The sequence below is a fragment of the Campylobacter sp. US42a genome, assembly GCF_004379055.1.
GTDB classification, from domain to species: domain Bacteria; phylum Campylobacterota; class Campylobacteria; order Campylobacterales; family Campylobacteraceae; genus Campylobacter_D; species Campylobacter_D jejuni.
Genome location: NZ_RYYK01000007.1, coordinates 1 through 56,333, shown reverse-complemented (window position 1 = coordinate 56,333; position 56,333 = coordinate 1). Strand labels below are relative to the sequence as shown.

Genomic DNA, 56,333 nt, shown 5'->3' with positions numbered 1-56,333 from the left:
TATTAAAGACGGCTTAAAATGGATAGAATATCCTGTAGAAATTTTACTTAATCGTTATTTAGCAAATCCTATTATTGATAAAGAAAGTGGAGAGGTTTTATTTGATTCTTTAACTTTGTTAGATGAGAGTAAGCTTGCTAAGATTAAAGAGCAAAAAAGTTTTGATATAGCAAATGACTTAGCTAATGGCGTTGATGCAGCGATTATTAATTCCTTTGCTCAAGATGGAGAAACTCTAAAACTTCTTAAGCAAAGTGAAAATATCGATGATGAAAATGATTTAGCTGCGATTAGAATTTACAAAGTTATGCGCCCAGGTGAACCTGTGGTAAAAGATGCAGCGAAGGCTTTTGTAAATGATTTATTCTTCAATCCTGAAAGATACGATCTTACTAAGGTAGGTCGTATGAAAATGAACCATAAGTTAGGTCTTGAAGTGCCTGAGTATGTTACTGTTTTGACTAATGAAGATATTATTAAAACTGCAAAATATTTAATTAAAGTAAAAAATGGTAAAGGACATATTGATGATAGAGATCATTTAGGAAATCGTCGTATCCGTTCTATAGGTGAACTTTTAGCCAATGAACTTCATTTAGGTCTTGCAAAAATGCAAAAGGCGATCAGAGATAAATTTACTTCTTTAAATGCGGATCTTGATAAAGTAATGCCTTATGATTTAATCAATCCTAAAATGATTACTACAACTATCATTGAATTTTTTACAGGAGGTCAGCTTTCGCAATTTATGGATCAAACCAATCCTTTAAGCGAGGTTACTCATAAGCGTCGTTTGTCAGCGCTTGGTGAAGGTGGACTTGTAAAAGAAAGAGCAGGTTTTGAAGTGCGTGATGTTCACGCGACACATTATGGTAGAATTTGTCCAGTTGAAACACCTGAAGGTCAAAATATTGGTTTGATTAACACTCTTTCTACTTATGCAAAAGTAAATGAACTTGGCTTTGTTGAAGCACCATATAGAAAAGTTGTAAATGGTAAAGTGACTAATGAAGTTGTTTATCTTACAGCAACACAAGAAGAAGGCTTATTTATCGCACCAGCTTCAACTAAGGTTGATGCTAAAGGCAATATAGTAGAAGAATTTGTTGAGGCTAGACAAGATGGTGAAACTATACTTGCAAGACGCGAAGAAGTGCAATTAATCGATCTTTGCTCAGGTATGGTTGTTGGGGTTGCGGCTTCCTTGATTCCGTTTTTAGAGCACGATGATGCAAACAGAGCGCTGATGGGTTCAAACATGCAACGTCAAGCTGTGCCACTTCTTACTGCTTCAGCTCCGATAGTAGGAACAGGTATGGAACAAATTATTGCACGTGATGCTTGGGAAGCTGTTAAAGCAAAGCGTGGTGGTGTGGTTGAGAAAGTAGATAATAAAAGCATTTTCATTTTAGGCGAAGATGATAAAGGTCCATTTATTGACCATTATACTATGGAGAAAAATTTAAGAACCAATCAAAATACAAATTATATTCAACACCCTATTGTAAAAAAAGGTGATATAGTAAAAGCAGGACAAATTATCGCAGATGGTCCTTCTATGGATCAAGGCGAACTTGCTATAGGTAAAAATGCTTTAATCGCTTTTATGCCTTGGAATGGCTACAACTATGAGGATGCTATAGTTGTAAGTGAGAGAATTATTCGTGAAGATACCTTTACAAGCGTGCACATTTATGAAAAAGAAATTGAAGCAAGAGAACTAAAAGACGGTATAGAAGAAATTACCAAAGATATCCCAAATGTAAAAGAAGAAGATGTTGCACATCTTGATGAGAGCGGTATTGCAAAAATTGGTACCCATATCAAACCAGGTATGATTTTGGTGGGTAAGGTTTCTCCAAAAGGTGAGGTTAAACCAACTCCTGAAGAAAGACTTTTAAGAGCGATTTTTGGAGAAAAAGCAGGACATGTTGTGAATAAATCACTTTATGCAACCGCTTCTTTAGAGGGTGTTGTTGTGGATGTTAAAATTTTCACTAAAAAAGGCTATGAAAAAGATGATCGTGCAATAAAATCTTATGATAAGGAAAAAATGGCTTTAGAAAAAGAACATCATGATAGACTTTTGATGATGGATAGAGAAGAAATGCTTCGTGTTTGTGCTCTTCTTTCCAAAGCCCCTTTAAATAGCGATCAAAAAATTGGAGATAAAAATTATAAAAAAGGACAAACCGCAGATATTAGCGAACTTGAAAAAATCAATCGTTTTACTTTAACAACTTTGATTAAAGCTTATTCTAAAGAGATTCAAAAAGAATACGATGATTTAAAAAATCATTTCCAAAATGAGAAGAAAAAATTAAAAGCAGAACACGATGAAAAGCTTGAAATTTTAGAAAAAGATGATATTTTACCAAGTGGGGTAATTAAGCTTGTTAAAGTTTATATTGCTACAAAGAGAAAGCTTAAAGTCGGTGATAAAATGGCAGGACGTCACGGAAACAAAGGTATAGTTTCAACTATAGTTCCTGAAGTGGATATGCCTTATTTACCAAATGGTAAAAGCGTGGATATTGCGCTTAATCCACTTGGCGTTCCAAGTCGTATGAATATAGGCCAAATTTTAGAAAGCCATTTGGGTTTAATTGGACTTAGACTCGGAGATCAGATTCAAGAAATTTTTGACAGAAAGCAAAAAGATTTTCTTAAAGAATTAAGAGCAAAAATGCTTGAAATTTGTTCTATTCCAAGACTTGCAAGCGAAAAAGAATTTATTAAAAGCTTAAGCGATGAAGAGCTTTTAAACTATGCTAGAGACTGGAGTAAAGGAGTTAAATTTGCTACTCCTGTTTTTGAAGGTGTAAATATAGAAGAATTTAGCAAGCTTTTTGAAATGGCCAAGATAGATATGGACGGCAAAACAGAACTTTATGATGGACGCACGGGTGAGAAAATCGCAGAGCGTGTTCATGTGGGATGTATGTATATGCTAAAACTCCACCACTTAGTTGATGAGAAAGTTCACGCAAGAAGTACAGGACCTTACAGCTTAGTTACCCAACAACCTGTGGGTGGTAAAGCACTCTTTGGGGGACAAAGATTTGGGGAGATGGAAGTTTGGGCACTTGAAGCTTATGGAGCGGCTCATACTTTAAGAGAAATGTTAACTATCAAATCAGACGATGTAGAAGGTAGATTTAGTGCTTATAAAGCATTAACAAAAGGTGAAAATGTTCCAGCAACAGGAATTCCTGAAACATTTTTTGTATTAACCAATGAGCTTAAATCTCTTGCTTTAGATGTTGAGATTTTTGATAAGGATGAAGATAATGAGTAAATTTAAAGTAATAGAAATCAAAGAAGATGCAAGACCTAGGGATTTCGAAGCGTTTCAACTAAGACTTGCAAGTCCTGAAAAAATCAAATCATGGTCTTATGGAGAAGTAAAAAAACCAGAAACTATCAATTATAGAACCTTAAAGCCTGAAAGAGATGGGCTTTTTTGCGCAAAGATTTTTGGACCTATAAGAGATTATGAATGTCTTTGTGGTAAGTATAAAAAAATGCGTTTTAAAGGCGTTAAGTGCGAAAAATGTGGTGTTGAAGTAGCAAATTCAAAAGTGCGTCGTTCTAGAATGGGACATATCGAGCTTGTAACTCCTGTGGCTCATATTTGGTATGTTAATTCTCTTCCAAGTCGTATAGGAACGCTTTTGGGTGTTAAGATGAAAGATCTTGAGCGTGTGCTTTATTATGAAGCTTATATCGTTGAAAACCCAGGCGATGCTTTCTATGATAATGAAAGCACCAAAAAAGTAGAATATTGTGATGTTTTAAACGAAGAGCAATATCAAAATTTAATGCAACGCTATGAAAATAGTGGCTTTAAAGCAAGAATGGGTGGAGAAGTTGTTCGTGATTTACTTGCAAATTTAGATCTTGTAGCACTTTTAAATCAGCTTAAAGAAGAAATGGCGGCTACAAATTCAGAGGCTAAGAAAAAAACTATCATTAAACGCTTAAAAGTTGTAGAAAATTTCTTAAATTCAAATTTAAACGCCAATACCGATAGCGATGAAGCCGTACCAAATCGTCCTGAATGGATGATGATTACAAATCTTCCAGTTTTACCGCCAGATTTGCGTCCTTTAGTGGCTTTAGATGGTGGAAAATTTGCAGTTTCTGATGTGAATGACTTATATCGTCGCGTTATCAATAGAAATACACGTCTTAAAAAACTTATGGAACTTGATGCACCGGAAATCATTATAAGAAATGAAAAAAGAATGCTTCAAGAGGCTGTTGATGCACTTTTTGACAACGGTCGTCGTGCTAATGCTGTAAAAGGAGCAAATAAACGCCCATTAAAATCTTTAAGTGAAATTATCAAAGGGAAGCAAGGGCGTTTTAGACAAAACTTACTTGGTAAAAGGGTGGATTTTTCAGGTCGTAGTGTTATTGTTGTGGGTCCAAAACTTAGAATGGATCAATGTGGTTTACCTAAAAAAATGGCTTTAGAGCTCTTTAAGCCACATCTTTTAGCTAAGCTTGAAGAAAAAGGTTATGCAACCACAGTAAAACAAGCTAAAAAAATGATAGAAAACAAAACCAATGAAGTTTGGGAATGTTTAGAAGAGGTAGTAAAAGGGCATCCTGTTATGCTAAACCGTGCGCCTACTTTACATAAACTTTCTATTCAAGCTTTTCATCCTGTTTTAGTGGAAGGTAAGGCTATACAACTTCATCCTTTAGTTTGTGCAGCATTTAACGCAGACTTTGATGGGGATCAAATGGCGGTGCATGTGCCACTTTCTCAAGAGGCTATTGCAGAATGCAAAGTGCTTATGCTTTCATCAATGAATATTCTTTTGCCAGCAAGTGGTAAGTCTGTAACCGTTCCATCGCAAGATATGGTTTTAGGAATTTATTATCTTTCATTGGAAAAAGCCGGTGCTAAAGGTTCGCATAAAATTTGTACAGGCATTGATGAAGTGATGATGGCGCTTGAAAGCAAGTGTTTGGATATTCATGCGAGTATACAAACCATGGTAGATGGTAGAAAGATTACCACTACAGCAGGAAGATTGATTATTAAATCTATTTTACCTGATTTTGTGCCTGAAAATAGTTGGAATAAAGTCTTAAAGAAAAAAGACATTGCCGCGCTTGTGGATTATGTTTATAAACAAGGTGGTTTAGAGATTACAGCAAGTTTCTTGGATAGACTTAAAAATTTAGGTTTTGAGTATGCAACTAAAGCAGGTATTTCAATTTCGATTGCAGATATTATTGTTCCTAATGATAAGCAAAAAGCTATCGATGAAGCAAAAAAACAAGTAAGAGAAATTCAAAATTCTTATAATCTTGGTTTGATTACTTCAGGGGAAAGATACAATAAAATCATTGATATTTGGAAAAGTACAAATAATGTCCTTTCAAAAGAGATGATGAAGCTTGTAGAAAAAGATAAAGAAGGGTTTAACTCTATTTATATGATGGCAGATTCTGGTGCTAGGGGTAGTGCGGCTCAAATTTCTCAGCTTGCTGCGATGCGAGGACTTATGACCAAACCTGATGGTTCTATTATCGAAACTCCTATTATTTCGAATTTCCGTGAAGGGCTAAATGTTCTTGAATACTTTATTTCAACTCACGGTGCTAGAAAAGGTCTTGCAGATACCGCTCTTAAAACAGCAAATGCGGGTTATTTGACAAGAAAACTTATCGATGTTGCACAAAATGTAAAAATTACCATTGAAGATTGTGGAACGCATGAGGGTGTTGAAATCAATGAAATTACCGCAGATAGCTCTATTATAGAAACTTTAGAAGAAAGAATTTTAGGCAGGGTTTTAGCTGAAGATGTGATCGATCCTATTACAAATTCTGTGCTTTTTGCAGAAGGTACTTTAATGGATGAGGAAAAAGCAAAAATTCTTGGAGAAAGCGGTATAAAAAGTGTCAATATCCGCACTCCTATTACCTGCAAAGCTAAAAAAGGAATTTGTGCAAAATGTTATGGTATCAATCTTGGTGAAGGTAAATTGGTAAAACCAGGCGAAGCAGTAGGAATTATTTCCGCTCAATCTATCGGTGAACCAGGAACGCAGCTAACTTTAAGAACTTTCCACAGTGGGGGAACTGCAAGTACGGATTTACAAGATAGACAAGTAAGTGCACAAAAAGAAGGTTTTATCAGATTTTATAATCTTAAAACTTATAAAAACAAAGAAGGTAAAAATATCGTAGCAAATCGTAGAAATGCGGCGATTTTACTTGTGGAGCCAAAAATCAAAACTCCATTTAAAGGTGTGATTAATATAGAAAATATTCATGAAGATGTGATTGTTTCTATTAAAGATAAAAAACAAGAAGTAAAATACATACTAAGAAAATACGATCTTGCTAAACCAAATGAATTAGCAGGTGTAAGTGGCAGTATAGATGGAAAACTTTATTTGCCATATCAAAGCGGTATGCAAGTAGAAGAAAATGAAAGTATCGTAGAAGTGATTAAAGAGGGTTGGAATGTACCAAATCGCATCCCTTTTGCGAGTGAAATTTTAGTAGAAGATGGTGAGCCTGTAGTTCAAAATATCAAAGCAGGCGAAAAAGGAACGCTTAAATTTTATATCCTTAAAGGCGATGGTTTAGATAGAGTAAAAAATGTTAAAAAAGGCGATATTGTTAAAGAAAAAGGATTCTTTGTAGTGATTGCTGATGAAAATGATAGAGAAGCAAAAAGACACTATATTCCAAGAGAATCTAAGATAGAATTTAACGATAGTGAAAAAATCGATGATGCAAATACTATCATTGCAAGTGCTCCTAAAAAAGAAAGAAAAGTGATTGCAGAATGGGATGCTTATAATAATACTATCATTGCAGAAATTGATGGTGTTGTAAGCTTTGAGGATATTGAAGCAGGTTATAGTGCTGATGAGCAAATTGATGAAGCTACAGGTAAGCGTTCTTTAGTGATTAATGAGTATTTGCCAAGCGGAGTTAGACCAACTTTGGTAATCGCAGGAAAAGGTGATAAGGCTGTGCGTTATCAGCTTGAACCAAAAACCGTTATTTTTGTTCATGATGGTGATAAAATCGCTCAAGCAGATATTTTAGCAAAAACTCCAAAAGCTGCAGCTAAATCAAAAGATATTACAGGAGGTCTTCCAAGAGTTTCTGAACTTTTTGAAGCAAGAAAACCAAAAAATGCGGCTGTGATTGCAGAAATTGATGGTGTTGTTCGTTTTGATAAACCTTTGCGTTCTAAAGAAAGAATTATTATCCAAGCAGAAGATGGTACAAGTGCTGAGTATTTAATCGATAAATCAAAACACATTCAAGTAAGAGATGGCGAGTTTATCCATGCAGGTGAAAAACTTACAGATGGAGTTGTTTCAAGTCATGATGTGCTTAAAATTTTAGGTGAAAAAGCCTTGCATTATTATTTGATTTCTGAAATTCAACAAGTTTATCGCGGACAAGGTGTTGTGATTTCTGATAAACATATAGAAGTTATCGTTTCTCAAATGCTAAGACAAGTAAAAGTTGTAGATAGTGGACATACGAAATTTATCGAGGGTGATTTGGTTTCAAGACGTAAATTCCGTGAAGAAAACGAAAGAATCATTAGAATGGGTGGAGAACCTGCTATTGCTGAGCCTGTGCTTTTAGGTGTAACAAGAGCAGCGATTGGAAGCGATAGTGTGATTTCTGCAGCTTCATTCCAAGAAACTACTAAAGTTCTAACCGAAGCAAGTATAGCGGGTAAATTTGACTACTTAGAAGATTTAAAAGAAAATGTTATTCTAGGTAGAATGATACCTGTTGGAACAGGGCTTTATGGTGAACAAAATTTAAAACTTAAAGAACAAGAATAAAACTCTATTTTATAGCCCTTCTGGGCTATATTTCTTCATTTTCAATCTTTTTAACTAAAATATAAGCAAAATTTAGATATCATCCAAAGTTTATTACATTTTTAAAGAAAGGAATTATTGTGCCTACCATAAATCAATTGGTTAGAAAAGAGCGCAAAAAAGTTTTAGAAAAATCTAAATCTCCAGCGCTTAAAAATTGTCCACAAAGAAGGGGAGTTTGCACTAGGGTTTATACTACAACACCTAAAAAACCAAACTCAGCGTTAAGAAAAGTTGCCAAAGTAAGACTTACTAGTGGCTTTGAAGTGATCAGCTATATCGGCGGTGAAGGTCATAACTTGCAAGAACACAGCATTGTTTTAGTGCGTGGTGGTAGGGTAAAAGACTTACCAGGGGTTAAATATCACATCGTTCGTGGTGCTCTTGATACAGCAGGTGTTGCAAAAAGAACAGTTTCTCGTTCTAAATATGGTGCTAAACGCCCTAAAGCAGGCGCTGCAAAATAATCATTCATACAGACAAATCCGTTAGATTTGATTTTGTTTGAGTAAAATTTAAAATTTGAAGGAAAAATAATGAGAAGAAGAAAAGCTCCGGTAAGAGAAGTCTTGCCTGATCCGATTTATGGTAATAAAGTAATCACAAAATTTATTAATTCTTTAATGTATGATGGTAAAAAAAGCACAGCTACAACAATTATGTATGGTGCTTTGGAAGCTATTGATAAAAAAGGTGGCGAGAAAAAAGGTATTGATATTTTTAATGATGCGATTGAAAATATTAAGCCTTTATTAGAAGTAAAATCTCGTCGTGTAGGTGGTGCAACCTATCAAGTTCCAGTTGAAGTTCGTCCTGCTAGACAACAAGCTTTGGCGATTCGTTGGATTATTTCTTTTGCAAGAAAAAGAAGCGAAAGAACTATGATTGATAAACTTGCAGCTGAGCTTTTAGATGCAGCAAATAGCAAAGGTGCTTCATTTAAGAAGAAAGAAGATACTTATAAAATGGCTGAAGCAAATAAAGCATTTGCTCACTATCGTTGGTAAGAAGGAGTGTGTATGTCAAGAAGTACTCCTTTAAAAAAAGTTAGAAATATCGGTATTGCTGCTCACATTGATGCGGGTAAAACGACTACATCTGAAAGAATTCTTTTCTTTACAGGTATGAGTCATAAAATCGGTGAAGTTCATGATGGTGCTGCAACTATGGACTGGATGGAACAAGAGAAAGAGCGTGGGATTACTATCACTTCTGCGGCTACAACTTGTTTTTGGAAAGATCATCAAATCAATCTTATTGACACTCCAGGCCACGTGGATTTTACAATTGAAGTTGAAAGATCTATGCGTGTTCTTGATGGTGCTGTTGCGGTATTTTGTTCAGTGGGTGGGGTGCAACCTCAAAGTGAAACAGTTTGGAGACAAGCAAATAAATACGGTGTTCCAAGAATAGTATTTGTAAATAAAATGGATAGAATCGGTGCAAATTTCTACAATGTAGAAGATCAAATTCGTAACCGTTTAAAAGCTAATCCAGTTCCACTTCAAATTCCAATTGGTGCGGAAGATAATTTTAAAGGCGTAATCGATCTTGTAACTATGAAAGCTTTAGTTTGGGAAGATGATACTAAGCCAACTGATTATGTAGAAAAAGAAATTCCAGCTGAACTTAAAGAAAAGGCAGAAGAATATCGCACAAAAATGATAGAAGCAGTTTCTGAAACTTCAGATGAGTTGATGGAAAAATATTTAGGCGGAGAAGAATTAAGCCTTGAAGAGATTAAAACAGGGATTAAAGCAGGATGTTTAAGTCTTTCTATCGTTCCTATGCTTTGCGGTACAGCGTTTAAAAATAAAGGGGTTCAACCTTTACTTGATGCTGTTGTGGCTTATTTACCAGCTCCTGATGAAGTGGCAAATATCAAGGGTGAATATGAAGATGGCACAGAAGTTTCTGTAAAATCAACTGATGATGGCGAGTTTGCAGGACTTGCATTTAAAATCATGACAGATCCATTTGTAGGACAACTTACTTTCGTGCGTGTTTATCGCGGTTGTTTGGAAAGTGGTTCTTATGCTTATAACTCAACTAAAGATAAAAAAGAAAGAATTGGTCGTTTGTTAAAAATGCACTCTAACAAAAGAGAAGAGATTAAAGTGCTTTACGCAGGCGAAATTGGTGCTGTTGTAGGACTTAAAGATACTTTAACAGGGGATACTCTTGCAAGTGAAAAAGATAAGGTAATCCTTGAAAGAATGGATTTTCCAGATCCAGTTATTTCTGTTGCAGTTGAGCCAAAAACTAAAGCTGATCAAGAAAAAATGTCTATTGCTTTAAATAAATTAGCACAAGAAGATCCAAGTTTTAGAGTTTCTACAGATGAAGAAAGTGGTCAAACTATCATTTCAGGTATGGGTGAGTTACACCTTGAAATTATCGTTGATAGAATGCTTCGTGAATTTAAAGTTGAAGCTGAAGTAGGTCAACCACAAGTTGCTTATCGCGAAACTATTAGAAAAACTGTTGAACAAGAATACAAATACGCTAAACAATCAGGTGGTCGTGGTCAGTATGGACATGTATTCTTACGCCTTGAACCGCTTGAGCCAGGTAGTGGATATGAATTTGTTAATGATATTAAAGGTGGGGTAATTCCAAAAGAATACATTCCTGCAGTTGATAAAGGTGTTCAAGAAGCATTGCAAAATGGTGTTTTAGCAGGTTATCCTGTGGAAGATGTTAAAGTAACTGTTTATGATGGAAGTTATCACGAGGTGGATTCATCTGAGATGGCGTTTAAACTTGCTGCTTCTATGGGCTTTAAAGAAGGTGCTAGAAAAGCAGGTGCTGTGATCTTAGAGCCTATGATGAAAGTTGAAGTAGAAACTCCTGAAGATTATATGGGTGATGTTATTGGAGATCTTAACAAACGCCGTGGTCAAGTAAATAGCATGGATGAGCGTGGTGGAAATAAAATCATCACAGCATTTTGTCCTTTAGCTGAAATGTTTGGTTATTCAACTGATCTTAGAAGTCAAACTCAAGGTCGTGCGACTTATTCTATGGAATTTGATCACTATGATGAAGTTCCTAAAAATGTTGCGGATGAAATCATCAAAAAAAGAAACGGTTAAATTTTTAGCGGGATTTTTCCCGCTTTCTGTCCTCGTAGCTCAGCAGGATAGAGCGCAAAATTCCTAATTTTGAGGCCGTGAGTTCGAATCTCGCCGTGGACACCAAGTAGTAATTCATTAAGTAATATTAAGATACAAAATACACTATTTTAACAACTTTTCTACATTAAAATTTTTCATTATGATTGAAATTTTTTCTATTTTTTCTTATAATTCTGTAGCCATTTATGTAGCCAAAGTAAAAAAGTTAATTCTGGCTACAAAAATACTAAAAAAAGGTTTTTTAATGCTAACTCAAAAAGATATAGACAATTTAGAAATAAAAGATAAAAGGTATATGATTAGCGTAGGAGAACCAAAAGAATTATATGTCCGAGTTAATCCAACGGGTAAAAAAGTTTTTTATTTAAGAGCTTCAAAATTTAAAAATTTTATAACAATAGGGGAATGCCAAAAAGGTGTTTTAAATGTTACAAATGCAAGAGAAAAAGCAAAAGATCTTTTAAAATCAATGTATGATGGAAAATTTATCGGCAAAAATGATAAGGTTATGACACTTGAAAAAGCAAATTTTCTTTATGTTGATATAAAATCTAAAAAATTAAATTCAGCTACAATTAAAAAAGAACAGTCAATTTTTAAAAAATATATTATTCCAACTTTGGGACAAAAAGATATAAATGAATTGAAAAAAGATGATTTTTTACCTATTTATGATTTAATGCAGAAAAAAGGAATATACGAAACAATAAATAAAAATATATCTTTGCTATGTAGGATATTTGAGATTAGTAGACAAAGAGGTGACTTAAAAACAGATATAATACTTCAATTGAAAGATTTAAAGAAATTTTACAATGAAGCAAATCACAATAAAGTTAAACATTTTAAAGCTATAGTAGAAGAACAAGAAATAAGAAATATGTTAGAATGTATGAAAGAATATAAAAATCATCCACGGACAAATACAACTATAATTAATGCAATTTATTTTACGCTTTTGACAGCACAAAGAAGTAAAAATATTCGATTTGCTAAATGGAGTGATATTGACTTTGAAAACAATCTTTGGATTATAAAAGCAGATGAAATGAAAGTAAGATCTAATGGTGATAATATTATCCCTTTAAATAAATATGCTTTAAAGATACTAGATATGCAAAGAATTTTAAATGGAGATAAAAAGTATATTTTCGCTAATAATAATGGAACTATTAGCGAGAATTTTGCTGTAAGATTTTTTAAATTTTATAATTTAGAGCACACTATACATGGATATCGTTCTACTTTTAGAAGTGTTTATACTAATAAAAGCAATGAGTTAATTCAGCAAGGTATTAGTAAAGATATAGCAGAAATGATATTACATCATATAAGCGGTAATGAAATAGAAAGGGCTTACAACAGAGCCAAGGCAATTGATTTAAGAGTAAAACTTATGCAATGGTATGGAAATTACTTAAACTCTCTTTGTGAGTTTTGCTTTTAATGTCTTTTAGCTTTAAGCCATTTTTCTATTTCTTTTATTTCATATCTTATGGATTTTCCTATGCGAATGTAAGGTATTTTACCATCTTGTCTTAACTTAAATAATGATGTTATACTAACTCCTAAATATTCGCTCAATTCTTTTTCTCTAAAATATTTTTTAACCATTTTCAACTCCTAATCTTTTATCTATAATTTCAAAAATAGTATCCTTGTAATAATTCCAAAGCCATTTCTGTTCTTCATCTTCTAAATCATCAACGCTTAAATTACGCCATTCTTTTATTGTTTTAGTATCACAACCTAAATTCATCATAGTTTTTGTAAAAGTCATAACATAGGTATCCAAGACAACGCTAAAGATATTTTTCATATCTCCTATACAATCCCTAAGATCTACATTTTCAAATATACAATTTTCAAATTCTGTTCTTAGAAAATTACAAAAATGAAAACTTGCTCCACTGAAATCACAATCTATAAAAGATGCATTCTTGCTTGAAATATCATTTAAATTAGCGTTTTTAAAACTAGCACCATTTATAAATGCATTATTAAAATCTAATTCACTTAAATTTATATTTTCCAAGTTTGCATTATTTAAAGAAATCCCTTCTAAAATACAACACTCAACTAATTCTTTTTCGCTTTTCCTATCATTTTCGATAATGATAGTTTCATCAAGTCTTTTTAAAATTCCCATTTTAACTCCTTAATTCTTTTTTTCTAAAAGCTCAACTTGTGCTTTTTGATATTTATAGTTAAAAAACATCAGAATGGAAAATAATACAAAAAGTAAAACTAAGATGATATTTAACATTTTTATAACCGGCAACTTTTATAATCAGCTTTATAGATTTTTTTAACTTTATAATCTATCTGTAAATTAGTTTCTATTTCTTTACAAGTTATAAACCAGAAGTTTTTATCTTCTTGTGTTAATTTATAAATAATTGAATTTCCTAAAAACCCAAAATCTTTAGATACATTGCTAAGAGCTTCATCTTTGCTGAAAGCACATATTGTATCTACAAACTTCTTTAATCTCTCATCATAAAATCCTGTACGACTTTCAATCTCTTTAATTTTTTCTAGCATACATTTATAGAAGTCAAAACCTAAGTTTTTACAAAGATATTGACAATAAGATATAATTCTAGGTATAGATGTTTTTACATGCAATTTTTTAATTACTTTGCAACAAACTTCACTAATCTCATCAGTAAGGTTATATATTTCTATATTTTCATTATTACTACAAAATTCGCAGTAATAATCAAAATCTATAATATCAAAAGCGTTAAAACAAAACACTGCTATGTCACAAAGTGCTTCAACTCTTTCTAAATCATCTTTTGTTCTAAAATACTCGCTTGCTTTTTCAAAAACATTACCTAAAAAATCTTTTCTTTGATTTTCATAGGTTAAATGTCTTTCTTGTCTCCATTGTTTCAATCTTTCTTTAATTTCATTAAATTGAATTTCTGTCATCTTTTTTAATCCTTTGCTATCTTTTTAACTTCTTTTGTGGTATAAATCTCATTTAAAGCATGCAAGATATTAGCTTCTTTTAGTATTTTTATAAAGTTGATATCATCATTATCAAGTTTTGCTTTAAAAGCTAATTTTGAGTTTAAAGATCTTATGTTTTGATAACCATATCTATAAATTTGCATTAAAAAATATCTTCTTTCGATATCTTCGCATTGCAATAATTCTAATTCTATAAAATCTTGGAATATCTCGGCGTTTTCTATGTGATATTCTTTAGAGCTTGAGCCTTTTTCGGCTTTATAAAGCTCTTTTTTGTAATCATAAGCTTTTTTAAGCTTGTCAACTAATTTCATTTTTAACTCCTTAATATCTTTTTCCATTTTTCTTCAAATTCATCATAATTTTTCCAATACTTAAGCTCTTTTTCTAATTTATTTAAAACAGCTTCAAAAACAGTATCTTTACCTATTTTTTCGGCAAATAAACTCATTTCCCATTCTTTTATGCAAAGAATTCCATAATCTTTTGCTAAGATTTTTCTAAGCTCTAACAATTCTTTTTGACTAAGTTTTCTTTTAAAGCTTAGCTCCTTTTTATTTTCTAAGTCGTATTTAAGGGCTTTAATTTTGTTTTCATAATGTTCCTTTTGTTGTGCTAATTGTGATTTGTAGCCGATTTTTTGATGATGATTTAAAGAATTAAGCCTTTGATTTTCATCGCTTAGGGTTTTAAATCTAGCTTTTTCTTGTTCTTGTTCTAGACTTCTAAGCTTTTCTTTCATTTGATAAAAAGCAAAAACTAAAACTTTTTTAGCATTTCTAACACTTTCGCTATTTTTCATATAAGTTAAAAGTAATGTTGCTTGTTGTTCGTTCAGATAGTAAATCTTTTTATAATTTTTAACATTTTTAGAATTTATAATAAGTTGATTTTCAAACTCTAATATTCCAAATTCTTCCAAATCTGCTTTATAGGTTCTAATTAGCTTTTGAATAGAAATTTCATTATTGTTAGTTAGCTTTGAAATCTTATTTTGTGTAGTAACTAAAGCACCATTGTATTTTACAATTAAATCGTTCATAAAATAATCCTTTTATCTTATTTTCGTTTATTTTTTATGATTATAATCGAATTTAAGATAAAAGTCAATAGTTTTAAACGATTTTTTGAATATTATTTTAAAAAAAGTTCGATTATAGGACGGATTTTAAATCCTGCCTATAAAATCCCTTGCTTTTTTAATTGCTTCTAGTATTTCTTTTTGTTGTTTATTCTCTAGCATAAGAGTTAATGCTACTTCTGCCATTTTTGGAATTTTACCACTAGCCCAAGTATTTATTGTAGAAGCAGGGACATCTAATTGTCTTCCTAATTCAGCTTGAGTAATGTTTAATTCTTTACAAACTCTTTTAACGATGTTTTCTTTCTCTTCTTTATCAAAATAAAAATTAAAATCTAAGTTTGGATTATTTTTAAACCATTCTAAAAATTTAGATACAGAATTGATGTCAAAATCATAATTTGCAGTTTCTTTTTGAAACTGATGATAAAGATTATACACATCTAGATAATTATTTGGATAATAATTGCAAATTTTATATCCGCAAGTTAGCAGGAATTTATCAATTTCTTTTTCAAAATCATTTTCTGAAATAAACAATATTGGTTTTATATACTCTATAGTCTTAAAGCGTAATTCACTTACTATATTATCTAATGGTTCTTTTTTTGTTCTTCCTAAAAAACTATCTTTAATGCTATATAGAAACTCAAGAACTTGTATAATTTGTTTTTCGCCTAATTTAAAATTATTATTTACTTCTTTTATACTTTCTGCTATAACACCTTCATCACCTGCTGAAGTTTCATTTTTAAATATTTCTTTTCTATATTTTTCTAAGTTTTGCATTATTTCTCCTTTATTTAAAACATAATTTTAAGGCTCATTTCTAAAGCCCTATTTACAATACTTCTTATAAGCTCATCTCTTCCTGTGTTTAAAGCTTTTTTAGTTGCACCACTAAGCTATCTTGTTTCAAAAGCTCTAATGCTTTTGGCTTTAAAATAGCTTTTTCAACTTTGCCATTTTCTTCCTTTATTGAGGACATTTATATCTAATCATCCAAAAACCATTGGTTATTGTTATATTTAAAAAACCATTGTGGTTATTACATTTTATAGTAAAATCATACTTTTCGCCATATTTATCAGCTTTTAATACTTCATTTAATAAAGATTCTTCTCCTTTATTTTTTAATAGCATTTTAATTTTTTCTGAAAATTTAGGAACATTATCTTTTAAAGAAAGTAGTTCATCATAATCATATTGATTTAATGTCATTATTCTCCTTGATTTTATTTGTAGTGTTTAAAATTTTAAACACAATTTATCTCCAACCTTGTAACTTAATGGTGTATTGCATCATGCCAACTTCTATTAAGTTTTTTTTATTTTATCAAAATTTTACTTAAGCAAATAGACTTCTTTCTATATGTTTAAACATAATTTCATTAGCACTTTTAAAAAAGTCTTTTTTAATCTCAAAGCCATAAGCTTTGCGGTTTAAATTTGTAGCTGCTAAAAGAGTGCTACCACTTCCAGCACATGGATCTATAACAACATCGCCTGCATCTGTAAAAATAGTGATTAATCTTTCTAGCAATTTAACAGGCTTTTGTGTGGGATGTACTTTAGGAATACCTTCATCTTTTTGCCAATCCATGCAGTTATAAATCATCTTTCCATCATTGTTAAATTTTGGAAGTTTTTCACGATATAAGATTAAAGCATATTCACAATTTCCAACTATTTTCATATTTGCTTTTAAAACTTGAGATGAGCTTTGTTTTCTAAAAACTAAATTTATATAATGATTAAAGCCATATTTTTTAGCTACTTCAATTAACATTGCTTGTTGTTCAAAAGAGCAAAAAACAATCATACAAGGACTTTTACCGCATTCTTTAGGTTCTTTTATAAGCATTTTTGAGCAAAAGTGCATAAATTCGCTAACTTTAAAATCATTATCTGTATCAAAAAATGCCTTGTTTGCTTTTTTACTTTTTCCATTTTTATTATCCCCATTTATATACCATTCAGGAGATGAAGCATAAGCATTGTTTCTTAGATTATAAGGAATATCAGCTATTACAAGCTGTGCTTTTGGTATATTATATCTTTTAAAATTTTGAAAATGGTCGTTATATAAATTTAGTTTCATTCTAACTCCTTAGAAATTTTTCAACATCTTCAAAAGCTTTCACAATAAGCTTTTTTTCATGAAAGTAATTTCTTCCGCTTGGCTTACTTTTGTAAATTTTGTAAGCCTTTCTGAGTTCTTTTTTACTTATGTGATTTTTATAATTTATTTTCTCGATTTTTATTTCATTTTGTTTAGCAAATTCGCAAAAACAAGTTCTTCTTTCGCTAAATGGTATGATTTTTACAATTTCAAGATAATTAGAACGGGAAACTTCCATCATCATCTCCTATTTCGATATATTTTTCATTGTTATTTTTTTTTACTTCATTTCCATAAGGATTATAGCTTTGATTTTCTTTTGGAATAAATGATTTATTATTGTCGTTGTTTAACGATTTATGTCTTGCTTTAAAAGATTTTATAGATAAAGGTTCTTTGTTATTTTGGAACTCATCCATGCTTTGCATCTTTTCATTAAAAATTCTATCAAGAAAAATTTTGTTAGCAATTTCTCCATTTTTACTTAAATATTCTTCTGTCCCAAAACCTAAAACTAAAAGTTTATTAACTAAAGAATTTAGATAAATAACTTCAGTCTGCACTCCAAAAACATTCTCATTTCCCTTTTCGCTAAAATCAAGTTCATCAATTCCAAAGAATTTCATAATAGCGTTTAATTGTCTAAATCCTAAATAATTTTCTTTTTCTCCATTTTTATTGATATAGCTAAAATCGTTATTTTTAGCTACAAAAAGATTAAAAATAGCTAGTTTTTGCTCTTTTCTGGTTAAAAATTCAAAACAAATAAAAGTATTATTGCTTCCATCGCTTGCCAATTTATCATATAAAAAGGCTTTGCGGAAAACTCCACTATAAAGCCCACCTTCACTTAAATACTCTACGCTTGGCGAATAATTTGCCACTTCAAAACTTGCCTTAAATGCTGGTAACATTATAATCCTCCTTTTAATTGTGTTAAAAATTCATCTTTATTATTTAGAACTTCTTGTATTTTTTCACTTGTAAATAAAGAATGTTTTTTTATAAAATTGTTTTGCTCTTGGGTGTTTAAACCATTATCACTCATAAATTTTCTAAGTTCAGCACCTAAAGCTTTTATCTCTTTTGCTTTATTTTCTATAGCTTTTTCATCACTACCCCAAACTTTTAAATTTTCATTTGGATTTAAAAATCGCTTTTCCTTTATTGTTTCTAATTCACTCTCATCAAGCATTCCAAGTCCGCAAATACTTAAGGTTACACGCCTTTTTGCTTTTGTGATAGCTTTCATTATTGCGTTTGCTAAATTATCGCCACCTAAATTTTTAATATTTAAAGCACCTGTATCGCAATCAGTTCTTCCATCTGGTGTTGCTGCGTAGGCTGTAACCATATAAATATCGCCAACTTGTGCCACTTCTGTTTTTGTAATACTTACTTTTCTTATTTGTCTTAGCTGATCTGTTGCTGATTTATTTGCATATAAAGTAAGTTTGCCATTTAATACTATGTATTCAAAAGGCTTTGTAAGCATGTTTAAGCTTAAACTTTCACAAAGATTTTTAACATAACTCGCTCGTTCTACATCACTAAGTTTTGATAAATCACCTTTTACCAAAGCCAACTCATAAGGATTAAAATTTATTTCTAATTTATTTTCTTCTTTTAATACAACTTCATTACTCATTTTATGCTCCTTTTTTGATTTTTAAACACATTGAAATACTTTCTTTATAAAACTCTTTAGGCACAGTAATATTTTTTTGCTCTAAAAAGCCCTTATAATCAATTGTAGTTCTACTTTGCGGATAAATTGTAATATCCAAACATCTTGCTTTTTCTCCATTTGCTAAGGCTATGAGTTCTTTTTTAAGACTTTCTAGCTTTTCTTTAATAGGTTTAATCGTGTTTTCAAGCCTTATAATTTCAATCGTTAGATTTTTTGCTTTAGTATCTTCAAGCTCTTTATATTCGCTTTTTTGATCTATGATATAATCTAATATAAATTGCTTTATATTTTTAACCAACCATTCTTGATAAGCTTCATCTTTTGAAACTTCGCACTCTACAATCTCTTCTTCTTTATTCATGGCTACAAAAATGCATTTTTCTTTACCACTGATATAGAGTTGAAATTGCACTTGAGCGTAGTATTTATCACTTGGCTTTTTATTTCTTTTGATAAAATCATACTCATCTTGCGAATATTTAAACTCATAAACAACCCCATTTTCATCAATACCATCTAAGCTCGCTATAAACATTTCATTTTCTAGACTTTGCAAAACTACAGGAGTGATACTCACAGAATGTAAAAACTCAACTCTAGCTCTAATCAAAGCTTCATAGTTATTGCCTTTTTTCATAGCTTCATTTTGATAAACTTCTTTAAGTCCCAAGATGATATCTTTTGTTTCTTCTTTGGAATTAAAAGCACCTTTGATACCTACGCAAGATGCTACCATCGATGCACCTATTTTTCCTTTTCTAAAATTTAACCATTCATGGCTACCTTGTTCTAAGTCAATTATTCTGCAATTCATTTTATCCTGCCTTTTTTATTTTTGGAGTGCTTTTTAAAATATAAAAAGTATTTCTCGTTTCTTTGTTTCTAACTGTTTCTATTTCATAACCTTTATTTCGAAGATTATAAATATAAGCTCCAAGCCTTGTAGTAATTCTTTTATCAATGCAATAGAAATTATCTATAATTCCATTTTTTAATAATAGTTCTAAAACTATTTTTTCTTGTTGTTTTGATGTTATTTGCATTCTTTATCCTTTAATCTTTTTACTTCTTTAATAGCTTTATCATCATTTTTAAAAACGCCTATAAGCCCTAAAGCATCAAGTATTTTTATACGAAAATTACTAAGTTTTACATTGATTTTAATTTCTTCTTCTAGCTTCAATGAAATTTCATTTATAGCAGTATCTTTTAATGCTATTACACCTTTTAACCTTTGAATTTCTTTTTCTAAATATCTTATTTTTTCATTTTTTTTACTATTTAGGAACATAGTTTCGACCTTTCTTTTATATAAAGAAGCTCATAAATTTTATTTTGCAAAGAGCTAATTTCTTTTATATTTTTCATATTTGCTTCTATTTGATCTTTTAACTCTTTTAAAAGTTCTATTTTTTCATTTTCAAGATTAGAAATTTCAGTTTTTAAAAATCTATTTTCATCTTTTAAAGACTTATTTAGCTTCATTTCTTTTCTATATTCATCTTTACTTAGTTTTATAATGACTTGTTCTTTTGTGTGATAAGCTTTCATTTTTCTCCTTTTAGATTAATGCTTAAAAGGGACAACTGAGTTCTTTAGAATAGGAAATAAAACAAAAAGGTAAATTCTCAAGTAGTTAATTTGTAAAAGTTGCCCCATTTAAGCATTAAAGGAGTTTAAGAAAAGCCGAGTAAATCCGCAAGTCTCGGCATTGTATAATCGTTTAAGTTTATGCTAAGCGGATTTAGTTAAAATTTATCTGTGTTAAAAAATATTAGAGTTTTATAAGCTCTCTAATTAGCTCTAAGATTAAGATTAAAATTGTTAAAATTTTATCCCACATTTTAGAGCCTCCTTTCTCAACACCGAGACAAGTTAGCAACTTAAACTTTATAATTATACTTTCTTTTTCTTAAACTCTTGATTTTCTGTCGTTTTTAAAGTGCAAGAAAACCTTAAAAATAGCACTATAAACAATAATAACGAGCCAAGTTTATGGATAACTTGCTAACCCTTCCGCTATACAGAACTATCAACGCAATAGTAAAGCTTAATTTTCAAGCGGTCAAAAGCTTAAGAAAGCCCTTTTTAAAGGACTTGTTAAACTTTTAAAAAAGCTTTTTACATTGTTTTTCGAATTTTCTAACTCTCTCTAAAAGCTCATAAGCATTTCTTATAAATTCATCTCCATAAGCTTGTAAAGATATTGCTATTTCTTCATCATCTTCTAAGCTTATTTCCAAAGAGTTTTTAAAATCTTGCAAGTTTGCAAATATATTTTCTAAATTCTCTTTGCTTTCAAACTCATTTGCAATTAATTCTTTTGTTTGGTTATAAATTCTTTTTTCTTCTCTATCAAAATAAAAATCTGTAAAACTCATTTTTTCTCCTTTTTGTTTTGTTAAAATAATTGTAGTATTACTACACTTAAACTATGCTTAAATAATAGTAGTATTCCTACATTTTTTAAAAATATTTTTTTGGTATAATTTTTTAATGGGAAGATGAAAAATCTAAAAATATTTAAAAATATTTTTAGAAAATTGGAAGGATTAAAATTTGAGAATAATACTAGCTTTATTTATATATATTTACGCCTTTGGGGTTGATGTATGTGAGCGAAGAGATATTGAAATGTCTGCATATATAGAAAAACACGCCGTTGGTTATAAAAACAAAAATTTTAACCTTCCAGAAGAAAAACTATACAAAAAATCTTTTAGTGATTGCTATGATAAAAAGAATAAAGAAGCTTGTTTGTATATTTATAATAATTTTGCTATAGATGAAAATTTTAAAATTGAGAGCAATATATTTAATTTGATTACAATAATGACTTATGTTGGTTTAACTCTTGATATAGACAAAGATAAAAAGTATAAAGAAATTAATCGATTGATAGCTTTAGATAGTTGGAAAAAAGCGTCAGAATTGATAGATTTTGTTTTGAGTAAAACCAATGATACAAAAACTATAGAGGGGCTAAAATTACTAAAAAAGATGAGTGATTTTGAAATTAATCGGGCTTATGCATGTCCTTTGTATCATAATGATAAATTACAATCTGATAAAATAGATATGCCTTGTGCCTGTAAAAAAAATACTGCACTTTTAATAAAACCAGATACTATAAAACGAGCTTTTTTAAATTTAAAACTTTTATGTGATAAATATAAAGATAGCGTGAGTTGTGGAGTTGTTGGCGGACTTTATGAGAATGGCAAAGGCATAAGGATAAATTTTAAACAAGCAAAAAAATATTATGGTTTAGCTTGTGATGGTGGTTATCAACTTGGTTGCGATGGATATAAAAGGCTGATGGGGTATTGAGGGTAAATTAATATAAAAACATTTAAAATAGAAAATATAAAAAGACTTTTAGATGATAAAAAATAATTTAAAAAACGCTTTAAAAAAACATATAAAACACCTATAAAGCTTTTAAGACTATAACTTTTTTATTTTAAAGATTATCTATTTTTACATTCATGCATCTAGTAATATCATTTTGAATATTCTTAAATTCTTCTAATAAAGATAAAGTTTTTTCTATTCGGTTAAGCTCTATTTGAAAAATAAAAGCAAGACATTCTTCAAATGTTTGATATTGCTTAAAATTATTAAAGGATTTATAATCTTTTACAAAATCATCATATCTAGCCAATATAACAGTACATAAAATTTTTTGTAAATACTTTATTGTATCTCTATTTTCTTCCTTAAGAATCATGTTAAAAACATTAATTATGTATGCAAAGTTTTTCATACAAGCCCCTTTATATTTTGAGCCTCTTCTACGCCTTTTCCATATTCAATAATATCAAAATCTTCTTTAAAGAACGAAATATCAAAGCCACCTGTAATCTTCATAAAATCTTCATCTAGTATGATTTCTAATATATTTTTTGTCGCTAAAGATGAGTAGTACACTTTTAAATCAGCATCTTCAAATCTTGTAAAATTTTTATCATTCATTCTTTTTTTAGAAGTTGCAATTGTTTTATTTAATTGTTTAATAATTTTTCTTATTTTTTGCTTTTCTTGTATTTTATTTTTTCCTTCAAGTGTTAAAAAATAATTTTGGTCACATAAACTAGTATAAAAAGCCCATCTATTTAATTTTTCAACTTCACTGCACAAACTAATATAATCTTCCGTTTTAACAGTTTTTAAAGCATGTTGAGTATTTTTTGATTTTACTTCTATGGGTAACTTTGCATTATAGTCAGCATTTAATGTGTTAGCCGATATAAGCAAAGCTATGGCACATACGCCAGAGATTATTCCTTTCATAATTAACTCCTTGTTCCATTTAACTAATTTTATCAGTTTAACTCTTCAAATAAAATAAAAATTAAAATTTATCACAATTAACCTTATATTTTTTTATACCCTCGTCATCCACTTCATGGTTTGGCACTTGATAACATTCTTTAAAATTCTCGCCTTTTAAAATCTTAGTGTAAGAGCTTGGAATGGCAATTTGATTTCTTATTCTTTGTGGATTATTATCATAATTAACCAAATTTAAAACTTCTAAACTTCCAAGCTTTGAAGCTACTTGTCTTTCTCTTTTTTCAATCTTGTTCCAAACCCTTTGATTGATTTGTGGATTTTGTGGAGTAATATTACTCATTAAGAATGTGCTTCTTTGAGCTTGAGTTGTTTTTCTCATTGAGGCATTAGAAAGAGTGTGTCCTCTATCATAACCACTATTTTTATAATCACTCCAAGTGGTGCGATATTTTTTAGGGATATTTGTATCATCTTCAAATCGTGGGCGTTTTTTAATTTGTTCGCCTTTTAAATTTTCCGCTTCTAATTTATAAGCTACAGCTTTAGTGCCTTTATAATTATAATCATAACAATTTAGATAATAAAACTTATCTAAAACTTGAGAGCAGTTTTGTTTAGTAAAATACTTTGCAAAATCTTCACTCGGTTTATATTGTGTGTAATCAGCTAAGGCTAGAGTTGTCAATAATGATAAGATTATAAGTTTTTTCATTTTGTTTAACTTGTTGCTTTAATCATTTCTTTTAAAGTTCTGCTTTGGTTTTCTTCATCATAAAAAGGTTCAAAGTTAAAATGCACTTTTTCTAAATTTTCCCTACCCTTTTGAGTTTTTTTACTAAGCGTAAATTGTTCACATTGTAAGAAATATAAAAGCATATCATATTCTAAAGTTTTTGCAAAAGCTTCTTTTATATCATCTATGTTTGCTATATTTCCAAGTCTTGAAAATATTTCATTTTTAGAATGCTTATTTATAATATGAAAGTTATATTCTCCACGCTCAGATATTAGTTCTAAATCATTTTTAAAATCAGTATCTATTAAATTAATAGCATTATTTTTTATTTCCTCGTATCTTATATTTCTTTCTTTTGATTCAAAATTTTTAAATTTTTCTCCTATTTTTTCATAATATAAAAAATTTTTTGCACTTTCTAAAGTATCATGCAATATAGTATCAAATTCGCTAAACCTAAAATGATTACCATACCAATATTTTTCATTTGTTTCTAATTTTAATCTTTCAATACTATTTTTAATAAAATTGGTATTTAGAAAATGACATTTAGATAAGATTTTTAAATGTGTATCGCTAATATAATCTTGTATTTTGTTTCCATTCTCATCCCAAAGCCAAAAACCTATATTTATAAATTCTTCACTGGCTGAGTAAGGAAAATATTTTATCATTTTATATTTAAACATTTTCATAACTATATACCGCTTTTTGTCCTTGTCTTTTATATATCATATTGCTTAAAGCTTGTTTTTGTGCTGAAGTCAAGCTTAGCCATTCTAATGGTATAGCGTTTATTATATCTAAAATTTCTTGACAATTTAATTTCTTTTCATTTATTTTGATTTGTTTTAAGTGGTCAAGCAATAAATAATCTTTATCGAAAGTATTTTTATCAAAATACTGATTAGAGTTAATCTCATCATCTAAAATAATATCTAATGCCTTTAATATATCAAAAGCTAAGCCAAAATCAATCAAAAAAATCTTTTTTAAATCATTGATTAAAATATTTGGATTTTTAAATTCTCTATCACTATTCATTAAAATTCCATCATACAAGCAAGTATAATTTTTAAATTTATTTGTTAATTCTTTTGGATAAATTTTACTTGCATTAAATATATATGAAATTCCTAAATTTAAACCTTTTGAATTTTTGATATTTTCTAATGCCTCCCTGTCTCTTTGAGTTCCATTTTTTAATTTGTTATCTGCTAATTTTATAAAATCATCATCTATATTTAATAAAGCTATACTGGGAATATCTTTAAAATTTAATTCTTGCAAATATAAATAAGAAAAAAGTTCAGCAAATAAGCTTTTTCCAGTTCCGCAAACACTATTATATTTAGTTTTTAATATAAATTTAGAATTATCTTTAATGCTTACTTCCAAAGGACAACTAGCTCCATAATCAGTAACCCTTATAATATTAGATATCTCAAAAATATTTAATTTTACTCTCATCCCACCACTTCTATAAAATTTTTAAAGGTTTCAACAGCCATTTTTGATACTACAGCACCTAAGATCTCGCATTGTTCAAATTCGCTATTATCTACTTTTTTATCCTCGTATTTTTTATTTTCAGAAACTAAAAAAATATAATCTTCAAAAGGTTCTTTTTTAATTTTTTTGCAAAATAAATCATCGTTTTTTCTAAAAATAACAATATCTGCATTTGAAATAGTTTGAAGTGAATTTTTGCTTCTATCCACAATAATAAAATCTCCATTAGATAAAATAGGTTCCATGCTATCGCCATTAATTTTTATAATATCATAACTCTTCTTTATAGGTATATCTAAAATTTCTTTTAGAAAATTTTCATCAACGGAAACTATTTTAACTTCTTCACTTTGAGATGATGTTCCAAGTCCTGCACTTGCATAAATATCTGGGAAATATCTGAAATTTATTTGATTATCATCTTGTAAAAAAGATTTTATACTATCATTTACTGGAGCAAGTTTACTAACTGGCACTTCTAAAACTTTTGCCATAGTTATAATATTTTTGTAATCCTCAGGTTGATTGTTTTCACTTCTATACCAATAAGTTATTCCATCTAAAGTGATTTCATATCCATTTTCTGAAAGCATCTGTGCAAATTTTGCTCTGCTTATTTTTTTTTCTTTTAAAATTTGTGATAAATATTCTTTATCAAGCTTATAAAATGTTTTATTTTTTTCCATTTTTTATCCACCTTATTAATTGTAGTAATTATACATCGACTATTTAAAAAAATATATGTAGTATATTTACATATTTTTTAAACTTAATTTTATAGTAGTTATGCTACATTTTTAAAAATATTTTTAGGAATTGTAAGAATATGAATAGAAAAAAATTAAAAAAAATACTACTTGATTATTATAGCAAAGATGGCGTTGGAAGTATTTTAAGCTCTAGAATAGGAATTAAAGTTCAAGTAGCCGGAGAACTTTGGGAAAAACATCAAATACCACCTAATATTTGGGGTAAAAATAATAGGAATAAATTGCTTAAATTTTTGGGAGAAAGCGAAAGGATAGAGAATGAAGGCGATTGAACTAAAGGTTAAAAAATGGCTTTTATAGCGGGATTTTCAATAGGTTTTTTTAGTTTATTTTTTAATTTGGAAAATCTTTTAGGATGATTAATGCTTGATAGGGTATTTGAAATAATAGGATTATTTATTTTTACTTTGATGATGTTGCATTTTAGACTGTTTCTAGTGGCTGGTATTTCGGCTGGGATTTTAATATCTTGCATTTATCATTATCTAAAACGCATTTTTTATCACGGTAGTGAGGACAAATAATGTATTTAAATTTATCTTTTTTAAAAACCATTTCAAAAGGAGTTTTTTTTGTAACTAATTTATATCCTAAGTTAGGATATAGTCTTTTTGTCAAATCGTTTTCTAGCTTCATATCTTTAATACAAACTCTTTTTAGTTTTTGTTTTTTAGTTAAATATAAAAACAAAGGACGGATACTTAAACCAAATAAAACACCTATTAAAAAATATAACAAATTTTCTAAAGTGGCGGTTTTTAGCATTTCGGATAAGAAAGAATTAAACATAAAAAACCTTTTTAATTTAAATTATAACATAAAGGAGAGTTGGTGATACCAAATTTTATAGCAAGTTTTGATGTAGCTTTGGGGCGTAAAAGCCTAAGAGAGAGAAAAGGCTATTTGAAATTATCAAACACTATAGCTTATGGTGGTCTTAGTGTTGATGCTTTAGCATTGTATATTCAATTAGCAAAGCTTAGTGAAAAAACGATTATAAGTGAGATCTATCTAAGAGAGTTTATAAAAGTTAAAAATAATCAAAGAATGAGTTTAAATAGATTAAGAATTGCCAAAAAAGAATTAATCGAGCTTAGGCTTTTAGAAATTAAAAAGGTTAGAAATGGATCTTTAAATTTTTATGAATGGATTTTAAAAGATGAAAATTATCAAGTTAAAAAGCATTTTAACAAATCTTTATCTTTGCTTAAAAACAGTGATGAAAAGCTAAGCAAAACTCTTAAAAATAACACTTCATCAATCGACAGAAAATTAACCACTGAAAACGAAAAAAAAGAGAATTTGCATTATATAGAAACACGCACGCACGCACGTGATAATAAATTTATAAATAATATAAATATCAATAATAATAAATTTATAAAAAAAGAGAATTTAGAAAATTTAAAAAATAATCAAGAAAAGAAAGAACGCGTTTCTAATCAAAACGCCTCTTTTGTGACGAGCTTTATTGATTTTAGCAAAAAGGAGTTAGAGAAAATGGCAAAAAAAGAGTTTAAAGTCCCAAATGCAAATGAACTCATGAGACAAATAATAGCTTTTAATGAGAAAAATGGCACAAACTTTGGTGAAGAGTTGGCTAATGATTTTATAGGCTATTGGGATGCTAGGGAATGGAAAAGAAATGGAAAAAGAATGTCAAGTGTGGCAGGAAGTCTTTATACATGGCTTAAATACGCTAAAGAAAATGAAGCAAGAAAAAATCAGCGTTTTAACAGAAAAAAAGAAGCCAATTCTAGTGTGGTTGATAGCTTGATGGAGTATTACGGAATGAAAGATGAGAACAAAGACAAGATCTTAGGATGCTTTTAAGGAGTAAAAAATGCAAGAAAAAATACAAATTTTAACGGACTTATTGGAAATTAATAAGGCTCAAGCAACTGATATAGTAGGTAGATATTTGCAAGATGCAAAGGATATTCATGCTTTCTTAGATTTTTATTTCGAAACTTTAGAAAGAGAGAATATCGTAGGGACCACCTATGAGAAATTAAGAATGGTTTGTAAAAAAGCAGAGATTGAATTTAAAAAACGCTTTGAAGATAAAGAAATATTTTTAGAATGGCTTTGCAATAAATATAAAAACCAAGCTTGCTTTAGACTACATGAAGGAGATTTTGAATATTCGTATTTTGCTAGCTGCGGAAATGGTAAAAAGATTAAAATCAACCAAAAATCAATTGATATCTTAGTTTGCGTAAATGCTTTTAAGCAAATCTCCTATAAAAATGGCGAACCATTAGAAAATAATGAATTTAAAGAAGCCCTACTTGAATTTATTTTCAAAAATCAAGACAGAATAGGAAAAAATTTGAATATTCCTTTGTCGGTTAAAAAAATAGAGAAAGTTTTAAGCCTAGAAGAAAAAAGAGAAATCGAAAAGATTGAAGAAACAAAACTTTTTAATGAAAACAAAGATAGGTTTGAAATTTTTATAAAAAGCAAAAAAGCTTTTAAAAAAATAAGCTAATTTTAAGAAAGCCTGAAATGGAAAAGTATTTTTTAAAAATTGATTTAAAAAGCAACCCAGTTCCTTATAAAAGAACCACGCAAAGATCTAAATTTGCATGTAAAGATTATCTTAAATATTTAGATTTTAAAAAACTCTTGCAAATGGAGTTTAGAAGACAAAATAATATTAGCTGTTTTCAAGCCTTTGATAAGCAAAAGAAATATGAGTTTTCTTTAAAAATAGGATTTAACAGCAAAAGGCATGGCGATGGGGACAATATCGTAAAATGCGTGTTAGATGCGTTATTTGAAAACGATAAGAATGTTTTAAAAGGCGATTATGAGATTATTAGTTTTAAAAAATCTTTTTTAGACTTAGAAATCAAAGAATTTAATTTTAAAGAAGGGGTGGCTTGATGGCTAGAATGATGACAAATGGCAAAAGTATGACAAAAGAAGAGCTTGTTTCAAAAATAGAGAGTTATTTTAATGAAAGAGTTGTCTTAAAAGAAACTAAGGAGAGTATTATTTTTGCACCTAAAACAAAAGTGGGATTAGCTGTGTATTTAGGAATTACAATACAAACTTTAGGCGAGTGGGAGAAGGATAAGGATTTTGGAGAAATTGTATCTCAAGCTAAGCAAAAATGTGAAATGGATATTTTAAACCATTCCTTAATCGGCACTTATACTCCTAGCGTTAGTATGTTCTTGCTAAAAAATCAACATGGATATGTGGATAAACAAGAAGTTGTCAGCGATAACGTTCAAAAAATTGAAATTATAAGAAGTGAAATCAAATGAAATTAAAAATCGATTTTTCTTACACTCCGGCACAACTTAAAGTTTTTGATGATAAAAATCCACGCTTTATAACTGTAGCAAAGGGCAGAAGACTTGGTTTTACAAGGGGAAGTGCTAAGTTTGTTATCGAAAACTTGCTTTTAGGACAAAATGTTTTATGGGTGGATACCATACAAGCAAATTTACAAAATTATTACGAGTTATATTTTACACCTGAGTTAAAAAACTTGCCAAAAGATTTTTACTCATGGAGTGTGCAAGATAAGAAACTAATTATTAATGGAGCAGTGCTTCATATGAGAAGTGCTGAAAGAAGTGAAAATATCGAAGGTTTTGGATATGACCTTGTTATTTTAAACGAAGCAGGAATTATTTTAAAAGGCAGCAAAGGAGAATATCTTTGGTATAACGCCATACGCCCTATGTTGCTTGATAATCCTAAATCAAGAGCGATTATCGGTGGAGTTCCTAAAGGAAAAAATCTATTTTATGAACTTTGCAGAAAAGAACTCAGCGATAAAAATTGGAAACATTTTCAATTCTCAAGTTATGATAATCCATTTTTAAAAGAAGAGCAAATTAAAGAATTAATTGAAGAAGTAGGCGGAGAAGGTAGTGAAGTTGTCAAGCAAGAAATTTATGGCGAGTTTATAGATAGCTCGAGTGCTGAATTATTTTCTCTAAGTGAAATTGAAAATGCGATGAGCAAGAACTCTTTTAGTATTGAAAAAATGCAAGGAGAGAATATTTGGGGGCTTGATGTAGCAAGATATGGAGATGATAAGAGTGTTCTTGCAAAAAGAAAAGGTTTTGTAATTGATGAGATTAAAAAATACTCACAACTTGGAACTATTGAGCTTTCAAACAAAATACTAGCCGAATATAACCAAAGTGAAGATAAGCCTAAAGGAATTTTTATAGATACTTGCGGACTTGGTGTAGGTGTATATGATGTTTTATTAAATTATGGTTTGCCTGTATTAGAGGCAAATTCTGCAAATTCTGCAACAAGTAATGAATACTTAAATAAAAGAGCACAAATGTATTTTACTTTTGCCAAAAATTTAAAACATATGGAGCTTTTTAAAGATGAAGAATTAAAAAAAGATATGAGAATGATTGAGTATGAATATAGCGACAAGGGGCTTTTAAAGATAGTCTCAAAAGAGTATTTAAAAAAGAATTATGGCAAAAGTCCTGATGTTAGCGATGCGGTGGCATTAACTTTTTTTGAAAAACTATACAGCAGAAACAATACTAATGAAGATTGGAGTTATGATGGCTGGTGAGTTTTTAATGATCTATGATGCAATTGATGTAAACAAAATAAAAAAGCTTTCAAATTTAAGCGATGAGGCTATAAAGTCAAGTCTTGCAAATGAATTTTTAGAGCTTGTATCAGGGTTTAATAATATTTCTAAAAAGAAATTTAAAAGAGAATTTGCGGAGTTTTTATTTGAAAAAGGAGTGAATGAAAAAGATATTTTAAAAATAACAAATTTAAGCAAAACAACAATATGGAGAATTATGAATGAAAACAAAAAGAACTAATGATGAGAGAGTGTCGTTTTTAACACAACTCATTAGCGAAAGTAAAAGTGGATATGAAAATTACAAACCACACTTTAAAGAGTTGCAAGATGCTTATTTGCTTGAAAATAAGGTAATGCAAAAACTAAGAAAAAGAAATAAATCAAGCATTTACATACCAAAAATAAACGCTAAGGTAAAGTATTTAATCACTAGCTTAAATGATGTGTATTTTAATAGTGAGAGAATGGCAGATATTGAAACTTACATTAATAGTGATGATACGATTATAGAGCTATGGCAAAACGCGATTGATTTTTATAGTGGAAAAATCAATATGTTTAAGATTTTTCAACCGCTTTTCTTAGATGTTTTACTTGTGGGAACAAGTATAGCCAAGGTTACTTGGCATAAAGGAATGCCACGCATTGAAAGAGTAGATATTGATAGTATTTATTTTGATCCAAATGCGTTAAATAGCGAGGATGTAGGATATATAGTCAATGAAATTTACCTAACCTATAATCAAATCCATGAAAGACAAAAGCTAGGTTTTTATAAAAAAATTGAAATTAAAAAGCTTTTTGATGAAGATGATGAGTATAAAAAAGTAAAGCTTTATGATATTTATGAAAGAAAAAACGATGATGAGTGGGTGGTTTCTACCTTATTTGAAAATAATTTACTTAGAAATGAAGTTACTTTGCAAGATGGACAGCCTTTTATCTGGGGTTCAATGCTACCACAACTTAAAAAGATAGATAACGAAAACTATGTAAGTGCTTATGGCGAGCCTATAATGGCTTCTGCTATGCCTTTGCAAGATGAAATTAATATAACTAGAAATCTTTTAATAGATGCAGTAAGAACTCATATCATGCCTAAAATAATGATGCCAAAATCAATGGGAGTAAGCAGAGAAGATATAGAAACCTTAGGAAAACCAATATATACAGACGATCCAAAGGGTGTGCAAATATTACCACCACCAAATGTAAATAGTGCGGGAATGAATTTACAGCTTTTAGAAAGCGAACTCACAGAAGTTACAGGAGTTAGTCCACAAAACAATGGAGCTCAAACTGCACAAAATGAAACAGCAACAGAAATTAGCATAAAAGCACAAGAAGGCGGAAGAAGAAGTGCTGACTATATAAGACAGTATAACGAAACTTTTATAGAGCCTTTATTTGATAGATTTGCAATGCTTGTTTTTAAGTATGGCGAAGATAGTTTTTTCAATGGTTATCAAAGAGAGGATATACCTAGTTTTAGATTTAAAATTCAAACCGGCACAGGTGCCATGAATAAAGAAATTAGACGTGCAGGAATTCAAGCTAGTATGCAAGTTTTTTCACAATTATATCAAATGTATATGAGCATAGGCGATGCAAATTCTGCTTATGGGATTATAAATGCTAGCAAAGAACTTACTAAAGAATTATTACCAATTTTAGGTGTAAAGAATGTAAATAGTTTATTTGCTTTTGAAAACAATGAAGATATTAATCCACAAATGCAAGGAGAAGCTAATGCTTAATATTGAAATTAAAAGCGATATATCTAAAACCAAAGGAGGAAAGAAATTAATAGATTTTATCAAAGCAAAATATAGTGAATGTTTTTATATAGCAAAAAATAATGATGAGAAAGAGTTAAGGTTAAAAGCTTTAGATACTATGGCTTTTTTAGACATAATAATCAATAAAATAAAGGATGAAGAAGATGGAAAATGATGCTTTAAAAGATTTAATAAATGTCATAACAGATGATGATAAAGGACAAGTTGCTAATAATGGCGATGAACCTACGCAAGTAGAAGATAATGAACCTATGCAGGTTGATAATGAGAACGAGCCTGATTATAAGGCGATGTTTGAAGCTTATAAAAGTGAAAATGACAACAAATTAAATGCTTTAATGGGTGAGCTTGAAGCTTTAAAAAATCCAAAAAAAGAGCCAAGCGAACAAGAATTACAAAGAGAGCAATATTTAAAAGAATTAGGACTTGATGGACTTGATGAGAAATTAAAAAGGCTTGAAGAGCTTGATAAAAAGCAAAAAGACAAAGAAGAGCAAGATGCACTAATCGCTAAATACGCACAAGTAGAAAGCGAGTTAAGAAAAGCCTATCCTGATGCGGATTTAAAGGCTATGGCAGAACTTGCAACAAAATTAAATGGTTTAGGCGAAGGTAATATTGACAGCTGGAAAACCTTGCTTAATTTGGTCGGAAAATCAAATAATGCCAAAAAAGCTGAAGATTTATCAAGTGCAAATAATAATGTAAGAACTAGTGATTTTAACGATAAGTTAAAAAAAGGCGAAGTTAGCGAGATAGATCTAGGCAAAGAATTATTAAGTTTAGTATAAAGGAGAAATTATGGATTTTATAACAGCTTTAAAAGGTGGTACAGGATTAGGATCTAGCTTTGCAGATACTTTGATGAAAACAAGCAATTTTACTCCAAATTTAGCAAGTAGTAGTGGTTTTTTAAATGGATTAAAAAATTCTTTTAGTAATTTTGGAGATTGGTTATTTAAAAGTTCTGATGCAAATAAAGTAACTAATTTTGATAGATTGGGAAATGTTTTAGGCGGTGCTGGTGCTTTATATGGTGCTTATAATCAGCAAAAGATGGCACAAAAGAATTATGAGTTACAAAAAGATGCTTATAACTTCAATAAGTATCTAGCTAATGAAGAATTAAATAGAAGAAAGAATACGGAAAATAAACTTCAAAGTGTTTGGAGTAATTAAATAGATTTGGATTTAAGGAGTTTGTTTTAAAGGGTAAATCTTAACCCCTTGTATAAGGGGCTTTGTTTATTGATTGTTAATTTGCATTGACAACAATAATACAAAGTAGTATAATAACTATTAAGATTTGTAGCATCTTATTTCACCGCCTTTCTAGGTGGTAATTTAGTGCTAAGGGTGGCGACCCTTGGCACCACACCTTTTAAAATTATACACAAACTTCCTTAAATCCTTTATTTTAAAAGAAAGAATAAAGGAAACAAAATGGCATTTTATAACCCACAAAGAGTAGTATTTAATCCTGATACAGGCGTTATACAAAACGCAGGAAAAGTCGGTGGTGTCTTATATGACATCATGAGCAAAAGTTTTGATGATAAAGTTAAAGCTAATGAGTTTCAGCAAGAGCAAGATTTAAGAAAGCAACAAATGGAATTTAATGAGGCTATGCAAAACAATCAGCTTTTGCAAAATGAATTTAATAATGCTTTAGCCTTGCAAAAATTTGACCTTGAAAGACAAAGACAAGTTCAAGATAATGCTTTAAATTGGGCTAAATATAAAGAAGATAAAGATTATAATCAAAAATATTTAGATTATTTAACTGGTAAAAATAGTAATATAGTTACTAATAAAACAAATAATAATTCAGGCTTTAGTATAGATGCTAATGGTAATTTAAGTGAACCGCAAACAATGAGAGATGTTTTTAGCAAAGAAAGTAATGGCGGGGATTTGTATCATTTTGCAAAAACCGCTAAAACGCAAAATATAAATTTAAATGATATTTATGGATTTGGAGATACTATAAATCAAAAATTAAGAAATACTCCTTTTAGTAATAGTAAAAACTTAAAACAAGAATTCGCAGATAAGCTAAAAGCTGAAATAAATTTAGCACTAGTTAATATCACAAGTGGCAGGATGAGCAATGAAGATAGACATAGATTAGAAGAATTGGTTAAAACAGATAGTTTTTACTTCTTTGATAAGTATGCTAAACATGATATTGAAAAAGCAGTAGAAGTACTATATAGAGTAAAAAATGATGCCTTAAAAAAAGAATATATGGATATTTGGAAAACAGAAAGGTATTTAAAGGATAGAGATAATATAGAAAAATATTATAGTAATATGCATAAAAAACTAGAAAATGAAAAGGCTATGATAAAAAATTTTATAAATGCTGGAAATATTTTAGCTTCTCAAGGGCAAAGAATGCCATTAAATAAGATTTTATCACAACAACCGCAACAACAATTAAACCAAAATTTTTTACAACAAAACAATATGATTACATTTAGATAATAAGGATAAAAGATGACAATACAAATACCACAAGGTGCAAAAACAATGCAACTTTTTGATATGAATATAGATATACCAGAAGGAAAAACTTATATAGATATTGATGATAATTTTTTGCAGAATAAATATAATCAATTTATGCAAAATAATCAGCAACAAAACAATTTTAATTCACAAGAAGAATTAGCTTTAGATGGTAAGCCTATGAGTATGTATCAAGCACCACAAGTAAGCCAAAATGAGCCACAAGAACAAGGAGTATGGAGTAAAATAAATAAGGGTCTAGAAGATTTTAATAACCTTATAGATCCAAAAAGAATGATATCTGAAGGATTGGATTATCTTTCTCCAAAAGTTACAAGTGGTGAAGAAGGGGCAAGGCAAAAAATAGAAGATGCTACAAATCAGATATCAGGCGGGTTGTTGGCTAGAAATTTTACTAGCCTTGATAATGAAGAGCAAAAACAAATTTTTCAAATCGCATACGATGAAATAAAAAAATTAGGATATGAGCCATTTTTAGAAATAAATAATGGAGACTATAAATATATAGGCGTTGATAAAAATGGAAAAGAAGTTGATTTTACTCCTAGTTTTAGAAATACACTTGCTAGTACTAAAAACGAGTTAGCATTTTCTGTAGCTGGTGGATATGCTGGAAGTTTAGCAAAAACAGCAGGACAAACAATAGCCAAAAAAGCTTTAAATTATTTCGCACCATCTGCAATTGGTGCTGGTAGCGGTGCTATGGCTGATCTTCATTCGCAAAGTAATAATACAGGAATTGAAGCAAGTTATATGGACTATGCTAAAAGGTTTGGAAGTGCAGCCGCAGAAGATGCCTTAGCAGGTGCTGTAGTTGGATCAGCTATAAAGGGAATAGGAAAAACATATAAAAGTGTTGGTGATTTAATAAGCAGTGCAAAAACAGGAGCACAAGCCGGTAAAGATATGATAGATGGCATGGCGGTAAAAGGTGGTAATTTAGGTAATAGGGTTATAGATAAAATCACCCAAAAAGATATTCCTATGATAGGAAAATTTACAGATGGTGGCTTACAAAATGCAGAAACAATTTTTAATAATCTTACAAAAAATGTAGAGAACAAAAAACAAATAGATGAACTTATAGCAAAAGAAAATCCAACATACCTAGAAAATGGAAAGCCTACAATAGAAATATTAAAAAACATTGTCGAGCAAGGACTTAATAAAAATAATCCACAATTTATACAAGATAGCGCTAAAAGAACAAGTGCTATTTTAAAAAATATTTCTAATAGTTTACAAGGAATGCCAACTACACAAAGAAGAGAAGTATTATTAAAAGCAGCACAAGCTTATCCAGAAATAGGAAGTTTTTTGGATGATGTTTTAAAGGCTGATAAGGATGCTAGTATTTCTTTTTTAAATATGATTAAAGGACAAGATGAAGTATTTAAAAACAAAACAGGTTTAAATGGTGAGTTTGATTATAAGGCTTGGCAAAAAGATAATCACGCTTATGAGAATAGAATAAACCAAGAGTATGGAAGTGCTATAAGTAAATTAGATGAGCTTAATAATGGAAAAATAGTATTAACTAGTGAAGATTTAGCAAAGCTTGAAAATTTTAAAAATAATAATTTTTTAGATCAAGATGTAAAAAATAACATACAAAGCTATTTAGATGAAATAAAAGGAAAAGAAGTAAGTGCGGAACAAATCTTTGGATTAAGAACAGCTATAAATAAGCAATTAAGCACAGGAAATAAAACATATAATACAAAACAAGCTTATGGAATAGTAAAAGAAATTTTAGATGATGCGTTGATAAGAAATGCTAGTGACAAGGTATTAGCAAAAGAAATACTAGATAATGCAAATAAAAATTTTGCTTTAAAGGAAAATTTTAAAGAAAGTTATTTAGGCATGATGAAGCCTCAAGAAACAAAAGAAGGGCTTACCGATAGATTGGTTAAAGGGCTTAGAAATATAAATGAAGATAAGAATTTAGAAAATGCTTTTAAAGGAATGAATGAACAAGAAAGATTGGCTAATGAAACTCATGTGATGAATTCTTTATTAGAAAAACATAGGATTGAAGGCGTGGGGTATGATTTTAAATCCTTAGCAAAAGATTTAGAAGACGTCAATTTTTCAAGTAAAAAAATAAAAGATGCTAAAGATGTTATTAATACATATGCTTTGATATATAATAATAATAGAGATTTGATAATGACAGCCTTAGCAAGTAGTGGAAAAAAGACAAACTCTTCAATGGCTACAACAATACAGGGTGTTTTTGATAGAATATTAATAAGTGGTATTTTTGCTAGATTACACGCTTTAGCTCCTTTTGTGAAAAGTGCCAAAGAACAAGCATTAAGAAATCAAATACTAGATGCTATAAAACTTGCTAAAACCAATAAAGAAGTTATATCTAATCTTAAAAACATAAAAATAGCAGATCAAGAACAAAGTAGAATTTTTAAAGATGCTTTGGATAATTATATTAAAGTAGATAAAGAACAAAATAAAATATTAAAAGATGCACTAATAAAAGAAGGTGTTATCAAAGGCGACAACTTCTTCATGGATAAAGCTGATCCGAGCAAAGCAAAGAGTGATTTAAATGTAAAAATAAGCGTTTCTCCAAATGTTAGAAATTTAGCAAAACTTACAAATGATGAGATTATAGCCGACTTAGAATATTTAGCCAATAAACATAAAGAGATGTTTAAAAAGCCTAGTGATGTGTTTAAACTTATAAAAGAAATTAAAGTAAATCCTACATTTTTTTATAAAAATAATAGAATAGATATAGCTTTAATAGCAAAAAGATTAAATGATAATAAATTAGGAAAACTTGGTGTAAATAAAAATACTGGAGAAGTTAGACATATAACAAAAGTTAAAGAAAAAGATTTAGCGAGACTTGAAAAAGTTAGCAAGAAAAACACTAAAGAAAATGTTGGCATTATCCAAACTTTCATCCAACCAGGTAGCAAAAATGAAAATTCATTGAATGGGCTACCAAATATCTCTAATTCTACCCAAACTAAGCCTAAAACAAACTTAATGGATGATATAAAAAAGAATATTAAGGCAAAAGAAGTAAAGAAAAAGAATAAAAAAAGCGTAAAACAAAGTCTTGATGAAAAAATACAAAATGATAAAAAGGCTAGTGAAGATATTCTAAAAAGATATGATAATTTTCTAAAAGAGAATAAAGATTATAATTTTGATTTTTTAGATAATATGAATTTAAATACTGTTGAATACAACTTAACTAGACAGATGATAATCAATGCCAAAGAAAGCACAAATAAAGGTGTAAAAAAAGATATTCCAAGTGCTTTAAGGGGTAAAATCGAACAAGAATTAAACATACAACCTTTAAAAGAATTTGGCGAAAATTATGCAGAATATTATCACGATGGAAAAGGTGCTTTACAAAAACTACTCATTGAAAAACAAGGGCAGGTAGCAGGTGCTTTTCATAGAAAAGATTTAGGGGATATTGATTTGGTTTGGGGAGATGGAAACTTTGGATTAAGTCATATTGTCAATCGAAGAGAAGAAGATTTCATTAAACAAGGGTTAAATAAAATAGAAGCAAAAAATAAAGCTTTAAATTTTATAAAAGAAATAGAAAATATTATAAATAATGGAAATGTAAAAAAAGGTAATAATAGAGCTTTTATTGATGTTAAGAATAGTAGAGTTATGGTAGCACTTGATTATAAAGGTAAAGATAAAAAGTGGATTATAACTGCATATAATTTTTATTAATATTATCGCCCCTAGCTTAGCCGATACGCACTAAAGCTAGGCTTAATACTGACACTTTAAGCGTGAGTAGTGTCAATGGCGATTATTAATTATAGCATAAATTCATGTAATTATTTTTTAAAATATAAAAGATAATTGAAAAGGAGATAAGACAAATACATGGATAGTTGCAAACTATGAATTACAATAAGAGAAGTGAAAGTTTATATACATCTTTCGCAATTGTAAAGGGCGAGATTCTGCCCTTAAGCTCTTAATTAAAATTATAACAAATAAAATTAGGAGTTTAAATACGGCGTTTTCATAATTTCTTGAACTATTTTTTTAAATTGCTCTAAAATATTGATACTATTGTTTCCTAAATTTTTATATTCATTAATTCTTAAGTTGAACAATTGATTTTTAAGACCTATAGGTAAAGTTGAATTTTCAAGTATAAAATAATCTTTAATTATAATTTTATAACAATCGAGCGTTCCTCGTTTAATATGGTTTATTGCTCGTTCAATATTTTTTAAAAAAATATCAGTGTTTTCATCTTTATCGGATAAAGAGTAGGCGGTGCAAACATGAGACATAAAATTATTAAATTCTATTAATGCCTGTTTTGGAATATTCCCAATATGGTTAAAATCAATATTATCAATTATCTTATCCATAACATCTTTCTCTTTAAAATCAAAATAGTAAAACATTCTTCTAGATATATTTTCTTTAGCAATAATTTTACGCCCATCTTTTTGTATTTTTTGTCTAAATTGTAAAAAAAACTGTATTGATTTTAAAAATTCGTCCAAATAAACTTCATTATTGTTTTGCAAAACATTATTTAATTTTTTATTAAAAGCTATTGTAGAGCTATGTTGACGGGATATATTATGTTTTTTAGAATTTTCCAAAATAAATTTAACTATTTTATATCTAAGTTCGACATATTTTTTTTCTTTATCAGTTTCGTCAATATAATCATTCATAAGAACAGTTACATAAAATAAAAACATTTCTTTATAATGAGAATACTGCCTTCCATAAACTAACGACATTTTCAAATCAAGCTGAATAAAACAATCGTACAGAGTAAAAAATTTATTAATTATTGATACAAAATTTGTCATGATTAATAATTATAAGTTATTTTCTTTAATGAATTTTTCTATTTCCTCATCACTAACTTTTATTTCATCTGAAGATTTTAAATTTGGATTACAAATATCACCTTTTCCATAAATGTCACTAGTATTTGAAAAACAAGCTTCATTATTTTTCAAATTTTCAAAAAAATCTAATAATTCTTTATCCTTAATTTTAGGAAACAAAAAGAAATCTGCCATTTTTTAGTCCTTTGGTTTATTTAGATAACAAAACGCGCTAAAATTATACCTTTTTTATAGTTAATTTATACTTATTTTATATGTTTTATATACTTAACTTATAGGTTTTTTATAGTCTTGCTTTTTTTGAAAATATATATTTTTGTTTCAAAACACACTATTTTTGAAATAGCTATTTTTGGAAAAATCCTTAAAACTAAACTAAGGAGAATTCAAAAATGGCTTTACCTTCAATGGGACATACCTCACCCGCAACGGAAAATGTTAAGTTAAAACAATCAATATATGAAACGATTATTAAAATTGGAGCTACTGAAACACCAATTTTAAATAAAATAGGTACTTCAAAGGTTACAAATCCTTTAACTCATAGTTGGATTACTGATACTTTTGAAGAACCAAAAAAGAATGCAAATTTAGAGTTAAGTAAATTTGTAGGTGAAACAAAAAACACAGCCCAAAAAACTACAAATGCTACTCAAATATTCATTACCGAAGCCATGGTATCAAAAGCTTTATTAAAAGCAAATCAATATGGTGGAAATGAAATGGAGTATCAAATAGGCAAAAAAACCAAAGAACATAAAATGGATATGGAATATGCTTTATTTGGTCTAGGCAGAGATAGTGATGTAAAAAAATCAGTTTTCAAAGATTATGTTCAAGCACAAGAAGCAACAAGTGGAGAAATGGCTGGACTTTTTCATTATATCGCTAAAGGAAAAGATAGCTTTGCTGATGGAAAGCGTGGAAATGTATTAGCTTTTGATGAAACAGGAGATTGGAGCGGAACTGCAACAGAACTAACAGAAGATAAACTTAATCAAATTTTGCAAACCATTTGGAATAGCGGAGTTACGCCTAAAGATGTCTTTTTAGGAGCTGACTTAAAAGGAGCTATCAATAAATTCGCTACAAGAATTTTAGGTAATGAAACAAAATTAGCAGGACAAGTAGTGAGCCTTGAAACAGATTTTGGAACGGTAAATTTCCATATGCATAGATTATTAAGCCCTAAATATGGTTTGGGTGATGTTTTAATTGCTGGAGATTTTGAGTATATGAAACATGGGCTTTATATTCCTACTATGATTGAAGATGTTCCAACTGATATTACTGCAAAAGCAAAAAGATTTTATACGCAAAGCACTTTAGAAGTAAGAAATGCTGATGCTTTTGCTATAGGCGTGGGATTAACTAGTGGAAATAATGCAAAGGCTAAAGCGGTTTTAAAAGCAGCAAAAGGTGCATAATGCTTTGTGCTACGGCTAAAAAACTCATTATCGCTAAAGTTAAAAATTCTTATAAAATGATAGAAGATGATGAAGTTTTGAAAGCCTATTTTATGGAAGCATTTTATTATATTTTATCAAAATGTGTTCCTAGCGTTCTTTTAAAAAATGTAGAGCAAGGCGAAAAAGTTTTTAGGCAAGTTAGAAATAATCATTTTTTGATTATTCCTGATGAGCCTGATTTTGACAATGAAAAAGAACATTTAATGATAGATGAAACACTTAGTTTTGCTGTGATTAATTATGTTTGTTATTTGATTACAAGATGCGAAGAAAAAGACTTTCTGGCATTATGTGACAAGATAATTTATGAGTATATAGCTAATGATGGCAAGGAGCTTGATGATGAAAGAACATGGTTGTAATTGTAATTTCACAAAAAAAATTAATAGAGCTTTGAGTTATAAAGACTATGTGCAAAGTATAAATAGTGCTGATTTTATAGCTTATTTAGATGATAAAAAATGGCTTTTAGCCATGGATGATCTGCTTTTCTTTTGTGAAAAGAGAATTAAAGATAGTGATTATTATGAAGGTTAAAAATGGGAACAAGCTTAAATGAATTAAAAACAGGTAGAGAAAAACTTGAAATCATAAATCAAGTTTTAGCTAGAATAAACAGCATTTCAGAAGCAATAGACAATACAAGACTTGATGAAGTTGTAGGCTTAAAACAAGCTTGCGAATCTTTAAAAAATGAATGTTTAAAATTTAAAAATGATATTGTAGATAAAAATGATGATATTTTAAGCAAATATGATGATATTAATAAAAAATATTCAAATATAAGTGAAAAATACAACAATGTAAATGCAAAATTTGATTATATTAAAGAAGCGTATGAAGATTTTTCTTTAAATAAACAAGAAATACAAAACATTAAAGATTTTTTAGAAAATAATACAGAAGAGTTTGAGAATTTAAAAAAAGATATACAGAAATATGAAGAAATAAAATTTAATTTAGATAATTATATTAATGAAATTAAACAAAATAAAGATTTTGTAAAAGAATATTTTGATTTGAACACAAAAATTAAAGATGAAATTTTAAGTGAACTTAATCATGCTTTAGAAATTGTAGATAGCTTACATTTAAATGTTGATGAATTAAAAGAAATAAAACCTGAATTAATAAGTATTAAAAAAGAAGTAAAAGATTTAGCAAATGAAGCAAAATTAGTAGTAAGTGAAGCAAGCGAAATTATAAAAAATAAAATTAACACTATATTCTTTGAAAACCAAAGATTAAATCAAGAAATGATAGATAGTGTTAAAAAGCTAGAAGAAATTAAATTTGATATTGGAGTTAAATATAAAGAAATAGCTAGTGCATATGAACTACTTTTAGAAAGCAAGCAAAATATAGAAGATTTAAGAGAAGTTATAGCTTTATATAAAGAATTTGAAAATGATATAACATCTTATTCCCAAATTATAAAAGATTTTAAAAGTAAAATAGAAAATTTAGAACGAGATTTAAAATCACAGTCTGAAAGTATCTACTCTTCTTTAAATGATAAACAAAATGAAATATTAAAAAAATTAAATGAAGTAAAAAATGAAGCTTTAGTTAAATTTGATGAACTTACAGCAAAATGTGAAGGGTATAAAATACATTTTGAGCAAAGTTATGATAGGTTTAATCAAAGAGCTTTGATAGCTAATGAAGATTTAGGTAGGTTAGCTGAAGTTGCTAAAAAAGAACTAGGTAATGATAAGTTAATTTATGAAACAGAATTAAAAGTTTTAGCTGAAGAAACAATAAAACAAATGGAAGAAATGCTCAAAGGTTTAAGTGATGAAAGAAATGAAGTCACAGAGGTTTTTGAAACTCAAAAGAAAGAATTTACTACTCTTGTAGATACTTCTAAAGTTATGATTGACAACTTAAATCATATTTTTAATGCGAATTATCAAGCAAAGAAAAATGAGTTTAGTATTGTTTTTAATGAAAAATTGCATAGTTTAAACGAGAATAAGCAAGATTTTTTAAATGAGCTTGTGAGCGCAAAAGAAAACGGACTCAATAAAATAAATGAAACAAAAGAGCAAAGCCTTAATGAAATAATCCAAACAAAAGAACAAGGACTTAATGAGCTTGAAACTAAAAAAGGTGAGTGCATAGATGAGATTGACAATCAAGCAAGAATCTATGATATAAGTGGTGTTAAGGCTAATGTTGAATATCTTCTTTCTTTGCTTAATGAGAAAGATGATGGTAAAGATGATGGAATTAAAGATGAAATTGCAAATATAGAGCAAGGTATAAAAGATAAAGAACAAGAGCTTGAAGAGATAAAAAAGCAAATTGAAGAAGCTTTAAACAATAATGATGAATTAAAGCAAAAAAATGAGGAATTAAAGGAAATTAAAAATCAAATCGATGAGGCTTTAAGTCAAGAACCACATGCTGATACAAGCGAACTTGAAGAGAGAAAAGAAGAACTTGAAAATCAAATTGCTGAGCTTGAAAAAGAGATTGCTGGTGAATTAATTAACAAAAAAGAGGAAATTGAAAAAGAACTTGAAGAAGCTAATCAAAACTTAGAGGACAAAAACAATGAGTTAGAGCAAAATGAAAAAGATAAAAAGCTAATTACACAAAAAGTATTAGATATAACTATTAAAACTTTAGAAGCACTTATAGATACAAAAGTAAGTTTAAATGGTGATGAAGAGATAAATGGAAATAAAACTTTTGCTAATCCTATTTTAGTAAAAGTAGATCCAACTAATGATAACCATTTAACAAATAAAATCTATGTAGATACCGCTTTAAATACAAAAGCAAATTTAAATGGAGATAATATATTTAATGGCACAAATACTTTTAATCAGGCATTAACTTCTCGGGCCGATCCAACAAATGATAATCACTTAACTAGAAAATGGTATGTAGATTATGGTGGTGGAATTAAAAATCTTGGCACAACTGGCAGTATAAATCTAGATTTAAGACAAGCTCAACATTTTATTTTAACAGCAAATGCAGGAACAAGCATAGGAATAGCTAATTTTGGAGGAGTAGGAAAAAGCGGAACAATAACCATAAATAATTGTCAAAATGTAGTAGCTTTTAATGCCCCTTTTAATTTTAGAATAGCTCAAAGTGGATTTAGCGGCACTGAAACTTTTGCTTATTTTTGCATAGCTTCGAATAATGTAAGATTAGTAAGGACTTAAAATGAATTGCCTCCTTCTTTCTAATAATGGTATAGCACTAAATTTACCTCCATCTTTAGGAGGCTCGGTTGCAAATTATAATTATATGTTAAAGCTAGACATGATTTATAAACAAGCAGTGGTATTGCCATCAAATATTAATAATAAAGAAGTGGTTATGTTAGGCGAAGTTTGGACGACTGGAAATATGTCTAATAAAACTTCTGGAAATACTTTAGAAATAACTTGGAATAATTTTAATTCAAAAGTAACACTACATGCTTTAAGTAAATATTACACTGCCAATGCAAAAATCAAAGTAGAGAAAAAATTCAATTTTGGAAATATAAATAACTTACAAATAATGCTAAGTTCTTATCAAAGTGGTAGTGCAAATGCAAGTGCTGGTTGGAACTTAAATGATGGGAATAGATTAAACCCAAGAGCAAATTTAACATTATACTGGAATTAAGAAAGGATAAATATGTTTTATGATTTAAAAAATAAAAGTTTAAAATATGATGATATTTTTTTAAAAGATGTAAAAATACAAAACGAAGAAGGTGAAATTGATGCACAAGATACTTATTTTTTAAGTGCTTGCGATGATAAGCTTTTAAAAGAGCTTGGTTTTGCTAAAGTTAAAGAAGAAGAAATCCCAAGTTTTAATGAAAAAATTGAAGAACTTCGCCAAATTCAAACTTATGATGAAGAAAATAATCTTTATATTATTTCTTATGAGATTAAAGAAAAAGCATTAGAAGAGTTAAAAGAATTAAAATTAGAAGAACTAAAAGCTATAAAAGAAGAAAAGCTTTTGTTTATGCCTTTTAAAAATACTATATTTCAAATTGATACGGAAGCAAAAATTAATATTAGCGGAAAAGTTAGCGAGATAATGTTAGCAAATCTCAATAATACTCCTTTGGAAAATATTGCTTGGATTGATAAAGATAATAAAATCATTACATTTAACAAAGAAGAATTTTTAGAATTTGGGGTTGGTATCGCTAAATATACTGAAAGTATTATTTTTAAAAATGATGAACTAAGAAATAAAGTGAAAAATGCCACATCTTTAGAAGAATTAAATTTAATTGCATGGGAGAGTGAAAAATGAGTACTGAAAATATAATAAAAGAAGGTGCTATACTCGGTTCTTTAAGTGGATCTGCATTATTAGGATTGATGGTTTTTGTCTTAGCTGGGATTGCATGGCATTTATATAAAACTTTACATAAAGAAGCTGGGGAAAGAACAAAAGAACTTATAAGTGAAACCAAAAATACTAATGTTCTTATTAGAGAACAAATTGCAGTATCCAGAGCAAGTAGCGATAGTTTGGTTAAATTTATAGAAACACATTGCTCAAAAACCAATGACAAGCTAGAAGCTATAGAAACAGATCTTATGAGAATGGATGAAAGGCTTGTTAAGCTTACTCAAATAAGAAATGATGAATTAAGAAGTATTTTTAAAAAAAAGGAAAACAATGACTAAAACAGAATTAAAAAGGGTTTGTGTAAAGCCATACGATAAGGACAGGTTTGAAGTGATACAAGATTATGAGTTTATTTTACCAAATTACAAAGGCATTGTACCACAAGGTTTTAAAACTGATGGAGCGAGTATTCCACGTATTTTTTGGAGTATTTATCCACCTTTTAAAAGTGAGTATTTTAGCGCTTGTGTTGTCCATGACTATTTGTGTATAAATGCAAAATCAAGAGATGATTATAGGCTAGCTGATCTTGTTTTAAAAGAAGCAATGCAAGCTTTAGAAATAAATAAATTTAAGATTTTTGTTTTTTATTGCTCTTGTAATTTATTTCATCAGATCAAATGTTTAATAAAGGGGATAAGATGAGTTTAGAACAGGTTATAAATACTCAAAATGAAAGTTTAAATCAAATTATAAGTAGTTTACAAGAATTAGTTTTAAGTTATAAAAATGGTAATTTGAGTTTAGAAGATGTTAAAAAATTAATTAACGAAACTATTGAAAATATATCAAATGATTATATAAAAGAAAGCGAGCTAAAAGAAAAACTAGAAGCTTTACTAGAAGAGCTTGACATCAATGCAAATATCAATGAAGAGAGTTTAAAAGAAGTTGTATTAAAAGTTGTTTTAGAAAATCAAGAAAGTTTAAAAGGTGATAAAGGAGATCCTTTTACTTATGAAGATTTTACAGAAGAACAGCTTAAAAATTTAAAAGGGCAAGATGGAGCTAAAGGAGCTGATGGTAAAAGTGCTTATGAACTTTGGCTTGAAAATGAAGAAAACACGGGAAAAAGTCAAGATGAATTTTTAGCAAGTTTAAAAGGTGATAAAGGCGAAGATGGTGATAAAATTAGCGATGAAAAATTAAGGCAAACCTTAGAAGAAGTTTCTAAACCCTTGCTTGAAGAAAGTTTTCATCAAGTAGGAAATACCATAAATAACACTTTAAGTATTGTTTCAAATGCTTTAGAAAAAAATGCTTTGCTTTGCAATATCACAAACACACCTCCACCAGAACAAACACAAACAAATAATGGTTATAAAAAAGGATTTATTTGGATAGACAATTCAAAAACTCCAAACGATATTTATGTAAGTGATTTTACCTCGTGGATTAAAGTAGAGCTTAGCAAAGAACCAGAAGTAAATAGACTTAGATTAACAGTACAAACAGCCTTACGAGGTGGATCTGTTTGCTTAAGTGATGTTAGATTAATAAAGGAAAATAAAACTGCTATTTATGCTAAAAATATTCAAATAGACAAAGAAAATAAATCAGCCACAGGCTTATATGATATAGATGGAAAAGAATATGAAGTAAGAATAAGTTCTACAATCAATGCTGACTATGGTGATTACGATTTAATTACGGGTGGTTATATTTGTGGAACAAACTTAGCGGTTTTAACACCTTATGAATACATTTTAGATTTTGATAAACCTTTACCAAAAAATATCATCGGTATTGCTGCAAGACCAACAGGTTATTCTCAAAATTTTTCAAGTTATTTAAATATTGAAGCCTATGTTTCTTCTATAGGAAAACCTTTATTTAGCTTAAATTTTACAAATTCATATTATAGCGATGCAATAGCAAGAGATTATACTTTAAATATTAGAGATGGAAGTGAGATAACTTTAAATTAAAAAAGGAGAAAAAATGAAAATAACAATTAATAGAAGATACACAGGTAAAACTTGCGTTATTGGGAAATTTAAGGTTTTAGATGATGAAGAAAAAATTCTTTTTGAATGCTTTTCTTTAGAGGAAGACAAAGAAGGTTTAGAGAGTGGCAAAGATTTAAGAATACCTGAAGGAAATTATAATTTAAAAAGACATAGTCCTTCACGATTTGAAAATACTTTAAGAAGTATTACAAAAAAAGATGATGATACAATGATAAATGTTTATAATGATGATGTGCCATCAAGTCGTGCAATTTTAATACACTGGGGAAACACTGATAAAGACACACAAGGTTGTATCTTGCTTGGGCTTACCAAGGATAATAATAATGAAAGTGTCGGTCAAAGCAGACAAGCTTGTAAAGAATTTTATGATTTGGTGTATGGTAAAAATCTTGAAGACATTAAATTAGAAATAACAAATGAGTTAGCATGAGTTCTATATTTTCATATATCCTAGGAGATAAAAAACTTTATATTGCTTTAGTACTTATGACAATTTTAGCAGGGTATTTTTATCTAAGACTTGATAGCACTCAAGCAAAATTAGAAAAAAGTCAAAGTGATTTAGCTTTGGCTTTAAAAATAAATGAAAATAATCAAGAAAAATTAAAAGAATTAAATCAAATTCATAAAACAGAATTAAAGGCTTTAAATGAAGCAAACAATCAAAAAAATCAAGTACAAGAAAGAGTGCAATATGTTAAAGAATACATTTATAAAAGCAATGAAAATAATATTACCAAGCTTTTTAACGATGTCGTTGATAGGTTGTGGGATGCAAACTCAACAAGTAGTAACCAAAATAGAAATTCAAAAAGTAAGAATTCCGCAAGAACTACTAACATTAAGCCCCCTTGAAAAGCCAAAGGCAAAAAATGAACTAGATATTTTAAATGCTTATTCTATGCTTTTTTACAAATACAAACAGTGTGAAATTCAGATAAGCAAAATAAAGGAGCTAAATAATGAGTAATACAAATGTTGATTACAACAAAAGACTTGAAGCATTTAAAGAAATTTATCCGCAAATTTTAGAAATGAGTTTAGCAGAAAAATCTCCATTTGGAGAATTTAAAAAGCTTTTAGAACAATTTGGAAACGATAATGTTATAAGAAATGACCAACAATTTCAAAGCTTGGCACAAGCGTTGGTAAGTGTTGGACAAACCATAGTGGCTCAAAGTCAAAATACAGCCTTATCCATGATTTTACAAGGCGATGAAAACGAGCTTAACGCTGAAAAAGCTTTACTTTTAAGAGCTCAAACAGAAACAGAAAAAGCAAAACCTGCATTAATAGCTAGACAAACTTCACAGATAGATGATAATTTAAGAATAGAAGCTGCAAAAGTTACACAGAGTGTTCAATTTGGATATTGTACCGGTGGTCTTGATATACCACAAGAAATTATGAAGCTTGTTAAAGAAAAGATAGAAAATATAGAAAAGTCTTCATAATGCTTATAGATGAAAAAAGGCTTATGAGAAATTATACTCTTAAGCCTGCTTATCCATCAAACATAGGAGAATTGGATACACAAGAAGTATATAAACAATGGTTTACCTATGCTATGATAGGGGTAAATAAATATGTTGAGCTTTTACATAAACAACTTGTAAGAAAAGGTAGAAGTCAAATTCAAAATATAAACCATCCGCTATTTAAAAATTCGTATATAGTGAAAAAATATAACATTAAAAGTTCTAGCACTGCACCTTATAATAAGGAAAACTATAACGATTTAGGACTTAACCAATTTTTCGTAGGGCAAGATCCATACAAACCTTATCAGGGAGATCCTAGTAGTGAAAATGGAATATATCATGATATTTGCGAAATAAGAACTAATTATAATTTAGGAAGTATGCAGTATTATTATGGTTTTCCAAATAATTTAGCTCTTTTATTTGAAAAAGAAAAAGCTTGGAAATATAATGGAAAAGGATTTTTTTATATTGATGAAAAAATAAATTTCAAAGATATATTAAATAAGGCATTGGAAAATATAAATTATGAAATGCTTATAAATGATATAGAAGTAGTTATTTTTTCTCAAACCATCCAAAAAAATAATGAATGGATATATCCTAGTATTGATGATATTAAAATACCAGAAATTAAAGTAGAAAATGTTGAATTTAAACCAACTTTTGGAAAACCTTATAAAAAATTATGCATTGATGTTGAAAAATTTTATAATGATTTTAAAGAATTAAATAAAAATATATTTAGAATCGAAAAAGTAGAAATAACCTATAATGTATATGAGAAAGCACAAAAAACTAGAGAGAGTGATCCGAGTAAAATATATTATACTTTAACAAGCAAAAAGATATCTTTTTTTGAAGTATTTAACTCAATAAAAGAAAATTATAAATGCAAATATGCAACTCCTTTATGTTTTTATAATGGGTTTAATTTAGTTTGTTATGAAGAGCCTTATGTTGCTTATTCTTACCTCAATAATCAAAGCTTTGGAAAAAAAGATACAAGTGTTACGCCAAGTGTATATCCGTTATATAGAAAAAGTTCAAATTTACCTTATGGGCGTAGAGATAGATGGTTTGCATTATGGGATAGTTTTTATTATCTTTATGTATACGAAAAATCAAGCAAAGGAATTTTAAGCTTTTTGGCACCTATTGTTACTATTATTTTGGCTGTAGCTACTTGGTGGATTGGCGGACAAGGTGCATGGCTAGGAACATTGATAGGAGTGAGTGAGAATGTAGCTGCGGGTATCACACTAGGAATTAGCTTAGGTTTAGCCGTGGGTTCACTTACTGGAAATAAATTATTTTCAATTCTTAATGCTGTTTGGGGTTTGGTTAATTTTTTAGGTGCTTGGGGTGCTAATAATTGGAATTTAGCTGCAGATTTTACAAAAAATACAGCACAAGCAGCACAAGAAATGACAACTTTTGAATCAACTTTAAATATTGTTGGAAATTTACTAAGCGGAGCTAGTAAGATTTTTGATGTTGTTCAAAGCATTACAGCAGAAACTCCTGATATGATAAATGAGCAAAGCGATGATTCTGATAATGAAGGTGGAAATGGAAGTGAAGCTGAAGAATTAGCAAAAGATGCAATTAATCCAACTTTATGGTATAATTTTGAAACTGCAGATATATTAAATGAAAAAATAGAAAAGAAAGAAAAACCTATTTTTATATTTTAATTTTTGTAGCCATTTTGTAGCCAAATTAAATTTGAAATATTTAAAATTTATATTTTATGGTATTTTATAGTTATTGTTAGGTGTTCGCCGTGGACACCATTTTATGAGGTGTTATTATGATAAAAATTGCTTTTTTTATAACTTTTGTAATTTCTTTTTTGACAGCACAAAGCCCAGTAAATTTTAAAGAAGATAATAATATAACAAAAGAACAAAATATATTTAAAGAACAACCTCCAAAACGCATTAAAATTCCAACGCATTAAAATATATGTCAGATTTGATTACGCTAGCACAATTATCACAAGGGTATCGTTACAATAGTGATTCTTTAATTTTAGCTGATTTTATTTTAAAACAAGGAATTAAAGGCGCTGTTTTTGATGTAGGTGCAGGCTGTGGTATCATAGGTATTTTACTTAAAAAAAATATTGCAAATTTAAGTTTATCTTTGATTGATATTCAAAAAGAAAATATAAAATTGATTGAAAAAAATTTAAAATCCAACCAAATACAAGGTGATATTTTTCATGATGATTTCAATCAATTTCAAAGCATAAAAAAATTTGACTTCATAGTTTGCAATCCTCCATTTTATAGACAAGGAGTTTACAAGAGTGAAGATCAGCATAAAGCTATAAGTAAATTTCAGGAATTTTTACCCTTGCATAGCTTTTTAACTAAAGCAAATTCTATGCTTAAGCCAAATGGTGCTTTGTATTTTTGCTATGAAGCTTTAGCTTTGGATGAAATTTGTTTTATTTTAAAAGATATGAAAATAAAAATAACAAAGCTTTGCTTTGTACATACACATCAAAACAAAAAAGCAAGACTTGTTTTGATACAGGTAAAAAAAGGTTCAAAATCGCCTTGTGAGATTTTACCTCCTTTTTTTGTATATGAAAATGAAATTTTAAGCAAACAAATGCAAGAAATTCACTTAAGATTTAGGTTAAAAAGTTATGATATTTGATAAAAATTTTTCTTATGCTTTTGATGAAAATGCTTGTGAGAAATGCGGTGGAAAGTGTTGCACTGGAGAAAGTGGCAATATTTTTGCGAGCAAGGAAGAATTAGAAGCATTAAGAAAGCATTTAAATTTAGAAAGCAAAGAATTTGCTGAAAAATACTTGAGAAAAGTGGGCTTTAAAATGAGTTTTAAGGAAGTCGAATTTGAAGATGGCTTTGCTTGCATTTTTTTTGATACTCAAAAAAGAAATTGCAGTATCTACGATTTTCGTCCAAAACAATGCAGAACTTTTCCATTTTGGGAATATTTTAAAACACATCAAAAGGAATTAGAAAAAGAATGTATAGGTATTTGTTATTTGTCTTAGCAGCCTTTTTTTTGGCAGCTTGTGGAAGTTCAAAAATCAATGTTGTTTATCCTGATTATACAAAATATAAAAGCAATGATTTTGATTTAAGGGTTATGAAGGCTTATAATTATGAGTATTATAAACAATACAAAGAAGCCAGAGATGAATTTTTAAGTCTTTATCAAGATTATAATAATACTAATTTTTTAGAAAATGCATTTTTACTTACTTTAGCAAACAATCTTGACAAGCAAGCAGAGTTAAATAATCTAGCAAAGCCTTATTTAAATCAAAATGACAATCTTAAGCGACTTAGTGCTCTTTATGCTTTAAATTCAAATGATATCAACAATGCTCAAAAACTTATGAAAGAGCTTTTAACAAAAAAGGATAGCGATCCTAGAAATTTAGAGCTTTACGGGGATATTTTGGTTAAAAAAAATGATTTAAAAAATGCTACAAAATACTATAGATCTGCTTATAATCAAGTGCAAAATGAAGAAATTTTATTTAAACTCATAGGAATTTATGCGATTTTAAATGATACTTTAAATATTAAAAATGTTTTAGAATTTTCAAGAAAAACCAATGGTTGCACTCTCAAAACTTGCGTCTTGCTTGCTAAAATTTATTTTGATGAAAAAAATATCGAAGCTTTAAAAAGTATATATAAAGAGCTTTATCAACTTACCAAAAATAAAAGTTTTGCATTGGCTTTGGTTGAGCTTTTAAATTCTCAAGGCAAAACAGAAGAAGCTTTAAAAATTTCTTTGCAGTATGATTTAGATGATGATATTAAACTCGCTTTGTATCAGAATTTAAAACGCTTTGATGATGCTAAAAAAATGAGTTTAGCTCTTTATCATAAAACAAAAAATAAAGAATATCTTCTACGAGCGGCAGTTTTTGAATTTGAAGCTGCAAATGAAGCTAAAAAAATCACTCCAAAAGTAATTGATTCTGTAAAAGAAAAATTCGAACAGGCTATCGATAAAGATAGCAATGCTTTGTATTTAAACTACTATGGATATTTGCTTATAGATTATGATTTAGATGTTAAAAAAGGTATAGAGCTTGTGAAACTTGCCTTAGAAAAAGATCCACAGAATTTGTATTATTTAGATTCTTTGGCTTGGGGGTATTATAAACTAGGCGATTGTAAGCAAGCATGGGAAATTTTAAAACAAACATTAGATGATAAAGAATTTGCAAATTCTGATGAGAGTAAAGCTCATATAAAAGCGATAAAGGCGTGTGTAAAACCATGATATTGGATAAAATTTTTGAAAAAACAAAAGAAGATTTAAAAGAACGCAAACTAAAACTTCCTTATGATATGTTAGGGCGTTCTTTAGCTTCAAATCCTTTCTTTCCAAAAGATGTGATTAAGGCTTTAAAAAGAGTAGAAAAAGAAGTTAAAATCATAGCAGAAGTAAAAAAAGCAAGTCCTAGCAAAGGGGTTATTAGAGAAGACTTTGATCCTTTGAGTATCGCTTTAAATTATGAGAAGAACAAAGCTGCGGCGATTTCTGTTTTGACTGAGCCGCATTTTTTTAAAGGTTCTTTAGAATATTTAAGTCTTATGCGCCGTTATACGAAAATTCCTTTACTTAGAAAAGATTTTATCTTTGATGAGTATCAAATTTTAGAAGCTTTGGTTTATGGGGCGGATTTTGTATTGCTGATCGCTAAAATGCTAAGCATGAAAGAGCTTAAAAAACTGCTTGAGTTTGCAAGACATTTAGGTCTTGAGGCTTTAGTTGAAATCCATGATAAAGAGGATTTGAGTAAGGCAATTTTTGCTGGAGCGGATATTATCGGTATCAATCATCGTAATTTAGAGGATTTTACTATGGATATGAGTTTGTGCGAAAAACTTATCCCACAAATCCCAAATTCAAAAATCATCATCGCAGAAAGTGGTTTAGAAAATAAAGAATTTTTAGAGCATTTACAAAATTTAGGAGTTGATGCTTTTTTAATCGGCGAATATTTTATGCGTGAAGAAGATGAAGGAAAGGCTTTAAAAGCTTTGCTTTAAGGAGGGAAAATGCAGTATTTGTATGCACCATGGCGGAGTGAGTATTTTGAAAAAGAAAAAAGCATTTGTCCATTTTGTGATTGTGCTAATAAGATCAAAAGCGATGAAGATTTAGGCGTAATTTTTAGAGCAAAGCATTGTTTTGGAGTGATGAACCGCTATCCTTATTCTGCGGGGCATTTTATGGTGATTCCTTATGTACATGAAGAGCATATAGAAAATTTAAGCGATGAAATTTGGCAAGAAATGAGCCATTTTGTGCGTTTGGGAGTGAAAATTTTAAAAGAGCAAATTCATGCAAATGGGGTCAATATCGGTATGAATTTAAGCAAAGATGCAGGAGCTGGCATAGCACCTCATTGTCATTATCATCTAGTGCCACGCTGGGCAGGAGATACAAATTTTATCACAACCATAGGAGAAACTAGGGTTTGTGGCACTAATATCGAGCAAGTTTATCAAAAACTTGTTTTGGCTTTTAAAAATGCTCAGTGAAGTTGAATTTGCAGAGTTTCAAAAAGAAAATTTCTCTCTTTTAATCGATGCAAGAAGCCCTAGAGAATTTTTGCATTCTCATTTGATAGGAGCTTTAAATTTTTATGCACTCAATGATGAAGAATATCAAGAAATAGGAACGATTTATAAGAAAAATCAAGCTTTAGCCAAGGCTAGGGGTGCGAGTTATATTTGTCAAAATACCGCTAAGCATATATTAAAAATCACTCAAAATTTTCGCATAGGAGAAAAGGTGGGGATTTATTGTTCTCGTGGGGGTTTGCGTTCAAAGTCTATCGCAGTGATTTTAAGTGAGCTTGGCTTTAGAGTGGTGCGTTTAAAAGGTGGCTTTAAAGCTTATAGAACTTTTGTAACGCATTATTTTGAAAATGAAATAAATTTTGATTTTTTTACTCTTTGCGGCAATACAGGCTGTGGAAAAACAGAGCTTTTAGAACAACTCCCACAAGCTATAAATTTGGAAAAAATAGCAAATCATTTAGGCTCGTCTTTTGGTGATATTTTAGGAAAACAACCTACGCAAAAAGCTTTTGAAGCAGAACTTTTTCACAATATGCAAAATTTAGAAAATTTTGCTTTCATAGAAAGCGAAAGTCGCAAAATAGGGGATATCATCTTACCTTTGAAATTTTATGAAAAAATGCAAAAGGCTTTTAAAATTTATTGTTTTTGTTCTTTGGAAAATCGCGTTAAAAGAATACAAAAAATTTATCAAGAGAAAATGACTCCTTTAAAATTTCAACAATGTGTGCAAAAAATTAGCCCTTATATCAGCTTAAATTTACGCCAAGATTTGCTTCAAAGTTATGAGAGAAAAGAATGGCAAAAGCTTATTGTTATGCTTTTGGAGTATTATGATAAAACTTATAAAAAACCAGATAAGATTGATCTTGAGTTAAATACTGATGATATTTTAAAAGCTAAAGAAGAAATTTTAAGATATTTTAAGCTAAAAAACTACATTTTAATTTAATTTTTTTATCACTTTGCAAAAAAAAATTATACTATTTTCTTTAAAAAAATAAAAAAAATCACAAATTTCTTTTTTATTTTTGAAATTGTTATTTTTTAATTTCTCAAAGTATTGTAAATTAGGCTTTTAGATATTGTTTTTTCATTTACCCTAAATTTTTATATAAAAGTAATATTTATTACATAAATCATTTTATTTAGGGCTTTTAAATGTAGTTTTTATAGTATTTAAAAGCCAATCATGTATTTATTTTTTTGTTTAAAATATGGATATTATATTTCAACAAGAATAAAATAATAAATTTTAATTTAATTTATAATTAAGCTAAATTTAATTAGAATTGCACTCGTTTTTTGCGATGTTATAAAACATTGTTATTTTAATTTTATTTTCCAAGGACATCTATGCCAGCTATTAAGCTTTTTAACTTCACGGGGGGGGGGTATAGAGAAATTTTGTTTTAAACTTTC

Annotated in this window: 66 protein-coding genes and 1 tRNA gene (1 of these 67 running past the window's edge); 42 read left to right on the top strand and 25 right to left on the bottom strand. The window is 29.1% G+C overall.

The window, feature by feature from the left end; all coding sequences use genetic code 11:
- From rpoB to ELQ10_RS07250, 7 genes are all read left to right on the top strand, one after another.
- Positions 1-3,298: the 3' portion of a DNA-directed RNA polymerase subunit beta gene (rpoB, locus tag ELQ10_RS07280; RefSeq protein ID WP_072225851.1), read on the top strand. The gene continues 839 nt to the left of window position 1, outside the view; the window shows 3,298 of its 4,137 coding nt (coding positions 840-4,137); the start codon falls outside the window, past its left edge; it ends in the stop codon at positions 3,296-3,298.
- Positions 3,291-7,844: a DNA-directed RNA polymerase subunit beta' gene (gene rpoC / locus ELQ10_RS07275; protein WP_002855038.1), complete on the top strand. Its 4,554-nt coding sequence runs from the start codon at positions 3,291-3,293 to the stop codon at positions 7,842-7,844. The genes rpoB and rpoC overlap by 8 nt, the downstream gene beginning before the upstream one ends.
- A 119-nt stretch (positions 7,845-7,963) precedes the next feature.
- Positions 7,964-8,350: a 30S ribosomal protein S12 gene (gene rpsL / locus ELQ10_RS07270; protein ID WP_002782934.1), complete on the top strand. Its 387-nt coding sequence runs from the start codon at positions 7,964-7,966 to the stop codon at positions 8,348-8,350.
- A 69-nt stretch (positions 8,351-8,419) separates the two neighbouring features.
- Positions 8,420-8,890, top strand: coding sequence for a 30S ribosomal protein S7 (rpsG, locus tag ELQ10_RS07265; protein WP_002779471.1), 471 nt, complete (start codon positions 8,420-8,422; stop codon positions 8,888-8,890).
- A 12-nt stretch (positions 8,891-8,902) separates the two neighbouring features.
- Positions 8,903-10,978: an elongation factor G gene (gene fusA / locus ELQ10_RS07260; RefSeq protein ID WP_002779472.1), complete on the top strand. Its 2,076-nt coding sequence runs from the start codon at positions 8,903-8,905 to the stop codon at positions 10,976-10,978.
- Between the two features lie 28 nt (positions 10,979-11,006).
- Positions 11,007-11,083 (top strand) — tRNA-Arg (locus ELQ10_RS07255).
- A 181-nt stretch (positions 11,084-11,264) separates the two neighbouring features.
- Positions 11,265-12,467 carry a site-specific integrase gene (locus ELQ10_RS07250; RefSeq protein WP_038402048.1) on the top strand — a complete coding sequence of 401 codons (1,203 nt, stop codon included), beginning with the start codon at positions 11,265-11,267 and terminating at the stop codon, positions 12,465-12,467.
- Here ELQ10_RS07250 and ELQ10_RS07245 read toward each other — a convergent pair.
- The 16 genes from ELQ10_RS07245 to ELQ10_RS07170 form a co-directional block, all read right to left on the bottom strand.
- On the bottom strand, positions 12,464-12,634 hold the full coding sequence (locus ELQ10_RS07245; RefSeq protein WP_002864902.1) for a helix-turn-helix domain-containing protein: 171 nt from the start codon (positions 12,632-12,634) through the stop codon (positions 12,464-12,466). The genes ELQ10_RS07250 and ELQ10_RS07245 overlap by 4 nt on opposite strands.
- Positions 12,627-13,169 carry a pentapeptide repeat-containing protein gene (locus ELQ10_RS07240; protein ID WP_038402049.1) on the bottom strand — a complete coding sequence of 181 codons (543 nt, stop codon included), beginning with the start codon at positions 13,167-13,169 and terminating at the stop codon, positions 12,627-12,629. Before ELQ10_RS07240 ends, ELQ10_RS07245 begins: the two co-directional genes overlap by 8 nt.
- 119 nt (positions 13,170-13,288) lie before the next feature.
- Positions 13,289-13,957, bottom strand: coding sequence for a hypothetical protein (locus ELQ10_RS07235; RefSeq protein WP_052805320.1), 669 nt, complete (start codon positions 13,955-13,957; stop codon positions 13,289-13,291).
- A 5-nt stretch (positions 13,958-13,962) separates the two neighbouring features.
- Complete coding sequence (locus ELQ10_RS07230; RefSeq protein WP_002875041.1) at positions 13,963-14,313, bottom strand: hypothetical protein; 351 nt, start codon at positions 14,311-14,313, stop codon at positions 13,963-13,965.
- A 2-nt stretch (positions 14,314-14,315) separates the two neighbouring features.
- Positions 14,316-15,041, bottom strand: a complete 726-nt coding sequence (locus ELQ10_RS07225; RefSeq protein ID WP_052805321.1) for a Rha family transcriptional regulator — start codon at positions 15,039-15,041, stop codon at positions 14,316-14,318.
- Between the two features lie 126 nt (positions 15,042-15,167).
- On the bottom strand, positions 15,168-15,869 hold the full coding sequence (locus tag ELQ10_RS08680) for a helix-turn-helix transcriptional regulator (RefSeq protein WP_243833037.1): 702 nt from the start codon (positions 15,867-15,869) through the stop codon (positions 15,168-15,170).
- Positions 15,870-16,055: 186 nt separating this feature from the next.
- Positions 16,056-16,301: a hypothetical protein gene (locus ELQ10_RS07215; RefSeq protein ID WP_057031929.1), complete on the bottom strand. Its 246-nt coding sequence runs from the start codon at positions 16,299-16,301 to the stop codon at positions 16,056-16,058.
- A gap of 127 nt (positions 16,302-16,428) precedes the next feature.
- Positions 16,429-17,181 (bottom strand): site-specific DNA-methyltransferase, encoded by a 753-nt coding sequence (locus ELQ10_RS07210; RefSeq protein WP_032582843.1) that lies wholly within the window; start codon positions 17,179-17,181, stop codon positions 16,429-16,431.
- Position 17,182: 1 nt separating this feature from the next.
- Positions 17,183-17,440 (bottom strand): hypothetical protein, encoded by a 258-nt coding sequence (locus ELQ10_RS07205; RefSeq protein ID WP_134250413.1) that lies wholly within the window; start codon positions 17,438-17,440, stop codon positions 17,183-17,185.
- A complete protein-coding gene (locus ELQ10_RS07200) occupies positions 17,421-18,116 on the bottom strand; it encodes a hypothetical protein (protein ID WP_052799615.1) in 696 nt (231 codons plus the stop codon). Before ELQ10_RS07200 ends, ELQ10_RS07205 begins: the two co-directional genes overlap by 20 nt.
- Positions 18,116-18,850 (bottom strand): hypothetical protein, encoded by a 735-nt coding sequence (locus tag ELQ10_RS07195; protein WP_002929379.1) that lies wholly within the window; start codon positions 18,848-18,850, stop codon positions 18,116-18,118. The genes ELQ10_RS07200 and ELQ10_RS07195 overlap by 1 nt, the downstream gene beginning before the upstream one ends.
- 1 nt (position 18,851) lies before the next feature.
- Positions 18,852-19,706 carry a lambda-exonuclease family protein gene (locus tag ELQ10_RS07190; protein ID WP_022552237.1) on the bottom strand — a complete coding sequence of 285 codons (855 nt, stop codon included), beginning with the start codon at positions 19,704-19,706 and terminating at the stop codon, positions 18,852-18,854.
- 1 nt (position 19,707) lies between these two features.
- Complete coding sequence (locus tag ELQ10_RS07185; RefSeq protein WP_002874355.1) at positions 19,708-19,935, bottom strand: helix-turn-helix domain-containing protein; 228 nt, start codon at positions 19,933-19,935, stop codon at positions 19,708-19,710.
- Positions 19,926-20,183, bottom strand: coding sequence for a hypothetical protein (locus tag ELQ10_RS07180; RefSeq protein WP_002865124.1), 258 nt, complete (start codon positions 20,181-20,183; stop codon positions 19,926-19,928). Before ELQ10_RS07180 ends, ELQ10_RS07185 begins: the two co-directional genes overlap by 10 nt.
- Positions 20,174-20,443, bottom strand: coding sequence for a hypothetical protein (locus ELQ10_RS07175; RefSeq protein WP_022552238.1), 270 nt, complete (start codon positions 20,441-20,443; stop codon positions 20,174-20,176). Before ELQ10_RS07175 ends, ELQ10_RS07180 begins: the two co-directional genes overlap by 10 nt.
- A gap of 557 nt (positions 20,444-21,000) precedes the next feature.
- A complete protein-coding gene (locus ELQ10_RS07170; protein ID WP_002875050.1) occupies positions 21,001-21,273 on the bottom strand; it encodes a hypothetical protein in 273 nt (90 codons plus the stop codon).
- 178 nt (positions 21,274-21,451) lie between these two features.
- On the opposite strand from ELQ10_RS07170, the gene ELQ10_RS07165 reads away from it, so the two are divergent.
- Positions 21,452-22,222: an SEL1-like repeat protein gene (locus ELQ10_RS07165; RefSeq protein WP_065453880.1), complete on the top strand. Its 771-nt coding sequence runs from the start codon at positions 21,452-21,454 to the stop codon at positions 22,220-22,222.
- A gap of 133 nt (positions 22,223-22,355) precedes the next feature.
- On the opposite strand, the gene ELQ10_RS07160 is transcribed toward ELQ10_RS07165, so the two are convergent.
- The 6 genes from ELQ10_RS07160 to ELQ10_RS07135 form a co-directional block, all read right to left on the bottom strand.
- Positions 22,356-22,658 (bottom strand): hypothetical protein, encoded by a 303-nt coding sequence (locus ELQ10_RS07160; RefSeq protein ID WP_021358115.1) that lies wholly within the window; start codon positions 22,656-22,658, stop codon positions 22,356-22,358.
- Positions 22,655-23,185: a hypothetical protein gene (locus ELQ10_RS07155; protein ID WP_024266027.1), complete on the bottom strand. Its 531-nt coding sequence runs from the start codon at positions 23,183-23,185 to the stop codon at positions 22,655-22,657. The genes ELQ10_RS07160 and ELQ10_RS07155 overlap by 4 nt, the downstream gene beginning before the upstream one ends.
- A 61-nt stretch (positions 23,186-23,246) precedes the next feature.
- Positions 23,247-23,900 (bottom strand): DNA/RNA non-specific endonuclease, encoded by a 654-nt coding sequence (locus ELQ10_RS07150; RefSeq protein ID WP_134250405.1) that lies wholly within the window; start codon positions 23,898-23,900, stop codon positions 23,247-23,249.
- Between the two features lie 5 nt (positions 23,901-23,905).
- Positions 23,906-24,613 carry a hypothetical protein gene (locus ELQ10_RS07145; protein ID WP_052805202.1) on the bottom strand — a complete coding sequence of 236 codons (708 nt, stop codon included), beginning with the start codon at positions 24,611-24,613 and terminating at the stop codon, positions 23,906-23,908.
- Entirely contained in the window at positions 24,606-25,394 is a 789-nt protein-coding gene (locus ELQ10_RS07140) for a HipA family kinase (RefSeq protein WP_011049706.1), read from the bottom strand. Before ELQ10_RS07140 ends, ELQ10_RS07145 begins: the two co-directional genes overlap by 8 nt.
- Positions 25,391-26,122, bottom strand: coding sequence for a S24 family peptidase (locus ELQ10_RS07135; RefSeq protein WP_052775412.1), 732 nt, complete (start codon positions 26,120-26,122; stop codon positions 25,391-25,393). The genes ELQ10_RS07140 and ELQ10_RS07135 overlap by 4 nt, the downstream gene beginning before the upstream one ends.
- A gap of 140 nt (positions 26,123-26,262) precedes the next feature.
- On the opposite strand from ELQ10_RS07135, the gene ELQ10_RS07130 reads away from it, so the two are divergent.
- On the top strand, positions 26,263-26,478 hold the full coding sequence (locus tag ELQ10_RS07130) for a hypothetical protein (RefSeq protein ID WP_002925661.1): 216 nt from the start codon (positions 26,263-26,265) through the stop codon (positions 26,476-26,478).
- A gap of 151 nt (positions 26,479-26,629) precedes the next feature.
- On the opposite strand, the gene ELQ10_RS07125 is transcribed toward ELQ10_RS07130, so the two are convergent.
- Complete coding sequence (locus tag ELQ10_RS07125) at positions 26,630-26,995, bottom strand: hypothetical protein (RefSeq protein WP_002874369.1); 366 nt, start codon at positions 26,993-26,995, stop codon at positions 26,630-26,632.
- 42 nt (positions 26,996-27,037) lie between these two features.
- Between ELQ10_RS07125 and ELQ10_RS07120 the strand changes: the two genes are divergently transcribed.
- From ELQ10_RS07120 to ELQ10_RS07065, 12 genes are all read left to right on the top strand, one after another.
- On the top strand, positions 27,038-28,039 hold the full coding sequence (locus tag ELQ10_RS07120) for a hypothetical protein (protein WP_134250404.1): 1,002 nt from the start codon (positions 27,038-27,040) through the stop codon (positions 28,037-28,039).
- A gap of 10 nt (positions 28,040-28,049) precedes the next feature.
- Complete coding sequence (locus ELQ10_RS07115; RefSeq protein ID WP_134250403.1) at positions 28,050-28,697, top strand: hypothetical protein; 648 nt, start codon at positions 28,050-28,052, stop codon at positions 28,695-28,697.
- Between the two features lie 17 nt (positions 28,698-28,714).
- Positions 28,715-29,095, top strand: coding sequence for a hypothetical protein (locus ELQ10_RS07110; RefSeq protein WP_002810222.1), 381 nt, complete (start codon positions 28,715-28,717; stop codon positions 29,093-29,095).
- Positions 29,095-29,481 (top strand): terminase small subunit, encoded by a 387-nt coding sequence (locus ELQ10_RS07105; protein WP_002861661.1) that lies wholly within the window; start codon positions 29,095-29,097, stop codon positions 29,479-29,481. The genes ELQ10_RS07110 and ELQ10_RS07105 overlap by 1 nt, the downstream gene beginning before the upstream one ends.
- Positions 29,478-30,770, top strand: coding sequence for a terminase (locus ELQ10_RS07100; RefSeq protein ID WP_002875069.1), 1,293 nt, complete (start codon positions 29,478-29,480; stop codon positions 30,768-30,770). The genes ELQ10_RS07105 and ELQ10_RS07100 overlap by 4 nt, the downstream gene beginning before the upstream one ends.
- Positions 30,760-31,032, top strand: a complete 273-nt coding sequence (locus ELQ10_RS07095) for a hypothetical protein (protein ID WP_002781524.1) — start codon at positions 30,760-30,762, stop codon at positions 31,030-31,032. Before ELQ10_RS07100 ends, ELQ10_RS07095 begins: the two co-directional genes overlap by 11 nt.
- The gene (locus ELQ10_RS07090) at positions 31,013-32,551 is read left to right on the top strand and encodes a hypothetical protein (RefSeq protein WP_057039874.1); all 1,539 of its coding nucleotides are present in this window, start codon (positions 31,013-31,015) and stop codon (positions 32,549-32,551) included. The genes ELQ10_RS07095 and ELQ10_RS07090 overlap by 20 nt, the downstream gene beginning before the upstream one ends.
- Entirely contained in the window at positions 32,544-32,747 is a 204-nt protein-coding gene (locus ELQ10_RS07085; protein WP_000931940.1) for a hypothetical protein, read from the top strand. Before ELQ10_RS07090 ends, ELQ10_RS07085 begins: the two co-directional genes overlap by 8 nt.
- Positions 32,737-33,384 carry a hypothetical protein gene (locus ELQ10_RS07080; protein ID WP_052773613.1) on the top strand — a complete coding sequence of 216 codons (648 nt, stop codon included), beginning with the start codon at positions 32,737-32,739 and terminating at the stop codon, positions 33,382-33,384. Before ELQ10_RS07085 ends, ELQ10_RS07080 begins: the two co-directional genes overlap by 11 nt.
- A gap of 10 nt (positions 33,385-33,394) precedes the next feature.
- Positions 33,395-33,772, top strand: coding sequence for a hypothetical protein (locus ELQ10_RS07075; protein WP_011049715.1), 378 nt, complete (start codon positions 33,395-33,397; stop codon positions 33,770-33,772).
- A gap of 264 nt (positions 33,773-34,036) precedes the next feature.
- A complete protein-coding gene (locus ELQ10_RS08675; protein ID WP_134250402.1) occupies positions 34,037-35,080 on the top strand; it encodes a hypothetical protein in 1,044 nt (347 codons plus the stop codon).
- Between the two features lie 12 nt (positions 35,081-35,092).
- Entirely contained in the window at positions 35,093-38,854 is a 3,762-nt protein-coding gene (locus ELQ10_RS07065) for a hypothetical protein (protein WP_134250401.1), read from the top strand.
- A 278-nt stretch (positions 38,855-39,132) separates the two neighbouring features.
- On the opposite strand, the gene ELQ10_RS07060 is transcribed toward ELQ10_RS07065, so the two are convergent.
- Positions 39,133-39,828: a hypothetical protein gene (locus ELQ10_RS07060; protein ID WP_172670183.1), complete on the bottom strand. Its 696-nt coding sequence runs from the start codon at positions 39,826-39,828 to the stop codon at positions 39,133-39,135.
- Positions 39,829-39,978: 150 nt separating this feature from the next.
- Entirely contained in the window at positions 39,979-40,185 is a 207-nt protein-coding gene (locus ELQ10_RS07055; RefSeq protein WP_002801300.1) for a hypothetical protein, read from the bottom strand.
- Positions 40,186-40,403: 218 nt separating this feature from the next.
- Between ELQ10_RS07055 and ELQ10_RS07050 the strand changes: the two genes are divergently transcribed.
- The 21 genes from ELQ10_RS07050 to mnmH all read left to right on the top strand — a co-directional run bounded on the left by ELQ10_RS07050 (position 40,404) and on the right by mnmH (position 55,863).
- Positions 40,404-41,438, top strand: a complete 1,035-nt coding sequence (locus tag ELQ10_RS07050; protein ID WP_002875076.1) for a DUF5309 family protein — start codon at positions 40,404-40,406, stop codon at positions 41,436-41,438.
- Positions 41,438-41,842 carry a hypothetical protein gene (locus tag ELQ10_RS07045; protein ID WP_002861675.1) on the top strand — a complete coding sequence of 135 codons (405 nt, stop codon included), beginning with the start codon at positions 41,438-41,440 and terminating at the stop codon, positions 41,840-41,842. The genes ELQ10_RS07050 and ELQ10_RS07045 overlap by 1 nt, the downstream gene beginning before the upstream one ends.
- Positions 41,823-42,017, top strand: a complete 195-nt coding sequence (locus ELQ10_RS07040) for a hypothetical protein (protein ID WP_002874379.1) — start codon at positions 41,823-41,825, stop codon at positions 42,015-42,017. The genes ELQ10_RS07045 and ELQ10_RS07040 overlap by 20 nt, the downstream gene beginning before the upstream one ends.
- A 2-nt stretch (positions 42,018-42,019) precedes the next feature.
- Complete coding sequence (locus ELQ10_RS08670; RefSeq protein ID WP_134250400.1) at positions 42,020-44,662, top strand: hypothetical protein; 2,643 nt, start codon at positions 42,020-42,022, stop codon at positions 44,660-44,662.
- 1 nt (position 44,663) lies between these two features.
- The gene (locus ELQ10_RS07030; protein ID WP_002874381.1) at positions 44,664-45,113 is read left to right on the top strand and encodes a hypothetical protein; all 450 of its coding nucleotides are present in this window, start codon (positions 44,664-44,666) and stop codon (positions 45,111-45,113) included.
- Between the two features lie 12 nt (positions 45,114-45,125).
- Positions 45,126-45,761, top strand: a complete 636-nt coding sequence (locus tag ELQ10_RS07025) for a DUF4376 domain-containing protein (RefSeq protein WP_002789149.1) — start codon at positions 45,126-45,128, stop codon at positions 45,759-45,761.
- Complete coding sequence (locus ELQ10_RS07020) at positions 45,758-46,141, top strand: hypothetical protein (RefSeq protein WP_002869963.1); 384 nt, start codon at positions 45,758-45,760, stop codon at positions 46,139-46,141. The genes ELQ10_RS07025 and ELQ10_RS07020 overlap by 4 nt, the downstream gene beginning before the upstream one ends.
- Positions 46,134-46,508, top strand: a complete 375-nt coding sequence (locus ELQ10_RS07015; RefSeq protein ID WP_002865354.1) for a DUF1353 domain-containing protein — start codon at positions 46,134-46,136, stop codon at positions 46,506-46,508. Before ELQ10_RS07020 ends, ELQ10_RS07015 begins: the two co-directional genes overlap by 8 nt.
- Positions 46,505-47,791, top strand: coding sequence for a hypothetical protein (locus ELQ10_RS08665; RefSeq protein ID WP_240692944.1), 1,287 nt, complete (start codon positions 46,505-46,507; stop codon positions 47,789-47,791). The genes ELQ10_RS07015 and ELQ10_RS08665 overlap by 4 nt, the downstream gene beginning before the upstream one ends.
- 13 nt (positions 47,792-47,804) lie before the next feature.
- Entirely contained in the window at positions 47,805-48,266 is a 462-nt protein-coding gene (locus ELQ10_RS07005; protein ID WP_134250399.1) for a DUF5675 family protein, read from the top strand.
- A gap of 5 nt (positions 48,267-48,271) precedes the next feature.
- Complete coding sequence (locus ELQ10_RS07000) at positions 48,272-48,691, top strand: hypothetical protein (protein WP_043010246.1); 420 nt, start codon at positions 48,272-48,274, stop codon at positions 48,689-48,691.
- On the top strand, positions 48,609-48,806 hold the full coding sequence (locus ELQ10_RS06995) for a hypothetical protein (RefSeq protein ID WP_002796174.1): 198 nt from the start codon (positions 48,609-48,611) through the stop codon (positions 48,804-48,806). The genes ELQ10_RS07000 and ELQ10_RS06995 overlap by 83 nt, the downstream gene beginning before the upstream one ends.
- The gene (locus ELQ10_RS06990) at positions 48,799-49,290 is read left to right on the top strand and encodes a hypothetical protein (RefSeq protein ID WP_002861686.1); all 492 of its coding nucleotides are present in this window, start codon (positions 48,799-48,801) and stop codon (positions 49,288-49,290) included. Before ELQ10_RS06995 ends, ELQ10_RS06990 begins: the two co-directional genes overlap by 8 nt.
- Positions 49,290-51,014, top strand: a complete 1,725-nt coding sequence (locus ELQ10_RS06985) for a hypothetical protein (RefSeq protein ID WP_038402086.1) — start codon at positions 49,290-49,292, stop codon at positions 51,012-51,014. Before ELQ10_RS06990 ends, ELQ10_RS06985 begins: the two co-directional genes overlap by 1 nt.
- Positions 51,015-51,130: 116 nt before the next feature.
- Positions 51,131-51,280, top strand: coding sequence for a hypothetical protein (locus ELQ10_RS06980; RefSeq protein ID WP_002857548.1), 150 nt, complete (start codon positions 51,131-51,133; stop codon positions 51,278-51,280).
- 5 nt (positions 51,281-51,285) lie between these two features.
- On the top strand, positions 51,286-51,987 hold the full coding sequence (locus ELQ10_RS06975; protein ID WP_134250398.1) for a tRNA1(Val) (adenine(37)-N6)-methyltransferase: 702 nt from the start codon (positions 51,286-51,288) through the stop codon (positions 51,985-51,987).
- Positions 51,977-52,351: a YkgJ family cysteine cluster protein gene (locus ELQ10_RS06970; RefSeq protein ID WP_002933038.1), complete on the top strand. Its 375-nt coding sequence runs from the start codon at positions 51,977-51,979 to the stop codon at positions 52,349-52,351. The genes ELQ10_RS06975 and ELQ10_RS06970 overlap by 11 nt, the downstream gene beginning before the upstream one ends.
- Positions 52,324-53,601: a hypothetical protein gene (locus ELQ10_RS06965; RefSeq protein ID WP_002937968.1), complete on the top strand. Its 1,278-nt coding sequence runs from the start codon at positions 52,324-52,326 to the stop codon at positions 53,599-53,601. The genes ELQ10_RS06970 and ELQ10_RS06965 overlap by 28 nt, the downstream gene beginning before the upstream one ends.
- Positions 53,598-54,374 (top strand): indole-3-glycerol phosphate synthase TrpC, encoded by a 777-nt coding sequence (trpC, locus tag ELQ10_RS06960; protein ID WP_134250397.1) that lies wholly within the window; start codon positions 53,598-53,600, stop codon positions 54,372-54,374. The genes ELQ10_RS06965 and trpC overlap by 4 nt, the downstream gene beginning before the upstream one ends.
- Positions 54,375-54,383: 9 nt before the next feature.
- Positions 54,384-54,869, top strand: coding sequence for an HIT domain-containing protein (locus tag ELQ10_RS06955; RefSeq protein ID WP_134250396.1), 486 nt, complete (start codon positions 54,384-54,386; stop codon positions 54,867-54,869).
- A complete protein-coding gene (gene mnmH, locus ELQ10_RS06950) occupies positions 54,859-55,863 on the top strand; it encodes a tRNA 2-selenouridine(34) synthase MnmH (RefSeq protein WP_002857238.1) in 1,005 nt (334 codons plus the stop codon). The genes ELQ10_RS06955 and mnmH overlap by 11 nt, the downstream gene beginning before the upstream one ends.
- Positions 55,864-56,333 lie beyond the last annotated feature (470 nt).

What these genes read in the sequence shown, in the direction of transcription:
- rpoC (WP_002855038.1), top strand. Translation starts at nt 3,291, where the DNA reads ATGAGTAAATTTAAAGTAATAGAAATCAAAGAAGATGCAAGACCTAGG.
- rpsG (WP_002779471.1), top strand. Translation starts at nt 8,420, where the DNA reads ATGAGAAGAAGAAAAGCTCCGGTAAGAGAAGTCTTGCCTGATCCGATT.
- fusA (WP_002779472.1), top strand. Translation starts at nt 8,903, where the DNA reads ATGTCAAGAAGTACTCCTTTAAAAAAAGTTAGAAATATCGGTATTGCT.
- ELQ10_RS07250 (WP_038402048.1), top strand. Translation starts at nt 11,265, where the DNA reads ATGCTAACTCAAAAAGATATAGACAATTTAGAAATAAAAGATAAAAGG.
- ELQ10_RS07245 (WP_002864902.1), bottom strand. Translation starts at nt 12,634, where the DNA reads ATGGTTAAAAAATATTTTAGAGAAAAAGAATTGAGCGAATATTTAGGA.
- ELQ10_RS07240 (WP_038402049.1), bottom strand. Translation starts at nt 13,169, where the DNA reads ATGGGAATTTTAAAAAGACTTGATGAAACTATCATTATCGAAAATGAT.
- ELQ10_RS07235 (WP_052805320.1), bottom strand. Translation starts at nt 13,957, where the DNA reads ATGACAGAAATTCAATTTAATGAAATTAAAGAAAGATTGAAACAATGG.
- ELQ10_RS07230 (WP_002875041.1), bottom strand. Translation starts at nt 14,313, where the DNA reads ATGAAATTAGTTGACAAGCTTAAAAAAGCTTATGATTACAAAAAAGAG.
- ELQ10_RS07225 (WP_052805321.1), bottom strand. Translation starts at nt 15,041, where the DNA reads ATGAACGATTTAATTGTAAAATACAATGGTGCTTTAGTTACTACACAA.
- ELQ10_RS08680 (WP_243833037.1), bottom strand. Translation starts at nt 15,869, where the DNA reads ATGCAAAACTTAGAAAAATATAGAAAAGAAATATTTAAAAATGAAACT.
- ELQ10_RS07215 (WP_057031929.1), bottom strand. Translation starts at nt 16,301, where the DNA reads ATGACATTAAATCAATATGATTATGATGAACTACTTTCTTTAAAAGAT.
- ELQ10_RS07210 (WP_032582843.1), bottom strand. Translation starts at nt 17,181, where the DNA reads ATGAAACTAAATTTATATAACGACCATTTTCAAAATTTTAAAAGATAT.
- ELQ10_RS07205 (WP_134250413.1), bottom strand. Translation starts at nt 17,440, where the DNA reads ATGGAAGTTTCCCGTTCTAATTATCTTGAAATTGTAAAAATCATACCA.
- ELQ10_RS07200 (WP_052799615.1), bottom strand. Translation starts at nt 18,116, where the DNA reads ATGTTACCAGCATTTAAGGCAAGTTTTGAAGTGGCAAATTATTCGCCA.
- ELQ10_RS07195 (WP_002929379.1), bottom strand. Translation starts at nt 18,850, where the DNA reads ATGAGTAATGAAGTTGTATTAAAAGAAGAAAATAAATTAGAAATAAAT.
- ELQ10_RS07190 (WP_022552237.1), bottom strand. Translation starts at nt 19,706, where the DNA reads ATGAATTGCAGAATAATTGACTTAGAACAAGGTAGCCATGAATGGTTA.
- ELQ10_RS07185 (WP_002874355.1), bottom strand. Translation starts at nt 19,935, where the DNA reads ATGCAAATAACATCAAAACAACAAGAAAAAATAGTTTTAGAACTATTA.
- ELQ10_RS07180 (WP_002865124.1), bottom strand. Translation starts at nt 20,183, where the DNA reads ATGTTCCTAAATAGTAAAAAAAATGAAAAAATAAGATATTTAGAAAAA.
- ELQ10_RS07175 (WP_022552238.1), bottom strand. Translation starts at nt 20,443, where the DNA reads ATGAAAGCTTATCACACAAAAGAACAAGTCATTATAAAACTAAGTAAA.
- ELQ10_RS07170 (WP_002875050.1), bottom strand. Translation starts at nt 21,273, where the DNA reads ATGAGTTTTACAGATTTTTATTTTGATAGAGAAGAAAAAAGAATTTAT.
- ELQ10_RS07160 (WP_021358115.1), bottom strand. Translation starts at nt 22,658, where the DNA reads ATGAAAAACTTTGCATACATAATTAATGTTTTTAACATGATTCTTAAG.
- ELQ10_RS07155 (WP_024266027.1), bottom strand. Translation starts at nt 23,185, where the DNA reads ATGAAAGGAATAATCTCTGGCGTATGTGCCATAGCTTTGCTTATATCG.
- ELQ10_RS07150 (WP_134250405.1), bottom strand. Translation starts at nt 23,900, where the DNA reads ATGAAAAAACTTATAATCTTATCATTATTGACAACTCTAGCCTTAGCT.
- ELQ10_RS07145 (WP_052805202.1), bottom strand. Translation starts at nt 24,613, where the DNA reads ATGTTTAAATATAAAATGATAAAATATTTTCCTTACTCAGCCAGTGAA.
- ELQ10_RS07140 (WP_011049706.1), bottom strand. Translation starts at nt 25,394, where the DNA reads ATGAGAGTAAAATTAAATATTTTTGAGATATCTAATATTATAAGGGTT.
- ELQ10_RS07135 (WP_052775412.1), bottom strand. Translation starts at nt 26,122, where the DNA reads ATGGAAAAAAATAAAACATTTTATAAGCTTGATAAAGAATATTTATCA.
- ELQ10_RS07130 (WP_002925661.1), top strand. Translation starts at nt 26,263, where the DNA reads ATGAATAGAAAAAAATTAAAAAAAATACTACTTGATTATTATAGCAAA.
- ELQ10_RS07125 (WP_002874369.1), bottom strand. Translation starts at nt 26,995, where the DNA reads ATGTTTAATTCTTTCTTATCCGAAATGCTAAAAACCGCCACTTTAGAA.
- ELQ10_RS07115 (WP_134250403.1), top strand. Translation starts at nt 28,050, where the DNA reads ATGCAAGAAAAAATACAAATTTTAACGGACTTATTGGAAATTAATAAG.
- ELQ10_RS07110 (WP_002810222.1), top strand. Translation starts at nt 28,715, where the DNA reads ATGGAAAAGTATTTTTTAAAAATTGATTTAAAAAGCAACCCAGTTCCT.
- ELQ10_RS07105 (WP_002861661.1), top strand. Translation starts at nt 29,095, where the DNA reads ATGGCTAGAATGATGACAAATGGCAAAAGTATGACAAAAGAAGAGCTT.
- ELQ10_RS07100 (WP_002875069.1), top strand. Translation starts at nt 29,478, where the DNA reads ATGAAATTAAAAATCGATTTTTCTTACACTCCGGCACAACTTAAAGTT.
- ELQ10_RS07095 (WP_002781524.1), top strand. Translation starts at nt 30,760, where the DNA reads ATGGCTGGTGAGTTTTTAATGATCTATGATGCAATTGATGTAAACAAA.
- ELQ10_RS07090 (WP_057039874.1), top strand. Translation starts at nt 31,013, where the DNA reads ATGAAAACAAAAAGAACTAATGATGAGAGAGTGTCGTTTTTAACACAA.
- ELQ10_RS07085 (WP_000931940.1), top strand. Translation starts at nt 32,544, where the DNA reads ATGCTTAATATTGAAATTAAAAGCGATATATCTAAAACCAAAGGAGGA.
- ELQ10_RS07080 (WP_052773613.1), top strand. Translation starts at nt 32,737, where the DNA reads ATGGAAAATGATGCTTTAAAAGATTTAATAAATGTCATAACAGATGAT.
- ELQ10_RS07075 (WP_011049715.1), top strand. Translation starts at nt 33,395, where the DNA reads ATGGATTTTATAACAGCTTTAAAAGGTGGTACAGGATTAGGATCTAGC.
- ELQ10_RS08675 (WP_134250402.1), top strand. Translation starts at nt 34,037, where the DNA reads ATGGCATTTTATAACCCACAAAGAGTAGTATTTAATCCTGATACAGGC.
- ELQ10_RS07065 (WP_134250401.1), top strand. Translation starts at nt 35,093, where the DNA reads ATGACAATACAAATACCACAAGGTGCAAAAACAATGCAACTTTTTGAT.
- ELQ10_RS07060 (WP_172670183.1), bottom strand. Translation starts at nt 39,828, where the DNA reads ATGAATGATTATATTGACGAAACTGATAAAGAAAAAAAATATGTCGAA.
- ELQ10_RS07055 (WP_002801300.1), bottom strand. Translation starts at nt 40,185, where the DNA reads ATGGCAGATTTCTTTTTGTTTCCTAAAATTAAGGATAAAGAATTATTA.
- ELQ10_RS07050 (WP_002875076.1), top strand. Translation starts at nt 40,404, where the DNA reads ATGGCTTTACCTTCAATGGGACATACCTCACCCGCAACGGAAAATGTT.
- ELQ10_RS07045 (WP_002861675.1), top strand. Translation starts at nt 41,438, where the DNA reads ATGCTTTGTGCTACGGCTAAAAAACTCATTATCGCTAAAGTTAAAAAT.
- ELQ10_RS07040 (WP_002874379.1), top strand. Translation starts at nt 41,823, where the DNA reads ATGAAAGAACATGGTTGTAATTGTAATTTCACAAAAAAAATTAATAGA.
- ELQ10_RS08670 (WP_134250400.1), top strand. Translation starts at nt 42,020, where the DNA reads ATGGGAACAAGCTTAAATGAATTAAAAACAGGTAGAGAAAAACTTGAA.
- ELQ10_RS07030 (WP_002874381.1), top strand. Translation starts at nt 44,664, where the DNA reads ATGAATTGCCTCCTTCTTTCTAATAATGGTATAGCACTAAATTTACCT.
- ELQ10_RS07025 (WP_002789149.1), top strand. Translation starts at nt 45,126, where the DNA reads ATGTTTTATGATTTAAAAAATAAAAGTTTAAAATATGATGATATTTTT.
- ELQ10_RS07020 (WP_002869963.1), top strand. Translation starts at nt 45,758, where the DNA reads ATGAGTACTGAAAATATAATAAAAGAAGGTGCTATACTCGGTTCTTTA.
- ELQ10_RS07015 (WP_002865354.1), top strand. Translation starts at nt 46,134, where the DNA reads ATGACTAAAACAGAATTAAAAAGGGTTTGTGTAAAGCCATACGATAAG.
- ELQ10_RS08665 (WP_240692944.1), top strand. Translation starts at nt 46,505, where the DNA reads ATGAGTTTAGAACAGGTTATAAATACTCAAAATGAAAGTTTAAATCAA.
- ELQ10_RS07005 (WP_134250399.1), top strand. Translation starts at nt 47,805, where the DNA reads ATGAAAATAACAATTAATAGAAGATACACAGGTAAAACTTGCGTTATT.
- ELQ10_RS06995 (WP_002796174.1), top strand. Translation starts at nt 48,609, where the DNA reads ATGCAAACTCAACAAGTAGTAACCAAAATAGAAATTCAAAAAGTAAGA.
- ELQ10_RS06990 (WP_002861686.1), top strand. Translation starts at nt 48,799, where the DNA reads ATGAGTAATACAAATGTTGATTACAACAAAAGACTTGAAGCATTTAAA.
- ELQ10_RS06985 (WP_038402086.1), top strand. Translation starts at nt 49,290, where the DNA reads ATGCTTATAGATGAAAAAAGGCTTATGAGAAATTATACTCTTAAGCCT.
- ELQ10_RS06980 (WP_002857548.1), top strand. Translation starts at nt 51,131, where the DNA reads ATGATAAAAATTGCTTTTTTTATAACTTTTGTAATTTCTTTTTTGACA.
- ELQ10_RS06975 (WP_134250398.1), top strand. Translation starts at nt 51,286, where the DNA reads ATGTCAGATTTGATTACGCTAGCACAATTATCACAAGGGTATCGTTAC.
- ELQ10_RS06970 (WP_002933038.1), top strand. Translation starts at nt 51,977, where the DNA reads ATGATATTTGATAAAAATTTTTCTTATGCTTTTGATGAAAATGCTTGT.
- ELQ10_RS06965 (WP_002937968.1), top strand. Translation starts at nt 52,324, where the DNA reads ATGTATAGGTATTTGTTATTTGTCTTAGCAGCCTTTTTTTTGGCAGCT.
- trpC (WP_134250397.1), top strand. Translation starts at nt 53,598, where the DNA reads ATGATATTGGATAAAATTTTTGAAAAAACAAAAGAAGATTTAAAAGAA.
- ELQ10_RS06955 (WP_134250396.1), top strand. Translation starts at nt 54,384, where the DNA reads ATGCAGTATTTGTATGCACCATGGCGGAGTGAGTATTTTGAAAAAGAA.
- mnmH (WP_002857238.1), top strand. Translation starts at nt 54,859, where the DNA reads ATGCTCAGTGAAGTTGAATTTGCAGAGTTTCAAAAAGAAAATTTCTCT.